General features: G+C 71.5%; 53 protein-coding genes (2 of these 53 cut by a window edge). 16 read left to right on the top strand and 37 right to left on the bottom strand.

Going from position 1 to position 56,252, the window contains the following annotated elements; translation table 11 throughout:
- Window positions 1-1,226: the 3' portion of a TolB-like translocation protein gene (locus PKF00_RS32175; RefSeq protein WP_271221461.1), read on the top strand. It extends 70 nt beyond the left edge of the window; the window shows 1,226 of its 1,296 coding nt (coding positions 71-1,296); its start codon lies off the left edge, out of view; its stop codon occupies window positions 1,224-1,226.
- On the opposite strand, the gene PKF00_RS32170 is transcribed toward PKF00_RS32175, so the two are convergent.
- The 12 genes from PKF00_RS32170 to PKF00_RS32115 form a co-directional block, all read right to left on the bottom strand.
- Entirely contained in the window at window positions 1,219-2,427 is a 1,209-nt protein-coding gene (locus PKF00_RS32170) for a metal-dependent hydrolase family protein (protein ID WP_271221460.1), read from the bottom strand. The genes PKF00_RS32175 and PKF00_RS32170 overlap by 8 nt on opposite strands.
- Window positions 2,424-3,653: an amidohydrolase family protein gene (locus PKF00_RS32165; protein WP_271221459.1), complete on the bottom strand. Its 1,230-nt coding sequence runs from the start codon at window positions 3,651-3,653 to the stop codon at window positions 2,424-2,426. The genes PKF00_RS32170 and PKF00_RS32165 overlap by 4 nt, the downstream gene beginning before the upstream one ends.
- Window positions 3,650-4,486 carry an ABC transporter permease gene (locus tag PKF00_RS32160; RefSeq protein WP_271221458.1) on the bottom strand — a complete coding sequence of 279 codons (837 nt, stop codon included), beginning with the start codon at window positions 4,484-4,486 and terminating at the stop codon, window positions 3,650-3,652. Before PKF00_RS32160 ends, PKF00_RS32165 begins: the two co-directional genes overlap by 4 nt.
- Window positions 4,483-5,391, bottom strand: a complete 909-nt coding sequence (locus PKF00_RS32155; RefSeq protein WP_271221457.1) for an ABC transporter permease — start codon at window positions 5,389-5,391, stop codon at window positions 4,483-4,485. Before PKF00_RS32155 ends, PKF00_RS32160 begins: the two co-directional genes overlap by 4 nt.
- Window positions 5,388-6,482, bottom strand: a complete 1,095-nt coding sequence (locus PKF00_RS32150) for an ABC transporter ATP-binding protein (protein ID WP_271221456.1) — start codon at window positions 6,480-6,482, stop codon at window positions 5,388-5,390. The genes PKF00_RS32155 and PKF00_RS32150 overlap by 4 nt, the downstream gene beginning before the upstream one ends.
- A 25-nt stretch (window positions 6,483-6,507) precedes the next feature.
- Window positions 6,508-7,656, bottom strand: coding sequence for an extracellular solute-binding protein (locus tag PKF00_RS32145; RefSeq protein ID WP_271221455.1), 1,149 nt, complete (start codon window positions 7,654-7,656; stop codon window positions 6,508-6,510).
- A 50-nt stretch (window positions 7,657-7,706) separates the two neighbouring features.
- On the bottom strand, window positions 7,707-8,492 hold the full coding sequence (locus PKF00_RS32140) for a FadR/GntR family transcriptional regulator (protein WP_271221454.1): 786 nt from the start codon (window positions 8,490-8,492) through the stop codon (window positions 7,707-7,709).
- Between the two features lie 47 nt (window positions 8,493-8,539).
- On the bottom strand, window positions 8,540-9,565 hold the full coding sequence (locus PKF00_RS32135; RefSeq protein ID WP_271221453.1) for a 2,5-dihydroxypyridine 5,6-dioxygenase NicX family protein: 1,026 nt from the start codon (window positions 9,563-9,565) through the stop codon (window positions 8,540-8,542).
- 276 nt (window positions 9,566-9,841) lie between these two features.
- Entirely contained in the window at window positions 9,842-12,310 is a 2,469-nt protein-coding gene (locus PKF00_RS32130; RefSeq protein WP_271221452.1) for an ABC transporter permease, read from the bottom strand.
- Entirely contained in the window at window positions 12,304-13,059 is a 756-nt protein-coding gene (locus PKF00_RS32125) for an ABC transporter ATP-binding protein (protein WP_271221451.1), read from the bottom strand. Before PKF00_RS32125 ends, PKF00_RS32130 begins: the two co-directional genes overlap by 7 nt.
- Window positions 13,060-13,459: 400 nt before the next feature.
- Window positions 13,460-13,684 (bottom strand): DUF397 domain-containing protein, encoded by a 225-nt coding sequence (locus PKF00_RS32120; RefSeq protein ID WP_271221450.1) that lies wholly within the window; start codon window positions 13,682-13,684, stop codon window positions 13,460-13,462.
- Entirely contained in the window at window positions 13,669-14,493 is an 825-nt protein-coding gene (locus PKF00_RS32115; RefSeq protein WP_271221449.1) for a helix-turn-helix domain-containing protein, read from the bottom strand. Before PKF00_RS32115 ends, PKF00_RS32120 begins: the two co-directional genes overlap by 16 nt.
- 216 nt (window positions 14,494-14,709) lie before the next feature.
- On the opposite strand from PKF00_RS32115, the gene PKF00_RS32110 reads away from it, so the two are divergent.
- Window positions 14,710-14,988 carry a hypothetical protein gene (locus PKF00_RS32110; RefSeq protein ID WP_271221448.1) on the top strand — a complete coding sequence of 93 codons (279 nt, stop codon included), beginning with the start codon at window positions 14,710-14,712 and terminating at the stop codon, window positions 14,986-14,988.
- Window positions 14,985-15,536 (top strand): ATP-binding protein, encoded by a 552-nt coding sequence (locus PKF00_RS32105; protein ID WP_271221447.1) that lies wholly within the window; start codon window positions 14,985-14,987, stop codon window positions 15,534-15,536. Before PKF00_RS32110 ends, PKF00_RS32105 begins: the two co-directional genes overlap by 4 nt.
- An 833-nt stretch (window positions 15,537-16,369) precedes the next feature.
- On the opposite strand, the gene PKF00_RS32100 is transcribed toward PKF00_RS32105, so the two are convergent.
- Window positions 16,370-16,843, bottom strand: a complete 474-nt coding sequence (locus PKF00_RS32100) for an RrF2 family transcriptional regulator (protein WP_271221446.1) — start codon at window positions 16,841-16,843, stop codon at window positions 16,370-16,372.
- Between the two features lie 81 nt (window positions 16,844-16,924).
- Here PKF00_RS32100 and PKF00_RS32095 point away from each other — a divergent pair, with 81 nt between their 5' ends.
- Entirely contained in the window at window positions 16,925-17,668 is a 744-nt protein-coding gene (locus PKF00_RS32095) for an SDR family oxidoreductase (protein WP_271221445.1), read from the top strand.
- Between the two features lie 126 nt (window positions 17,669-17,794).
- Here PKF00_RS32095 and PKF00_RS32090 read toward each other — a convergent pair whose 3' ends face one another.
- The 6 genes from PKF00_RS32090 to PKF00_RS32065 form a co-directional block, all read right to left on the bottom strand.
- Window positions 17,795-18,667: a GNAT family N-acetyltransferase gene (locus PKF00_RS32090; protein ID WP_271221444.1), complete on the bottom strand. Its 873-nt coding sequence runs from the start codon at window positions 18,665-18,667 to the stop codon at window positions 17,795-17,797.
- Window positions 18,668-18,767: 100 nt separating this feature from the next.
- Window positions 18,768-19,685 (bottom strand): RNA polymerase sigma-70 factor, encoded by a 918-nt coding sequence (locus PKF00_RS32085; RefSeq protein ID WP_271221443.1) that lies wholly within the window; start codon window positions 19,683-19,685, stop codon window positions 18,768-18,770.
- Window positions 19,682-20,875, bottom strand: a complete 1,194-nt coding sequence (locus PKF00_RS32080) for an NAD(P)/FAD-dependent oxidoreductase (RefSeq protein ID WP_271221442.1) — start codon at window positions 20,873-20,875, stop codon at window positions 19,682-19,684. The genes PKF00_RS32085 and PKF00_RS32080 overlap by 4 nt, the downstream gene beginning before the upstream one ends.
- 265 nt (window positions 20,876-21,140) lie before the next feature.
- Complete coding sequence (locus PKF00_RS32075) at window positions 21,141-22,094, bottom strand: NmrA family NAD(P)-binding protein (protein WP_271221441.1); 954 nt, start codon at window positions 22,092-22,094, stop codon at window positions 21,141-21,143.
- Window positions 22,061-22,522, bottom strand: a complete 462-nt coding sequence (locus PKF00_RS32070; RefSeq protein WP_271221440.1) for a hypothetical protein — start codon at window positions 22,520-22,522, stop codon at window positions 22,061-22,063. The genes PKF00_RS32075 and PKF00_RS32070 overlap by 34 nt, the downstream gene beginning before the upstream one ends.
- A gap of 94 nt (window positions 22,523-22,616) precedes the next feature.
- Window positions 22,617-23,138 carry a MarR family winged helix-turn-helix transcriptional regulator gene (locus PKF00_RS32065; protein ID WP_271221439.1) on the bottom strand — a complete coding sequence of 174 codons (522 nt, stop codon included), beginning with the start codon at window positions 23,136-23,138 and terminating at the stop codon, window positions 22,617-22,619.
- A gap of 9 nt (window positions 23,139-23,147) precedes the next feature.
- Here PKF00_RS32065 and PKF00_RS32060 point away from each other — a divergent pair, with 9 nt between their 5' ends.
- Window positions 23,148-23,312 (top strand): hypothetical protein, encoded by a 165-nt coding sequence (locus PKF00_RS32060; RefSeq protein ID WP_271221438.1) that lies wholly within the window; start codon window positions 23,148-23,150, stop codon window positions 23,310-23,312.
- Here the strand turns inward: PKF00_RS32060 and PKF00_RS32055 are convergent.
- The 6 genes from PKF00_RS32055 to PKF00_RS32030 all read right to left on the bottom strand — a co-directional run bounded on the left by PKF00_RS32055 (window position 23,306) and on the right by PKF00_RS32030 (window position 28,399).
- On the bottom strand, window positions 23,306-23,809 hold the full coding sequence (locus PKF00_RS32055; protein ID WP_271221437.1) for a hypothetical protein: 504 nt from the start codon (window positions 23,807-23,809) through the stop codon (window positions 23,306-23,308). The genes PKF00_RS32060 and PKF00_RS32055 overlap by 7 nt on opposite strands.
- 543 nt (window positions 23,810-24,352) lie before the next feature.
- The gene (locus PKF00_RS32050; RefSeq protein WP_271221436.1) at window positions 24,353-25,333 is read right to left on the bottom strand and encodes a S8 family serine peptidase; all 981 of its coding nucleotides are present in this window, start codon (window positions 25,331-25,333) and stop codon (window positions 24,353-24,355) included.
- Window positions 25,334-25,372: 39 nt separating this feature from the next.
- Window positions 25,373-25,609 carry a hypothetical protein gene (locus PKF00_RS32045; RefSeq protein WP_271221435.1) on the bottom strand — a complete coding sequence of 79 codons (237 nt, stop codon included), beginning with the start codon at window positions 25,607-25,609 and terminating at the stop codon, window positions 25,373-25,375.
- 183 nt (window positions 25,610-25,792) lie between these two features.
- Window positions 25,793-27,880: a PatA/PatG family cyanobactin maturation protease gene (locus PKF00_RS32040; RefSeq protein ID WP_271221434.1), complete on the bottom strand. Its 2,088-nt coding sequence runs from the start codon at window positions 27,878-27,880 to the stop codon at window positions 25,793-25,795.
- Between the two features lie 101 nt (window positions 27,881-27,981).
- Window positions 27,982-28,155 carry a hypothetical protein gene (locus tag PKF00_RS32035; protein ID WP_271221433.1) on the bottom strand — a complete coding sequence of 58 codons (174 nt, stop codon included), beginning with the start codon at window positions 28,153-28,155 and terminating at the stop codon, window positions 27,982-27,984.
- Window positions 28,156-28,243: 88 nt separating this feature from the next.
- Entirely contained in the window at window positions 28,244-28,399 is a 156-nt protein-coding gene (locus PKF00_RS32030) for a hypothetical protein (protein WP_271221432.1), read from the bottom strand.
- Window positions 28,400-28,826: 427 nt separating this feature from the next.
- Here PKF00_RS32030 and cseB point away from each other — a divergent pair, with 427 nt between their 5' ends.
- From cseB to PKF00_RS31995, 7 genes are all read left to right on the top strand, one after another.
- Entirely contained in the window at window positions 28,827-29,543 is a 717-nt protein-coding gene (gene cseB / locus PKF00_RS32025) for a two-component system response regulator CseB (protein ID WP_271221431.1), read from the top strand.
- A gap of 1 nt (window position 29,544) precedes the next feature.
- On the top strand, window positions 29,545-30,795 hold the full coding sequence (locus tag PKF00_RS32020) for an ATP-binding protein (protein WP_271221430.1): 1,251 nt from the start codon (window positions 29,545-29,547) through the stop codon (window positions 30,793-30,795).
- 385 nt (window positions 30,796-31,180) lie between these two features.
- Window positions 31,181-31,750: a hypothetical protein gene (locus PKF00_RS32015; protein ID WP_271221429.1), complete on the top strand. Its 570-nt coding sequence runs from the start codon at window positions 31,181-31,183 to the stop codon at window positions 31,748-31,750.
- 360 nt (window positions 31,751-32,110) lie between these two features.
- Window positions 32,111-32,401: a hypothetical protein gene (locus PKF00_RS32010; protein WP_271221428.1), complete on the top strand. Its 291-nt coding sequence runs from the start codon at window positions 32,111-32,113 to the stop codon at window positions 32,399-32,401.
- A gap of 2 nt (window positions 32,402-32,403) precedes the next feature.
- Window positions 32,404-33,489, top strand: a complete 1,086-nt coding sequence (locus tag PKF00_RS32005) for a transglycosylase SLT domain-containing protein (protein ID WP_271221427.1) — start codon at window positions 32,404-32,406, stop codon at window positions 33,487-33,489.
- Window positions 33,490-33,582: 93 nt separating this feature from the next.
- Window positions 33,583-34,224 (top strand): MBL fold metallo-hydrolase, encoded by a 642-nt coding sequence (locus tag PKF00_RS32000; protein WP_271221426.1) that lies wholly within the window; start codon window positions 33,583-33,585, stop codon window positions 34,222-34,224.
- 99 nt (window positions 34,225-34,323) lie between these two features.
- Window positions 34,324-35,031, top strand: coding sequence for an RraA family protein (locus tag PKF00_RS31995; protein WP_271221425.1), 708 nt, complete (start codon window positions 34,324-34,326; stop codon window positions 35,029-35,031).
- 1 nt (window position 35,032) lies between these two features.
- Here PKF00_RS31995 and PKF00_RS31990 read toward each other — a convergent pair whose 3' ends face one another.
- From PKF00_RS31990 to PKF00_RS31970, 5 genes are all read right to left on the bottom strand, one after another.
- On the bottom strand, window positions 35,033-36,109 hold the full coding sequence (locus PKF00_RS31990) for an S-methyl thiohydantoin desulfurase family protein (protein ID WP_271221424.1): 1,077 nt from the start codon (window positions 36,107-36,109) through the stop codon (window positions 35,033-35,035).
- Window positions 36,102-37,625, bottom strand: coding sequence for a hydantoinase/oxoprolinase N-terminal domain-containing protein (locus PKF00_RS31985; RefSeq protein ID WP_271221423.1), 1,524 nt, complete (start codon window positions 37,623-37,625; stop codon window positions 36,102-36,104). The genes PKF00_RS31990 and PKF00_RS31985 overlap by 8 nt, the downstream gene beginning before the upstream one ends.
- 129 nt (window positions 37,626-37,754) lie before the next feature.
- Window positions 37,755-39,074, bottom strand: coding sequence for a purine-cytosine permease family protein (locus PKF00_RS31980; RefSeq protein ID WP_271221422.1), 1,320 nt, complete (start codon window positions 39,072-39,074; stop codon window positions 37,755-37,757).
- A 28-nt stretch (window positions 39,075-39,102) separates the two neighbouring features.
- The gene (locus tag PKF00_RS31975; protein ID WP_271221421.1) at window positions 39,103-40,551 is read right to left on the bottom strand and encodes a hydantoinase/oxoprolinase N-terminal domain-containing protein; all 1,449 of its coding nucleotides are present in this window, start codon (window positions 40,549-40,551) and stop codon (window positions 39,103-39,105) included.
- Complete coding sequence (locus PKF00_RS31970; RefSeq protein ID WP_271221420.1) at window positions 40,548-41,663, bottom strand: S-methyl thiohydantoin desulfurase family protein; 1,116 nt, start codon at window positions 41,661-41,663, stop codon at window positions 40,548-40,550. The genes PKF00_RS31975 and PKF00_RS31970 overlap by 4 nt, the downstream gene beginning before the upstream one ends.
- A gap of 89 nt (window positions 41,664-41,752) precedes the next feature.
- On the opposite strand from PKF00_RS31970, the gene PKF00_RS31965 reads away from it, so the two are divergent.
- Window positions 41,753-43,186 (top strand): PucR family transcriptional regulator, encoded by a 1,434-nt coding sequence (locus PKF00_RS31965; RefSeq protein ID WP_271221419.1) that lies wholly within the window; start codon window positions 41,753-41,755, stop codon window positions 43,184-43,186.
- A 108-nt stretch (window positions 43,187-43,294) separates the two neighbouring features.
- Here PKF00_RS31965 and mnmA read toward each other — a convergent pair whose 3' ends face one another.
- The gene (mnmA, locus tag PKF00_RS31960) at window positions 43,295-44,365 is read right to left on the bottom strand and encodes a tRNA 2-thiouridine(34) synthase MnmA (protein ID WP_271221418.1); all 1,071 of its coding nucleotides are present in this window, start codon (window positions 44,363-44,365) and stop codon (window positions 43,295-43,297) included.
- Window positions 44,366-44,454: 89 nt separating this feature from the next.
- Complete coding sequence (locus PKF00_RS31955; RefSeq protein ID WP_271221417.1) at window positions 44,455-45,618, bottom strand: cysteine desulfurase family protein; 1,164 nt, start codon at window positions 45,616-45,618, stop codon at window positions 44,455-44,457.
- A gap of 117 nt (window positions 45,619-45,735) precedes the next feature.
- Here PKF00_RS31955 and PKF00_RS31950 point away from each other — a divergent pair, with 117 nt between their 5' ends.
- From PKF00_RS31950 to PKF00_RS31940, 3 genes are all read left to right on the top strand, one after another.
- Window positions 45,736-46,242 carry a TetR/AcrR family transcriptional regulator gene (locus PKF00_RS31950; protein WP_271221416.1) on the top strand — a complete coding sequence of 169 codons (507 nt, stop codon included), beginning with the start codon at window positions 45,736-45,738 and terminating at the stop codon, window positions 46,240-46,242.
- A 145-nt stretch (window positions 46,243-46,387) separates the two neighbouring features.
- A complete protein-coding gene (locus PKF00_RS31945; protein ID WP_271221415.1) occupies window positions 46,388-47,578 on the top strand; it encodes an MFS transporter in 1,191 nt (396 codons plus the stop codon).
- Between the two features lie 271 nt (window positions 47,579-47,849).
- Entirely contained in the window at window positions 47,850-48,302 is a 453-nt protein-coding gene (locus tag PKF00_RS31940; protein WP_271221414.1) for a BP74-related protein, read from the top strand.
- 434 nt (window positions 48,303-48,736) lie between these two features.
- Here PKF00_RS31940 and PKF00_RS31935 read toward each other — a convergent pair whose 3' ends face one another.
- The 5 genes from PKF00_RS31935 to PKF00_RS31915 form a co-directional block, all read right to left on the bottom strand.
- Window positions 48,737-49,690 carry an electron transfer flavoprotein subunit alpha/FixB family protein gene (locus PKF00_RS31935; protein ID WP_271221413.1) on the bottom strand — a complete coding sequence of 318 codons (954 nt, stop codon included), beginning with the start codon at window positions 49,688-49,690 and terminating at the stop codon, window positions 48,737-48,739.
- Window positions 49,691-49,708: 18 nt separating this feature from the next.
- Complete coding sequence (locus PKF00_RS31930; protein ID WP_271221412.1) at window positions 49,709-50,512, bottom strand: electron transfer flavoprotein subunit beta/FixA family protein; 804 nt, start codon at window positions 50,510-50,512, stop codon at window positions 49,709-49,711.
- Window positions 50,513-50,851: 339 nt separating this feature from the next.
- Window positions 50,852-52,234 (bottom strand): serine/threonine-protein kinase, encoded by a 1,383-nt coding sequence (locus PKF00_RS31925; protein WP_271221411.1) that lies wholly within the window; start codon window positions 52,232-52,234, stop codon window positions 50,852-50,854.
- Window positions 52,235-52,509: 275 nt separating this feature from the next.
- Window positions 52,510-54,558: a protein kinase domain-containing protein gene (locus PKF00_RS31920; RefSeq protein ID WP_271221410.1), complete on the bottom strand. Its 2,049-nt coding sequence runs from the start codon at window positions 54,556-54,558 to the stop codon at window positions 52,510-52,512.
- Window positions 54,555-56,252, bottom strand: the 3' portion of a protein-coding gene (locus PKF00_RS31915) for a serine/threonine-protein kinase (protein ID WP_271221409.1). The gene runs 711 nt beyond the window's last position; only the last 1,698 of its 2,409 coding nucleotides appear in the window; the start codon falls outside the window, past its right edge; it ends in the stop codon at window positions 54,555-54,557. The genes PKF00_RS31920 and PKF00_RS31915 overlap by 4 nt, the downstream gene beginning before the upstream one ends.

The following is a 56,252-nucleotide window of genomic DNA, read 5'->3' as shown; positions in this document are numbered from 1 at the left end:
CCGACGACCTGCGCGCGCGGATCGAGGCCGGGCACAGGCACCGCCGCCGGCGCGGGGTCGCCCTGTACGCGGCGGCGGCCGTCGTCGTCATGTCCACCGGCGGCACGTTCGCCGTCGACGCTCTGTCCGCCCACGAGCCCGCCGTCGCCATCCGGCCCACGGCGACCGCGCTCCCGACCGCCTCCCCGACCCCGTCCGTGAAAAAGCCCGCGAAGAAGCCCACCCCGAAGCCTCCGGCCTCGCCCCCGGCTCCGGACAGGAGCTTCCCGCCCATCGAGAAGGTGTGGCCCGACGCCGTGCACACCGTTCCCGCCGCACTGCCCGACGGCAGGCCGTTCCATCCCGAGCTGTTCCTGGACGACCACACGGTGCTGGCCAGGACCGAGCAGGGCGGCAACCCCGACAGGATGGACGGTCTCTGGGCCTACGACATCACCTCGCGCACCGCCAGGCGACTCGTCGCCGTCACTCCCCCGCCGCGTACCGTTGTCACGGCCTCGTTCGTCTCCGCGGGCGGCGGTCAGCTGGCGTGGTGGACGGTCCGCAAACAGCAGAACAAGCTGATCGTGGACATCTGGACGGCTCCGAGCTCGGGAGGGGCACAGCGCAGGGTCACCTCGTTCGAGGGCGTTCCCCGCTACGGCGGCATCGACCTGGCGATCGTCGGCGGCAAGGCCGTGTGGTCGCTGTGGGGCAGGGGCGGCGTCCACCAGGTGTCGCTTTCCGGCGGAAGGCCGGAGCAGCTGCCCGGCTCGGCGAAGCACACACTGATCGGGTGGCCCTGGGCGGCCAGTCCGGGCCTCTCGCTCAACAGAACGGGCGACGCGGTGACCTTCGGCGACCTGCTCGACCTCCGGACCGGCGAGTCGAGCCAGGCGACCGCGCGAAAGGGATCCACCTGCCTGATCACCTGGTGCCTGCGGGGTTCCACGGCGACGCGCCGCGACGGCACCGGCCGGCGCGAACTGCCCGGCTTCCCCGACGGAGGCGTCGCCACCGCGCCCGCGCTCGACCGCTTCCTCACCCTCGTCCAGCGGGGCAAGGGCGGCCGCCTGCGTGGCCAGGTCCTGTACGACCTGGCCACCGGACGCGCGGCAGACCTCGGCCTCCGCACGGACGGGGGGAGCCAGCCCTCCGCGGCGAGCCTCGACTACCGCGCCCCGGGCCTGTTCGCCTACCAACGCGGCGGCAAGCAGGTGATCGTGAACCTGTCCCGCATCAGGTGACCTCACCCGCCTCCGTGGCGAGGACTCCTGCCTGGAAGACAGCCGAGACGGCCCCCCGCCGGACCAGGACGCCGGGGTCGGCGAGGGGGTCGCCGTCGAGCACCAGCAGGTCGGCCGTCCTGCCCTCCGCCACGGAGCCGACCCGGTCGGCGATGCCGAGAATGGCGGCGTTCACCGAGGTGGCCGAGACCAGCGCGGCCATCGGGCCGAGCAGCTCGGCCTTGAGCACGATCTCCTCGGCCCGGCCGCGCTGCCCCGTCCCGAGGAGGTCGGAGCCGCTGCCGAGCATGACACCGGCGTCGCGGGCGAGCAGCGTGGACTTCTTCATCGACTCCATCAGCGCGGTCAGGGACGCGGCCGTCTCCGGCGGGGCCGTACCGATCAGCCGTTGCAGCACGAGCAGCGTCGGCACCAGGCAGGCGCCGACCTCCGCCATCAGCCGCGCGGTCTCCTCGTCGAGGAGGCTGCCGTGCTCGAAGTGGCGGACACCGGCCGCGATGCCGTGCCGGACACTGGCGGCGCTGTGCGCGTGGGCGTGCACGTAGCCGCCGTGGCTCTCCGCCTCGTCGACGGCGGCGCGAAGTTCGGCCACGCTGAACTGGCAGCGGTCCAGCCCTCCTCCCGAGGTGACTCCGCCGCTGACGCACACCTTCACCTGGCTGGCGCCCGCGCGGAACGCCTCACGGGCGGCGCGCCGTACGTCGTCGGGGCCGTCCACGACCAGCGCCACCCGGACCAGGCCCGGGATCGACACGCTGCCGTGCTCGTGCCAGGGTCCCCGATGGTCGGCGTGCCCGCCGGTCTGGGAGAGGAAGGGGCCCGAGGGCAGGATCCTCGGACCGGAGATCAGCCCGGTGCTGACGCAGGCGGCCACGCCCCCGTCGATCCCTCCGGCGTCCCTGACGGTGGTGAATCCCTCGCGCAACGCCTGGCGGACGTTGGCGAACACATGGGCGGCGATCTCCGCGGCGGACAGCTGCAGCCCGGGGCCGAGCAGACCCATGTGGCCGTGCGCCTCGATGAGGCCGGGAAGCACCGTGCGGTCCCCGAAGTCGTGAACCACGTCGTGGCGCGCCACGTCGTCCGCCGTCCACGGCCCCACCTGGGTGATCACGCCGTCCTCGATCGAGATCGCCGCGTCGGGCAGCGTCCGCCCGAGGCCGTCGACGAGCTGGCCGCAGCGCAGGAGTGTACGGGTCATGACGCCACCGCCATGACGGGTGCGGCCTGGTCGACCATGACACGCCCGTTCTTGAGGACCAGACGGGGCCGACGCAGCGCGCCCAGGTCGTGCGGCACCTCGCCGTCCACGACGAGCAGGTCGCCCCGGTGTCCCACCGCGACCTTCCCGGCCGCCCGGTCTCCGGTCAGTACGGCGCCCGCGGCGGTCGTGGCGGCCAGCACCGCCTCCCGGTTGCTGAGCCCGGCCGCGGCCAGGTGACCGATCTCCTCGATCACGGTGTCCTCGCCGTGGCTGTCGGTGCCCGCGGCGATGGTCACCCCCGCCTCGCGGGCGATCCGCACGGCCGCCTGGTTGCCGTCGAGCAGGCGGCGGGCCCGTTCGACCAGCCGGGGCGAAAGCCCCAGCTCCGGCCCGTGCTCGACGAAGCTGTGCGCCACGGTCAGCGTGGGAACCATCGTGACGCCTCGCTCGGCCATCAGGTCGGCGGTGCGCCGGTCCAGCTCCGAGGCGTGCTCGATCGTGTCGACCCCGGCGCTGACCGCCGTCCTGATGCCGTCGAGGCCCAGGGCGTTGGCGGAGACGGCGCGTCCGGCGGCGCGGGCCTCGGCCACGACGGCCTCCACCTCGTCCAGCCGCAGCTCCTGCCAACCGGCGGGACCGTTCACCAGCCCGCCGCCCGCCAGCCCGTTGGTGACCGCCACCGACAGCAGGTCGACGCCGCGCCGCACCTGCAGCCGGGCGGCACGGCGGGCCTCGTCGGCCCCCGTGATCTCCTGGCTGCCGTACATCGCCCCGCCCCGGCCCGTGGCCCCGATGGGGCTTCCGGCGACGGCGAGCGACGGTGACCGCAGCGTGCCGTCGGCCGCGAGGGCGCGTAGTTCGAGCGCGGTGGAGTGCTGGCTGGCGGTGTCGCGCACCGTGGTGATCCCTCTGCCGATCATCCTGTCGAGCAGGCGCTGAGCGCGCAGGATCCGTTCCACCAGGGTGGGGGCCGATCCGACCGGCCCGGCGTGCAGGACGACCAGGTGCAGGTCGATCAGGCCGGGCAGCAGGGTGCTTCCCGGCAGGTCGTACTCGACCCGGCTCGCCCCCGGAGCCACGGGCGGGACCGCGGCCGGGTCGCCGACGTGGGCGATCAGGCCGTCGGCTCCGACGAGCACCGCCTGCCCGCGCCAGGCCGAGCCGTCGGGCAGCAGGCACCGGTCGGGGCGTAGAAGGACCTCGGGTTGCGGGGGAAGGGTCATCGGACACCTCGTGTTCGTCGTTGGAGCACCCGGAACACCGCGAACCCTGCCGCCGCCGCCAGAGCGGTTCCGGCGAGGAGGAGCGTCGACAGTGCCGCGAGGGTGGGGTCCAGGTGGGTTTCGAGGAAGGTGAACATCGCGACCGGCAGTGTGTCGCCGGACAGGGACGACATGAACAGCGACGACTCCAGCTCGTCGAAGGAGAGCATGAAGGAGAAGCCGAAGGAGATCAGGAATCCGGGGACGAGCGCCGGGAGGACGACCCGGGCGAAGGCCTTCACCGGTCCCGCGCCGAGGTCCCTGGCGGCCGACTCCAACCGGCGGTCGGCCGATTCGAGCGCCGAGACCAGCACGCCGACGACGTAGGGGAGCGTCATCGCGGCGTGCAGGACGGTGAGCGCGAAGCCTCCGCCGAAGACGGCCTTGAACGACCCGAACCAGCTCCCGGCCGTCAGGTAGCCGATCAGACCGGCCAGTCCGAGGGCGACCTTGGGCATGCTCAGGGGCGTGTTGATGAGCGACTGCAGCGTGGCCGCGCCGGGGATGCGGAACCGGTCGAAGGCGTAGGCGGCCGTCAGACCGGCGACGGTGGCCATCGTGGCCGCGAGGAACGCCACCCGGACGCTGAGCGCGAACCCGTCGCGGAACGACTCCTCGGCGACCGCGGCGTGATACCACCGCAGCGACCAGTCGACGGGCGGGAACTGCGAGATCGCCGAGGCGTTGAAGCTGTTGACCACCACGATCGCCAGCGGCGCCGCCATGAACAGCCACACCGCCACGATCACGATCCACGCGGAACCCCGGCCCTGCCCTCTCGTGTGCCCTCTCATGCCGCTTTCTCCCGTCTCGGCGCGGTCCGCAGGCCCAGCCGTTTCGCGAGCGCGAACATCGGGGTGACCACGACCGCGGTCACCAGGAGCAGCACCGCCAGCCTGACGAACGCGGTGGGCCAGTCGACCGCCAGCAGGTTCTGGTAGACCAGCTCGGAGACCACCTGGACGCGTCCCCTGCCGATGATCGCCGGGATGCCGAAGGCCCCCATGGCCAGCCCGAAGGCCAGGCCGCCCACCCGCAGCGCCGTCGGCGCGGCCAACGGCACGGTGACCCGCAGGAACACGCGCGCCGCCCCGGCTCCCAAGTCGCGCGCGGCGCGGTTGACCTGGAGCCCGTGGATCTCCCGCATCCTGCCGATGAGCGGGAAGGCGGTGATCGGCATCATCGCGTGCGCCAGCACGAGCACCGTCGCCAGGAGTCCCGGTGTCACGCCGAGGAATCCCAGCAGGCTCCCTGCTGCGTCGAGCGAGCGCGCGACCGGCGGCTGGTCGAGGATCAGCAGCCACCCGTAGCCGCGCACCGCCATGCTCACCACGAGCGGCGAGAACAGCAGGGCCATGGTCGCCGCGGTCACCGCGCGCCGGTCGACCATGACGAGCGCGGAGGCGACCAGCAGCGAGATCAGGCAGGACAGGATCGCCGCGCCGAGGGAGACCAGCACCGTGCGCAGCATCGCCGCCCAGTAGAAGGAGTCGAGCGCGCCCGCTCCGATCGCCTCGACGACGCCCGACTCCCCTGTCACGCCGGGGGCGAAGGCACGGTAGACGAAGAGCGCGACGGCCAGCACGAGGGCGCCGAACAGCAGCAGCGGCGGGACCATCAGCAGTCCGGGAACCAACCGCGACCGTCCCGCCGCCTTCCCATCGGGGCGGGTGGGCCGCGCGGTGATCTGGGCTGTCATGCCGGGCCGCCCTGGAGGGCGACGACGCGCCGGGGGTCGAGTCCAACGCCGACGACCGCGTCGACCGGCCACGGGCGGTGCTCGCCCGGAACCGTCACCACGAACGGCTCGGCGAGGCCCACCTCGACCTCGTAGCGCATCGTCGCCCCGTAGTAGGTGACCCGCGTGACCGTGCCCCGGATCGGCGCGGTGTCCTCCGGGTCGCCGGTGAGGATGACGGCCTCGGGGCGGATCGCCCACCGGTCCCCGGCCGTGGGCACCTCGGCTCTGAGCCACCGCACGATGGGGACGGACCGCCCCTGCCCGGACGTCGCGGAGACGACGTTGGCGTCTCCCAGGAAGCGGGCCACGAACTCCGTCCTGGGACGGGTGTAGATGTCCATCGGCGACCCGCTCTGCTCGACCGCGCCCTCCCGCATCACCACGATCTGGTCGGCCATCGACATCGCCTCCTGCTGATCGTGGGTCACGTAGACGAAGGTGGTGGCCGTGCGCTGCTGGATCGACCGCAGCTCGATCTGCATCTGCTTGCGCAGCTGGGCGTCCAGCGCGCTGAGCGGCTCGTCCAGGAGCAGTACGGCGGGCTCGACCGCGAGGGCGCGGGCGATGGCGACCCGCTGCTGCTGACCGCCGCTGAGCTCGCTGACGCGTCTTTCTGCGAGCGGCCCCAGCTGGACCAGGTCGAGCAGCTCGCGGGTCCGCTCCGCGGCGGCCCCCTTCCGGACGCCGCGCACACGCAGCCCGAAGGCGACGTTTCCGGCGACGGTCAGGTGCGGGAAGAGGGCGAGCGTCTGGAAGACCATCGCCGTCGGACGCCGCTCGGGCGGCACGCCCACGACCGGGCGGCCGCCGATGAGGATGTCGCCGCCGGTCGGCTCCACGAAGCCGCCGATCATGCCGAGCACAGTCGACTTGCCGCATCCGCTGGGCCCGAGGATCGCCGCGAACCGGCCCGCCTCGATGTCGAGGTCCACACCGCCGACGGCGACCGCCGTGCCGTACGTCTTGCGCAGACCTCTGAGGGTCACGCCCTGCGGCTTGGCGCGGCCTTCCCGCGGACCCGTCCGCAGGGCCTCGGGCGAGGTGCTCATCGCCACTCCCGTCTTTCCTGCCCGGCTATCGGAGGTTGCCCTTGACATCACGGTTCCAGCGCTCCACCAGCTTCGGCTCCACGGCGGCGAACCGTTTCCAGTCCACCTGGAGCACGTTCGCCATCGCCTCGGCCGACAGCGCGGAGACCTCCGGCTTGTCCTTCGCCGCGGGCAGGTCGGGATACACCGCGCCCGCGAAGGTGTTGTCGTTGTAGGCTCCGACGTTCTCCGGCTTGAGCAGCTCGTTGACCAGCTCGATCGCCAGCTTCTCCTGCTCGGCGCCGCCGCCCTTGACCACGGCGAGGTAGAGCGGGATGGCCAGCTGGCCCTCCTTCGGCACCACGTATCCGATCTTGGCGCCCTGCGCCGCCCAGTTCGACTGCGCGGCGAGGATGCTCACCCCGAGTACGGCGTTGCCCCGGGAGAGCGCGTCGAACTGGGTCTGGTTGGAGTTGTAGACGGTGGAGAACTGGCCCGCCTTGGCCGCCTCCGCGAAGGCCTTGAACCCCTCGTCCAGGGTCTCGGGGTCGCCTCCGAGGGCCTTGTTGACCGCCCACAGGCCGCCGATGAGGATCCCCTGGGGCGCGTCGTACAGGCCGACCTTGCCCCGGTAGGCGGGGTTGAGCAGGTCCAGCCAGGAGGTCGGCGGATCGGCCAGGTCGGTACGGTGCACCAGGCCGACGAGGTTGGTGTTGAACGGCACGCCCGCGTCGCCGAAGTGCCGGTAGGCCTGGTCGGCCGATCCGGCGCGGGGCACGTCGGCGCCGGTCAGCGGGCGGAACATGTCGATCCCGGCGCCCTGCGCCATGGCCTGCGCGGTGAACAGCCCGGTGTTGGTCAGGGCCGTGCCGCTCGCCTTGTAGGCCGAGATCACCTCCGGATACCGCGAGCCGCCGATGAGCGTCTTGATCTTCAGGTCGGGGTGCGCCGTACGGAACGCCGCGAGCACCTTCTCCGGTACGACCTCCTGTCCCGCGCCCTCGAAGTGGAGCACGGACAGTTCGCCGCCGCCGGAGCCGCCCGCGCCGCCTGCCGCGCCGCCGCCGTCACCACATGCGCCGAGGACCAGCGTCCCTCCGACGCCCGCCGTCAGAGCCAGGAAGTTTCGCCGGGACATGCCCGAGGAGACAGCCGTGATGATCTGGGGCCTCCCCTGTGTGAATCGAGAAGCCATATTGGTCGCCTTTCTCGGGTTCGGCCGAGTGACGCTCATGTCACCGGCCTTCATGTGTCCCCCGACAGCGCGCCCTCGTCGCCCTTGAGCACCCCGAGGGTGAGACTCATCTGCTCGGCGACGGAGGCGTTGATCTGTTCGCGGTCACCCGCCGCGATGCCGTGCACAAGACGGCGGCTGATGTCCTCGACCCGGCCGATGAAGCCGGGGGCCGGGTCGAGGTCGGACATGCTCCAGACTCCGATCACCGAGATCAGGTCGATCGTGCGGAGCAGACTTCGGGCGAGGACCCGGTTGCCGCACAGGACGGCGATCGCGCAGTTCAGCTCGTTGGCGGCGGACAGGACCCGGGCCACGTCCCCGCCGGCCGCCTCCCGCTGCAGCTCGGCGAGGTACTCGTGGATCCGCGCCGTGATCGCCGGGTCCCGCCGCTCGCCGACCAGGCACGCGGCCTCGGTCTGCAGCAGCTGGCGGAACGCCACCAGGTCCTCCCACTCGGATGTCGAGGTGGATCGTGAGATGACCCGGCTCAGGGCGGTGGGAATGCCCGCGCGGTCCTTGACCCACGTGCCGCCGCCCCGGCCGACCCTGACGTCCAGGACGCCGGCCTCCGCGAGGGCGGTGACGGCTCGCCGGACGTTCTCCCGGGAGACCTCGAGGGCGACCGCCAGTTCGTCGAGACTGGGCAGCCGGTCGCCCTCGCGCATCGCGGTGTAGCGGATGGAGTCGACGATCTCCACCAGGACCCGCGACGCGGTCGCGGTGGGGGCCACCCGGTCCAGGTTGGTCAGGTCGGCCAGGTCCTGCAGCATCGCGTTGACGGTCTCGCCGTTCACGGGCTCCATCCCTCTTTCGGTCACGTAGGTCCCGACGGCCCTACAGGTCAGACGATCTTGCCCGACTTCACGACCGGGACGCCGTCCACGGCGAAGCTGTGACTCAGCAGCGGGACGTCCAGGTGCGAGACGCAGTGCCGGGTGCCGCCGATCCCGGAGTGCCGGGCGGGCATGTCGGTGGTGTTCGAGCCGAACGCGATGAGGATGCTGCCTCGGTAGGACTCCCCGTCGACCGGCGTGAACCGCGGGCTGCCCGTCCAGACCGCGTTGGGGTGCAGGCCCCAGCCGATGTGCGAGACGCCGTACGACTCGGGGTCCTGCCACCGCTCCAGCCACTGGCTGAGCGCGGTCGCCGACTCCCCGCCCTCGATCTTGACGATGCGCCCGTCCTCGACGCGCAGCGTGATCGGGTCGCGGACCGTGGCGCCCATCTGCAGCATCGCGTCGCCCGGTTCGACGACCACGACACCGTTCGCGGAGTTCTCCAGCGGCGCGCAGGCCACCATCGCGAAGCCGAAGTTGTCCCAGATGCCCGGCTTGTCGGCGAGCCCGAGCTGGCGGTGCCCCTTGCGGCCGTCCTTGCGCAGCACGAGGTCGGTGCCACCGTCGCTGGTCAGGTGGATCTCGTTGGTACGTTCCATGAGCCGGGCGGCTTCCATGGCCTCCGCGACGATCTCGTCCGAGGGGTGGAGCCTGAACTGGTTGGCCTCGTTGAGGCAGATGTCGAGCCACCGGGTGCTGGAGGCGGCCACCTCGGGGATGCCCCGCGAGTGCGCGGTGAGCTGGGCGAACGGGGTGGGGAAGGTGCCGCCCCGGTAGTGGAGCACGAAGTCCGCCTGCTGCATCGCCGCCAGCAGCATGTCGTTCATGTGGTGGGCGTCGGTCACCTCCATCGGGTGGTAACGCACCGAGATCACGTGATCCGACGTCCTGCGGAGGGCTTCCTCGTACGGCGCCAGGTCGGCGGGGTCGATGATGCGGGAGCTCAGCATCACCGCCTTCTCCTCGGGGCGCACGTTGCAGCGCTTGAGCGCGGCTTCGATGAGCTGGGAATGAGTCCGGAACTCGCCCATTAGGACCTCCTTTAGGGGTTTCCACCCCTTTGGGCCATGTCGCTTGAAAGGACTATGGGCTAGCTCTTATTTCATTGTCAAGGGTCACCCTCGAGCCCCTCAGGACATCGACGGCGCTCCGCCGGGCGGGTCGACCCCGGCGACGGCGATCCAGCGGACCAGGCGGAACGGCGGAAGGCCTGGCACCGTCACGGCGTCCAGGCCTCCCGCCGATCGTTCGAGGTCGTGCGGCTCGCGCGCGAGCTCATTCGGAGTCGTACGGCGTCGCGCGTGGGCTCACCCGCGGATCTGCTCGGCGGGCCTGCCCAGCAGCACCTTCCAGGCCGGGGTCAGGGTCGCCGCGTACGCCAGCCCCATCGTCGCCACCACGATCGCCGCGTAGGTGAGGGACGGCACGTGCGGCAGCGGCGAGCCGGTCAGCCCGTAGCTGAGCGCCATCAGCGTCGGCGCGGTGATCAGGGTTCCGGCGATCACCGCGAGTCCGCCGACCAGCAGCGCCTCCCAGCGCACCATGCCGCGCACCTGCCTGCGGGTGCCGCCGACCAGGCGCAGCAGCGCGAACTCCCGCACCCTCCCGCCGGTGGCCGTCACCAGCGTGTTGACCACCGAGATCACGATGAACACGATGATCAGCCCCATCACCAGGAGGTTCACCCAGTCGCTGAACTCCTGCGCCGCGTTGACCGCCGCGCCGGCCTCGGCCCGGTCCAGCACCGTCAGCCCGGGGGCCAGCGCGGCGAGCCGCTCCTTCTCCCCTCCGGTGACGTACACCCGGCCCGCCATCCCGGCGGCCGAGTGGTCGCGCGCCAGCGTGTACGGCAGGGCGACGTCGCCGAACCCGAGACCGCGCTCGTAGACGGCCACGACGGTCAGCGTGACGGGGGTGCCGTCGCCCAGCAGCAGCCGGACCTTGCCCCCCACCTCCGCGTCGAAGGAGGAGGCCGCCAGCGTGCTCAGCGCCACCGTGTCGCCGCGCAGCCGCTCCAGCGAGCCGGAGGTGACGCCCAGGTCGATCCCGTGCGCGGGCACGGTCAGGCCGAGCGCCCCCATCGGCTTCAGCGTGGGGTCTCCCAGCTCCACCGTGTCGGCGATCACCTCGGTGCCGATCGTCTGGGTCACGCCCGTGACCCCGGACAGGCCGCGGGCGGCCTGGGCGACGTCGGGAGGCAGGCCGGGCCCGGTCGACTGCAGGATGTAGTCGGCGCGGTTGCCCTCCAGGGCCTGCCGGGTGGTCGCGTCGCCGATGGTGGACTGGGCGAACAGCGTGGTCGCCGTGAAGGCGAACATCAGGATGAGCGGACCGGCGACCGAGGCCAGCCGCTTGGCCGCCGTTCTGGTGTTGGCCGTGGCCAGGTAGCCGCTGACCGGCGAGGTCCGGCCGATCACGCCACTCGCCAGGAGCGCGGCCAGCCGGACCAGCCAGGGGCTCAGCAGGATGGCGGCGGTGATGAGGAGAAGCACGATCGCGCTGGCGCTCATCGCGGCCGTCTCACCGGCCGCGGCCATGGACGCGGCCGAGGCCGCCGCGCCCAGGACGAGGAAGACCAGGCCGGAGATCATCCGGCCGCGGCCCAGTTCCCTGCGTTCGGCCATGGCCTCGCCCAGCGCCTCGGTCGGCTTGATGCGGGCCGCGCGCCGTACCGCGCCGAGGGCGGCCAGCCAGGCCGTGAGCAGCCCGATCCCGGCCGCGGCCAGCAGCGGAAGGGGACTGACCGCCGCGGCGAACCCCTCCGGCACCATGCCCCGCGCGACGAACTGACCGAACAGCCACGTCCCCAGCGCGACGCCCAGCGGCAGTCCGGGCACGAGGGCGGCGATCCCGATGACCAGCGCCTCCCGTCCGATCATGGCGCGGACCTGCCGGGGCGTCGCACCGACGGCCCGCAGCAGCGCGATCTCCCGGTCGCGCTGCCGGACGGAGAGCCCGAACGTGCCGGCGATCACCAGCACCGCAACCATGACGATCACACCGACGAGGCTGGCGCTGAGCATGATGAGCATCTGCCGGCCGCCCTGTGCCGAGGTGTCCTCGGCCAGACCGCGCTGGTCGCCGGCGTACACCGTCACCTTGTCGCCGAGCGCCTGCTCGACCCGCTCCGCCAGTCCCTCACCCTCGCCTTCGCCGAACACCCCGAACGCCGACACCTTGCCGGGACGGGCGAACAGTTCGGCGGCGCGCTGCTCGGTGAAGAACACCGACGCCTGCCGGGCCAGGCCCGGCCCGGCGATCCCGGTCACGGTGTAGTCGCGCAGGCCGTCCCGGCCGGCGACGCGCACCTTCTGGCCGACCTTGCGGCCCAGCGTGACGTCCACGACGATCTCGCCCGCCGTGGCGGGCGCGCGGCCCTTGGTCAGGGTGTACGGCGTCAGCCGCGCCGACTGCCAGGAGCGTCCGACCACCCGCCGGTCGGCTCCGGTCAGCCCGACCGGGAAGCCGACCTCGGGCACGACCTCGGTGACGCCGGGCACCTGGGCGATCTTCTTGGCCAGGGTGGCCGGGATCGCGACCGGCTCGGGAAGAGACTGTCCCAGCTCGGCCTCCTTCGACCTGAGGGTGACCTCCTGCACTCCGGCCACCACGACCGGGGCCGCGCCGTAGCGTTCGGCGGGCAGGTGGGCGCGCAGGCCGCTCTCCATGAGCAGCCCGCAGGAGGCGATCAGGGCCACGGCGAACAGCAGCGCGACGAACGAGCTCGCCAGCGAGAGCAGGCGGCCTCGTGAGGTGGCGAAGGCGAGCCTCAGCATGCCGCCGCCCCCACGGTCCCAGCGAGCCTCGCGCGGCCGAGCATGGTCATCCGGTGGGCGATCGTCTGCGCGTTGGCGGCGTACACCTCGTCCACCAGCACGCCCTCGGCGAGGAACAGCACCCGGTCGGCGTAGGAGGCGGCCACCGGGTCGTGGGTCACCATCACCACGGTCTGGCCGGTGCTGTTCACCACCTGCCGGAGCAGGCCGAGCACCTCGGCGGCGGTCTGGGTGTCCAGCGCCCCGGTCGGCTCGTCGGCGAAGACCACCTCGGGGCGGGTCACCAGCGCGCGGGCGATCGCCACCCGCTGCTGCTGACCGCCGGACAGCTGCGACGGCCGGTGCTCCGTGCGCCCGCCCAGCCCGACCCGCTCGATCACCTCGGCCAGCCAGGCGTGCTCGGGCCGCCTGCGCGCCAGCCGGAACGGCAGCAGCACGTTCTCGGTCACGGTGAGGGAGGGGATCAGGTTGAAGGCCTGGAAGACGAAGCCCGCCTTCTCCCGGCGCAGCTCGGTGAGCTGGGTCTCGTTCATCCGCGACAGCTCCGTGTCGCCGATGTGGACCGTGCCCGAGGTGGGGGTGTCCAGCCCGGCCGCGCAGTGCAGGAAGGTGCTCTTGCCCGAGCCCGACGGGCCCATGACGGCGGTGAACCCGCCACGCGGCAGCTCGACCGTGACCCCGCGTAGCGCGTGCACGTGCTTTCCGTATGTCTTGGTCACCGCGTTGAGGCGCACCGCGTGCGTCGCCACCTGTCGTCCCCCGTCTTCGAATCTCTTGCTTGGGCGTACCTAAAACTAGAGATCCGGACATCCCGGGCACGAGCTGGTGAACCCCCATCCATTGGTAGTGCTGGCCTTACCATGACGAGCGGCGCGGAAAGGAATTCAGGGCTGAGGTGGAAAGGCTGCGCCCGCTGAGGAAGGGCCACCCACCCGTGAGGCCCCAGCTCCGGTGAGACGACCGCTGCCCACCCCATCCCTGCCCAGAGCCCCGCCCAACCCCCTGCGGCAACCCCTGCGGCGCGCGACCACCACACACCCTCACCACGCCGCTTGGCTGTCCACCGCGCCGGTACGGCGAACGGCTGACACCGAGCGGATCGGCGCCGTTGGACGGCGCGCGACCCGGTGACCCCTCCCACTGACAGGACTAGATCAGGTCGAAACTTCCCGACTTCACACCTTTAACGAACGTCTCCCATTCACATGGGGTGAAGGCAAGAGAGGGACCTGTGGGGTTCTTGCTGTCACGAACGGCGATGATTCCAGGGAGATTCCCGGCGACCTCGACGCAGTTTCCACCGCTCTCCCCACTGCGGGAGCTCTTCTTCCATTCGGCTCCGGAGAGATCCACCATGCTCAGGCCATTTTCCATTGGCTCCTCGCCTTCTTGATCATCTCTAGTGACTGCCCGGGACGGAACGCCTCCGTCCTTATCCTGTCATATCTATTCCAGACGGTATTTACCAGATCATGTGCGGCGGAAACCTCACCCGCTCCCGCTGACTCGACCGAAACAGTAGTCGGCGCGTCCGACAGCTCGGCGAGCGCGAACGCGGACAGCAGACCCGACGTACAGGGCGAGTCATGGGGGACGAGCTGCAGCTTCACATTGTGGCGACCCGCGATGGCCACAAGGTGATCGAGCTGCTCGTACATGACCTCCGGGCCGCCCACAGGACGGCGGAGCACCCATTCGTCCAGGAGCACCCACAGCGCGGGCGGGTTTTCCCTTTGCAGAACCGTCTGACGCCGCATGCGAACGTTGACCAGCTCTTCGACCTCCTGTTCAGAGGCGGCCAGACCGCCACGGAAGACGTGCCTGGCGTAGCTCTCGGTCTGCAGCAGTCCGGGGACCAGCAGCGGATCCCAGCTTCGCAGCACGCGCGCTCGGGGCTCGATCTCGTCGGACCATCTGATGAACCACAGCGGTCCCGACGGAGCGGTGATGTTCCGACAAAGACGGGCGAAAAGGTCGCCCGTTTTGAACACCTCATCGCACAGGGCGGCGAAACCGCTCTGCGGTGTCCGGTTTCCGATCTCTATGTGCCCCACAAGCGACGATGAGACGCCAAGGTGCGCGCCGAGTCTGGCCTGTGAAAGCCCCGCTTCCCTGCGCACCCGTGCCAGCTCGCGCCCGAAACGCTCAATCGGCGTCAGGCGCGGATCGAAATCATTGGTCATGCTCCCTCCCCCTCAAGCATGCACACACCGCGTGACGATCTCCATTGACCGGCCATGACTAATAGTTACCTGGCGTGGAGGTTTTTGTCATTCGATTGTCGGCAGATTCCTTCTCCAATCCCGCTCTTCGCCTGAGCATTCTGAAGGCCCAGAAAGCTTCTCCCCTGGGAGTCGCGAGAGAAAAGCGACAATTCCACCAATATTGGAGGAGTCATCATGACAAACGTGACGAAGACGCGTAGTCAGCGAGAGGAAGAGCTCGTTCACCTCGTACGGCTGGGCTGGGACCTTCGTGACCTTGGGGTCTCCAGCTCGCTACTCCTTCCCGTCGACGGCACACCGGCTCTGGAGATCACGACCGTCGCGGAGACCCCGGTCCGGGTGCGGGCCGTACGGGGAGCCAACGGGTGGGGGTTCAGCTGGCGCGAAGGGGCCTGGGTGCGGGCCTTCGACGAGGGGGCGGCCGAGGCGATCCTTCGAGTGGTGGCGTCGTGAGGGGCGGGACCGAGGTGGAGGCGTTGTCGTCCCTGCTCATGACGCCGCGCTGGCGCGGCGTCCGCTGGATGGGCACCCGCCTGCTGGACGGCGTGCCCGCCTCCGTCGGAGCCGCCCGCACCTGGGTGACCGTACGGCTCGGCGTGGACGCCCCGCACGTCCCGCCCGACACGGTGCACACGATCAAGCTGCTGACCAGCGAACTGGTCACGAACGCGATCACTCACAGCCGCTCACGGGACGGCCTGCTGTTCGTCCGTCTCGGGGTGAGCCGTCCGGGCCGGGAGCCCGAAGTCCATGTGAATCCCGGCAGGGAGGCCGTGGTCCACGTGGAGGTGCTGGACGTCGGCTCCGACGGCGGACATCCGGTGCTGCGGGTGGATCCCGACGGCGAGAGCGGACGCGGCCTGCTCCTGGTGGAGGCACTGTCGCTGCGCTGGGGCACCGCCGACGCCGAGCCGGGTCGCGCGGTCTGGTTCCAGGTCCTCGCCTCCCCTCCGCCCACTCCCCTCTCGAAGAGGCCTGACCTCCCCTCCGGGAGGACCTGACGGACGAACTGCGGGAGGAGCACCTGGGAATCCCCGCCCGGCCCCCGACCGCCCCGGGCGTCCGCACTCCTTCGGGCGACCTGCGAACGCGCGCCGGTGCGGCACTCCGACCCGCGTCGCCGCCCCGGAGAGCCGAAACCCTGAGTCCGCCCCTGTCGAATCCGAAAAGGGGAAAACCACTGCGCCCCATAGATGAGAATCAACTGTGGCTCGGTTTTCAAACTTCCCTGTATACGCACACAAGGTCCCCGCCCGATGGCTCGGAGGCCGTCCGGCGGGAACCAGGGCACAGGGCCGAAATCAGCAGAGTATGTGACCCTTTATGTCATTTGAATAGGACCAGTGACGCACGTACTCGGAACGCTGCCCGGGAGACACGCAGGTGCCGTACTCGTCCCACCGCAAGTCGGCCTGGCGGTCGGGGTGGGTGATGCGGACCCAGACTCGATAATTGCCGGTACCACCGGTGCAGTGGGCCCAGGCGATCGAGCTGTCCCAGCCCCACGAGCAGCCGGTGGGATAGGCGTGCGCGGGAGAGGCCGTGCCGAAGAGCGCGGCTGCGGCAAGAAGGGCCGTGACAGACAGGGCTGCAGCGCGCTTTCTCATGTGCATCTGCTGACCTCCAGCAGGTCGGTGGACATGAACGGTCCCCGAAGATGAAAAACTATTAAGAAAGCTTCCTAAATGGAAGATAGACGTGCTCCACGCGCTGTCAAGAGCGAAAAGTCCCCCGCTCCGCCGAGCCGTCAGCCGAGTGTTCACCGCACACGAACAGAGGGATTTCAAACCGCACCCTAAATGGTGTTCGCCCTGACCGCGTCTGGCCCCGCCCGTCAGCGCGTGTCGGCGAGACGTGATCGAGTTCGGGCCGGTGCCGACGGGGGCAGTGAGGCGAGGATGTCGGCGAGCGTGACCCCGGCGAGGCTGCGCCGCCACGCCTCATGCGCGTCGGCCATCTTCTCGGCCAGGACGCAGGTGTTCAGGCACTCCTCAGGCGACAGCGCTCCCCGCCCCTGCTGGCGGATCTCACGGCACCTGTACGGCGAGGACGCGCCGTCGACCGCCTCGACGATCTGCAGCATCGTGATCTCGGAAGTCGGCCGTGCGAGCTGGAACCCGCCCCTCGGGCCCGTCGTCGCGGCCAGCACACCGGCTCTGACGAGGGCCTGCAGCTGCTTGGCGAGGTAGGGCGCCGGGATGTCGTAGTACTCCGCGAGCTGCGCCGCCGACGCGGTGGCTCCCGGCTCGAGCTGCGCCAGCGTCGTGGCGCAGTGCAACACCCATTCGGTGCTCACAGGCAGCTTCATGTCCCCATCCTATCGTGGATATTGCGGATCTTTTTAGTCCGAGATAGTGTCGAGCGCAGTAGAGAGACAGGAGAGATCGTCATGCGGATCGCAGTCGCGGGCGCCACCGGGAACATCGGTTCCCTCACCGTCGCCGCCCTCGAACGGGGTGGGCACGAGGTCGTGCGCGTCAGCCGCTCACTCGGCGTGGACCTGGTGAGCGGGGACGGGCTCGACGACGCCCTGACCGGCGTCGAGGCGGTCATCGACGTCACCAACGCGCCGACGGCCGACCGGGACGGGACGGTGGCCTACCTCGGCGCCACCACGCGCAACCTGCTCGCCGCCGGGGAGCGGGCCGGTGTCCGTCACCACGTGCTGCTCTCGATCGTCGGGATCGCTCGGGTCGAGGGCAACGCGCACTACGTCGGCAAGCGGGAGCAGGAGCGCCTCGTCGCCGCCGGTCCGGTGCCGTGGACGATCGTCCCGGCCACCCAGTTCCACGACTTCGCCGCGATGGTGGCGAGCTGGACCGAGCAGGACGGCGTCGCCACGATCGCGCCGCTGCTCGTGCAGCCGATCGCCCCCTCGGACGTCGCCGACATCCTCGCCGAGGTCGCGACGGGCGAGCCGCAGGGGCGCCACGTCGACGTCGCCGGACCCGAGACGCAGGACCTCGTCGACATGGCCCGGCGCACCAACGAGGCGCGCGGTCACAAAGTGAGGCTCGTGCCGACGTGGTCGGGTCTGTTCGGCCCGACGATGGCCGGCGACGTGCTGCTGCCCGGCGAGGGCGCCCGCATCGCGCCGACCACCTTCGACGACTGGCTCGCGGAACAGCGATAGAGCCACCGGGGCGAGGCCAGGGCATGGGGTGGCCGCACGGGGAGCCCTCCAGCCGCTGGGCGGAGCTGTGGACCGCGAACCACCCGGCTTCGGCCGGGAGTCCCGGTCCTTCGGGGGCGGGGGATGTCAAAGGTTCAGTTGGTACTGGACCTCTCTGTGGGTGGGCAGATAGCCGAGTGAGTCGTTGACGGCTCGCATGTGGACGTTGCTGTCGGCCGTGTCGGTCAGCAGCCCGTCCAGATCCGGGTGGCGCTCGCGGGCCTGCCGGATGGCCTCGGCCTTCATCCACCTGGCCAGGCCGTGGCCCCGGTGCTCGGGCAGGACCCCCGTGCCGTAGTGCTGGCCGTCCCCCTTGCCGTCGCCGGGGACGACCAGCTCGGTGAACCCGGCGATCGAGCCGTCGGACTCGTCGACGGCGACGACCGTGTGGAGCAGGTCACCACGGTCCTCGACGGCCTTGGCCGCCGCCCTGACCCGCTCGACGTCCCAGACCACGACCCCGTAGTCGACCTCGTCCATCGGCATGTCGTCCATGGCCCGCCGGGAGGCGGCGAAGGTTTCGGCCAGCTCGTCGGGCACCGTGCCGTCCCAGGAACGCAGCCGGTAGCCGAGGGGCGGCCGGCCGTCTGCCGGACCCACGTCACCCTGCGTCAGCGGGAGCCTGGCGAACGTCAGACCGAGCACCTTCCTGAACCCGCGAGCCGCGAGGAACCGCTCCCCCGGCGTGTCGGCCCCGGCCTGGGCGACCATGGAGCGCCTGCCCTCCCGCCTGGCCTCCTCCACGATGCGGGCCAGCAGCTCGGAGCCCACCCCCGCACGCCGTTCCGCCGGATGCACGACCAACTCCAGCTCGGCCAGGTGGTCCTGGCCCTCGCGGGTGAGCAGGCGCAGGAACGCCGATCCCACCGGGACTCCATCGGGTCCTGAGGCCAGCCACGCCAGACGGCGGCTGGACGCGCTCGACTCGGGGTCGACCAACGGGGTGATGCGAACCGGCACACTGACTCCATCGCGGTAGCCAAACGACAAGTGGTCAATTATCCCCCTTTCCCCGGGCGCTCACGGGGACTCTGGAGGGCGTCGACAACGATCGGGCGGCTCACAGGAGTTCGTGCCGGGTGCCGTCGGCGACGGCGTGGAGCTTGTCCGGGTTGGCCACGTTGTGAATGGTCGAGATGCGGCCTTCCTGGTCGAAGTCGAAGGTCAGCGTGGCGACCACGCGGTCCGGGCCGCGGAAGACCACGCCCGGGCCGCCGTTGATCCAGGTGAGCTCTGCCCGCATCTGCTCGGGCTCGATGTCCTGGTAGGTCACGGTGCCGAGCGCGGCGAACCAACGGGCCACGGTCTCCAGGCCGACGACCGGCTTGAGGGCCTGACGGACCTTGCCGCCGCCGTCCGTCCATAGCGTCACGTCCGGGGAGAGCAGCTCCATGAGGGTGTTGATGTCACCGCCCGCCGTCGCCGCGAAGAAGCGCTCGGTGACGTCGCGTTGGCGGGCGCGGTCCGCGGTGAAACGGGGCCGGCGGGCCTGGACGTGCTCGCGGGCGCGGTGCGCGGCCTGCCGGACCGCCGTCTCCGAGCGTTCCACCGCCTCCGCGATCTCCGCGTGGCTGAAGGCGAAGACCTCCTTCAGCACGAAGACAGCGCGTTCCAGGGGGCTCAGCGTCTCCAGCACGACCAGCAGGGCCATGGAGACCGAGTCCGCCGTGGCGACGTCGTCGGCGGTGTCCGGGCCGGTGAGAATCGGCTCGGGGAGCCATGGCCCGACGTAGGTCTCGCGCCGGTGGCGGGTCGAACGAAGCCGTTCCATCGCCAGGTTGGAGATGATCCGGGTCAGGTAGGCCTTCGGGTCGGCGACCTGGGAACGATCGGCCGCCGACCACTTGAGCCAGGCGTCCTGGACCACGTCCTCGGCGTCGGCGGCGGTGCCGAGGACGCGGTAGGCCACGGAGAAGAGCAGGGTGCGGTACTGCTGGAAGGCGAGCTGCTCGGGACCGGTCTGCTGCGGCTGGGTCACTTGGCGCTCCGGATCCGGGTGTAGCGGCCGCCGTGCGGCCAGAACGAGCCCGAGGCGGGCATCTTCTTCATGCGGGTGAAGGTCGGCCACGGCGCGGCGGTGACCGTCTCCTTGTACTTCACGGCCCGCCTGCCGGTCAGCACGATCCGGCGCGGGCTGTCGTCCGGGTGGGTGAACTGTACGACGGCGTCGTTCCGGCCCAGGCTGACGGGTGTGTGATAGTAGCCGAAGCGGAAGGGCTTGGGCTCCTTGCCGGCCAGGACCCGCAGGATCGACAGGGCCGCGTGCACGCCGGTGGGCATGCCGCCCTGACAGGTCCCGTGCATCACGCCGTAGCCCTGACGGATCGCCGCCGCGTCACCCACGGCGTAGACGTCCGGGTGGGAGACCGAGCGGAGCGCGCTGTCCGTGACCACACGGCCGCGCTCGTCGACGGTCAGGCCCGCGGCGGCGGCCAGCGGCGAGACACGGGTGCCGCTGGTCCACAGCACCGCGGCCGACGGGACGCTGGAGCCGTCCGCGAGCTCGACGCCGTCCGGCAGCACCTTGACCACCTCGACGCCGCTGCGCACCCGCACGCCGACCCGGGCAAGCGCCGTGTCCAGGTAGGCCTTGGCCTTCAGGTGCATGCTCGCGCCCGGCTCCCCCCGGCCCAGCAGCACCACCTGGAGCTTCGGGTACCGCTCGGCGATCTCGGCGGCGGCCTCGACGCCGGTGAGGCCGCTGCCTCCGACCACGACGGTCCCGCCGTCGATCCGGGTCAGCCGGTCGGCGAGGAGGGCGGCGTCCTGCGGGCCGTTGAGGGTGTAGGCGTGGTCGTCCACGCCGGGGACGGCGACGGTGTCCGCGATGCTGCCCAGGCCGTAGACCAGGGAGTCATAGCGCAGGACCCGGTGGTCGTCGATCCGGACGGTCTTCGCCTCGGCGTCCAGGGCGGTGACCCAGCCACGGACGAAGACGGCGCCGGTGCCGTCCAGCAGCTCCGGGATGTTCATCTCGGCCGTCTCCTGGCCGGTGGCGGTCATGTGCAGTCGGAGCCGCTCGGTGAAGGTGTCGTAGGGGTTGACCAGCGTCACTCGCAGACTCCCCCGCTTCCTGGTGCGGGCCGCGAGCTGGATCGCGGCGGAGAGCCCGGCGTAGCCGGCGCCCAGGACCAGGACCTCGTGCCGCTGCGCTGCTGTCGCGTTCATCGCTCTGCTGTCTCCTTCGTGCCTGTCGTTCCCGCTGTGCGAACGACCACCAGACGCAAGCCGGCCTTCCGTTCGTGACACGGGACCGATATGACCCGCGTCACACCGCAGGAGAGAGCGGCCGCAGAAGCACGCCCTCGGGCACGAACTCCGGCAGGAAGAAGAGCGCGAACGCGCCGGCCTTCGGACTGACCAGGACGTCGTCCTGCGGCCACTCGTTCGTGGACAGGCCGGCCTTTTCCGGGGTGTCGAGGTGAGTCGCCGGTCAGGTGGTTGTCGCGAACACGGAGAGATGCTCGCGGACGAAGGCGTCGAGGGTCCGGGCGGGGCGGCCGAGGATGGTCTCCACGGTGTCGTTGGGGGACTCCGGACGCTCGACGGCCAGTTGCTGGATCTCCACGACGTGGCTCGCGAGCCAGTCCGGCATGTGCGCGGTTCGGACGAGATGGCTGTGGAAATCGTTCGGCGACAGGTCGACGTAGCTGACGGGCCGGCCCGTCAGCTCGCCGAGAAGGCGGGCGAGTTCCGGATGGCTGAAGGCCTGCGGGCCGGTCAGCGCGTACGTGGCCCCGGCAAGGCCGGGACGGAGGAGGGTCGCCGCAGCGACGTCGGCGATGTCCCGGACGTCGACGTAGTTGCAGGGCGCGTCGCGCATCGCCCCGATGAGCGCGCCCCCGGCGACCGCTGGGGCGTTCAGGAGCAGCTTCTGCATGAACGCGTACGGCCGAAGCACCGTGGCCACCATGCCGGTCGCCGCGAGGTGGGCCTCAACCCGCCAGTGCCCGCGCGAGACGGCGACCGGCGAGTCGGGTTCGGCCGCCGGGGCAGAGAGTTTGACGACGTGCCGTACCCCGCACGCGGCCGCGGCGTCTGTCGCGTTGATCTCCAGCTCGACCTGGCGCGGGCTGTTGGCCATGGCGAGGAACAGTTGTGTGGATCCGGTGAACGCGGTGCGGAGCGCGCGGGGGTCCGCGGCGTCCGCGCCGACGATCTCGACCGGCGTCTCCACACCGATCGCGGCGCGCAGTGTGTCCGGAGTACGGCTGACGGCGCGGCAGGGGACGTCCAGTGCGGCCAGTCGCCGGAGCAACGCGCCGCCGGTAGCGCCGGTCGCGCCCATGATGGTGATCATCGTGTGCCTCTCGTGGTTGGCGGGTTCGGGGAAACGGGTGGAGATCGGCGGGGTCACCTCTGCTGCCGGGAGGTCTTGCTGCGCCACCGCCAGGTGACGATCGTGGCGGCCAGGCCGACCGACAACGGCAGGTCGATCTGCAACCGCTTCAGCCACCAGGCATCGGGCACCGATGTGTGCGACGGCAGCCAGCTGGACGCGAACCACCCGGCCACGCCTGCGATCACGGCGGCCACGACACCGAATCCGACGGTGAGCACCGGTCGCGGCACCGACGTCGTCCACCGGCGCGGCCGGCCCCGGCGATGCAGCCACGCGCCGATGACGGCGGCCACCATGGCCGACGTGGCCCCGATGGAGGTGAAGGCGGCCATGGTCAGCTCGGGTTGTCCGCTGAGGAGTCCGCCGAGCCCGGCTGTGAGCGCGGGGGACAGGTAGGCGACCGCGACCTCCTTCCAGAGTGTGAACGGGCGTGCGGCGAAACCGCGCTTGGCGGTCTTGCGGGTATGGCTCACGCGACTCCTCGAAAAGATGATTAGGGAGCTAACTACTTGGCCATAGAGAGCCTGCCGCCCGTTCAAGGCGGCCGCTTCTCGTGGGGCGCGGACGCTACTCGGCGGTCAGTGCGCCGATCCGCTGTGTGATCCTCTCCAGGAGGTCCAGGAACAGCCCGCGTTCGTCGACGGCCAGTCCGCCGACCAACTCCTGGAGTCGCGCGAAGTGATCCGCAGCCATGTCACGCAGCCGTTGGGCACCGCGTGCCGTAAGCACGACCACCGCACCCCGCCCGTCCTCCACGGACGCGCGGCGGGCCACGAGGCCCTCACGCTCGAGCCCGTTCACCAGGCCGGTAATCGTGGCGCGCGAGACGCCAAGGCTCTTCGCGAGCTGTGACGGCGCCTTCTCGCCGTCGCTGTCCTCGAGGTCCGTCAAGAGACGGTAGCGCCCGGTCGACAGCCCGAAACGCGAGAAGTGCACTTCGGACGCGCGGTCCAGCTGTGCCCCGGCGGCCATCAGGCGCACCGCCACAAGCACCGCCTGCGGGTCGGCGTCAAGCCCGTACCGTGCGATCTGCCGCCGTGCCTGATCATGCGTGGGAACAGCGCCAAGGTTCGACTCCTCGTCGCTCATGAAACTAATATGGCAGCTAACTATCTACCGGTCAAGTTGCGCGGCACCGCCGCGGCGGCCGCCCTGCCGACTCCGCGCGAGACGCCGCCACGGCGGGTCAGGGAGTGGCGGGGGAACCGGTTCCTCACCGACGAGCGGCAACCCGGCGAACGTTCCCGGTCACAGCGTCAGTGAGGGGCGATCACGGCCTTGAGCGCGACGACGATCAGGCCGAGGACGAGGTTGACGACCCCGGAGACGACGACCACGCCCCTGGACGAATGGGTTTTGACCGCGGCCGTGACGGCCCAGGCGACCTGGCTCGCCACCGCGACCCCCAACGCCGTCCAGGCCGCGACCGCGTCGGACCCGCCCAGCCCGGAGGCGAAGGCGGCGGCCACGGCCGGCGGGATCGAGGCCTGCGCGAGCGGCCACTCGTCCTTGGCGACCGCGCGCAGGTTCCCCCATGCGAGAGGCTTGGCGGGGTATCCGCGGCTCACGACCTGGGCGTAGACATGGGTGATCCAGAACACCACTCCCGTGCAGATCAACAGGGTTGTGAGCTCCGCCGAGGAGGGCGGTCCGCCCTCCACGGTGGAGCCGACGATCACCGAGGCCGCCAGCAGCGAGCCGTACACGGCGCCCGCGAACTCCACGTGCTCCGGTTCCGCACCCTCATGACGCCCGCTCATGACAGCAGTGTCCTTCGCCCCCACCTGATCAGCCGGTTGACATGCACAGGGATGCACAGATTTGGCGCAGGACCGCTGTGTCAATGGAAAAGCGGTCGCAGCCCCTTCTCCCGTTCTCCCGTTCTCCCGTTCTCCCGTTCTCCCGTTCTCCATAGACGATCGCGCAAGCGCCGTCTTCATGCCCACCGGGTTGCGCGCCACCGATCAGCGCCGAACAGGCCCGTGCCACCACTCGTCGTACCGGCGCACCGGAAGACCGCCCCGAACACGACGAAGAAGTCCCGTCGCCCCGAACACGGCGAAAGAGTTCGTCGCCCACGAGCACAGCGAAAGAACGTCCATGAACGAAGCGAGGGAGCGCGGCCACCGCGAACACAGTGAGGGGGACGCGGCCTCCCCAAACAGCGACGTGGCTCCTCGAACAGGGTGGAGGAATGCCGTCGCCCCCGAACACGGTGAAGGAACGCGATCACCACACCGGACGGCATTCCTCAGGACGGCACGGCCGCACAGCCTCGGAACGGCGGAGCCCGCCATGGCCGATCACTGGCGCAGGATGAGCCGGGTGGCGGCGGGCAGGTCCAGGAAGCCGTTCAGGCAGCGTTCGGGCTGGCCGTGGGACTGGTCGGGAGCGCAGGGGCGGGCGGTGCGCAGGAGCGCCTCCCCCACCGCCAGGGGGTCGGCCGGTCGGCCGAGGTGGCGTTGCAGGCTGACCAGCAGGGCGGCGACGCCGGTGACCATGGAGACGGCCACGCAGGTGCCCTTGCGCGCCTTGACGCCCCCGCCGGGCAAGGCGCCGAGCACGTCTCCGCCGGGAGCGGTGACGCCGTGGCCGTGGTAGGACTTCCCCCAGTTGCTGTACTGGTACATGGTGCCGTCGAGGCGGTGCGCGCCCACGGCCAGCACACCGGGCAGGAGTGCCGGGGCGATGCCGCACTCGCCGTAGTCGTTGCCCGCCGGGGCGGTGACCAGCACTCCCGCCTCGACCGCGCGCCGAACGGCGCGCTTGATCCGGTCGTCGGCGTCGCCGGAGGCGCTGGGGTAGGCCGGCACGAGCTGGATGATGTCGGCCCCGGCCTCCAGGAGCTCGTCGACGGCCCGGGCCCCGTGCACCGGGTCGGGAGAAGTGACGTGGTCGCAGGGGTCGGGGACGAACAGGCCTCGGCAGCGGGGGGCCAGCCCGGGCAGGACGCTGCCGGGCTGGCCGAACACCACGCTGGCGGTGTAGGTGCCGTGCTCGACCATGTACTGGTCGACCGGGGTGGACGGCAGCCACCAGGCGGGGAGCCCGCGAAGGTCGGCGCCGGTCAGGCAGGGGTGGGTGAGGTCGGGCGGCCCGTCGTAGACGCCGACGGTGACGGCAGGGTCGCCCTGGGTGTGCCGCCACAGGTCGGTGACACCGACGACCGCCTCAGCCGGCAGCCGAGGAGGTGACGGGGGCGGCGAACCATCCGGCTTCTCCTCTTCTTCGACTTCTTCGACGCGGTCACGGCTTTCCACGAAGGTGGTGGGGGTGTCGGGCATCGGCGGCGCTCCAGAGTGCGGTACGCGGAGGGGAACGGGTCAGAAGGCTGCGGGCAGCCTGGAGAGCGCGGAGAGCGTGGGCAGCGCCGAGAGCGTGGCCTCCTGGTAGGTCGGCGGCGTGTAGGCCTGGCGTTCGTTGAAGTTGGTGTCGTAGGCGAGAAGCTCGTGCACCCGGGCCAGATGCTCCGGGGTGGCGGGTGTCAGGCTCACCGTGGTGTGGGGCTGCACCAGCTCGGGGCGGCGCACCGGCGCCGCCTGCGGGGGAAAAGTGCTCACCGCGACCAGTCCTTTCTCGATGTCCGAGGTCCAGGGGTTCGATCGGTCTGAGGTCCAGGGGTTCGATCGGTCTGAGGTCCAGGGGTTCGATCGGTCTGAGGTCCAGGGGTTCGATCGGTCCGAGGAGCGGCACAGCCGGGTCGCCGCACGCCCGCTCCGGCTGCGACGCCCCTCAGACCTCGGTCAGTTCTCCGGCCAGCTGCGGACCTCGCCGATGCTGACCGGCATGACGTCCTTGACGTCGATGGTGAAGCGGTAGACGCGCTTGGCGCGGCGGCCGTTCTCGGGGTCGAAGAAGCGCAGCTTGACGTCCCAGCAGTCGCTGTCGGGGCGAGCGTAGGGGCTCTTCTCCACGTCGATGTTCTGCAGCGCCATGCCACGGCCCAGCGCCTGGGACAGCGTCTCACGGGCCTGGACGGCGTTGGTGGCGGCGAAGTTCAGCGCCCGGTCGCGGGAGGTCGCGCCGAAGTTGCGCAGGTCGTAGTAGATGCGGGCGAGGAAGTCGGCGACCGCCTCACTGATCCTGTCGCGGTCGTTGTCCCTGCCGCCGCCCGCGGCGACGCTGGTCCTGGGCGGCGGGCAGGGGTCGACGACGGCGTGGGCCAGGCTGGTCACCGACCAGCCGTACAGGCCTCGGGTGATGTCGACCTCCACCGTCGGGACGACCTGCCCGGAGAACAGCCGGGTGGTGCGGCCCGGCTGCCTGCCGGGGACCGAGACGCGGTCGACGAAGGTCTCGCTGTCCTCGGCCTCCAGCTGGCGGCCGAGGAACTCCACCAGCCGCTCGTACACCCCCGGCGCGTAGCCGCCCACGGCCTCGATGGCGTAGATCGGGGTGAGGTCGAGGTTGAGCGTCCAGATCAGCGCGCGGGCCTCGGAGGGGTTCTCGGTGAGGTAGGCGACCATCTGCCGCGGGTCGTAGGGGTTGGCGGGCACGCTCACCCCGTCGACCTCGACGGGCGGCATGAGCTGCTTGAAGGTGTCACGGCGCGCCTCGGTGCCGAAGTCGTAGCCGAGCGTGCCCAACGCGTAGATCAGCCGCTGCGGGGCGGGCTGCCCCTCGTCGTCCGCCGAGAGCGTCACCCCGGCCGTGGTGGGGGACGGAGCGGGCGCGGCCAGGGTGGCGACCGGGGTGAGGGCGGGAGCGTCGACCGGCGCGGACAGGCCGACCGAGTGCCCGACCGGCTGAGCGAACACGGACTGAGCGGACATGGACTGAGCGGACACGGACGGAGCGGACACGGACGGAGAGGCGGAGGTCGGCGCCGTGGCGAGCGCGCCGACAGGGGTGGGGGCGCAGTCGCATCGCGGCTGCCCGTGCCCGGCCAGGGGCGACGGGACGTCGCTGGAGAGGACAACCAGCTCCTGACCAGAAGCGCCCGTGGGCGCGTCGATCGGATTCGTGGTCACAGCTTTCACCGCTTTCGTGATGTTGAGTTTCCCGGTCAGATAACGCGTGCACGCCTCGGCCTCGCCGAGATCGCAGGGGTCGGCCGTCTCGAGCAGCACCCTGCCGACGGCCAGCGGGTCGGGGCGCGCGCCCCGGTGGAGCTGCAGGCTCAGCAGCAGCGCGGCCACTCCGGACACGATCGGCGCGGCCAGGCTGGTGCCGCTCAGCCGGGTCACGCCGCCGCCGGGCGCCGCCACCGGCACCTCGTGTCCGGGCGCCAGCAGGCCGTGACGACTGCTGTCGCGCCCCCAGTTGCTGGAGGGCAGCGGACGCCCGGCGTCGTCGCAGGCGCCCACCGCGAGCACGCCGGGCAGGGCGGCGGGCACGTGGTCGCACAGGCAGCCGTCGTTTCCCGCCGCCGCGACCACCAGCACGTTGCCTTCCACGCACCGGCGGATCGCCCGGGACAGCACGTCCTCGGCCTCTTCGGCGGCGGCGAGCTGTCCGCCACTGATGTTGATCACGTGCGCGCCGGCGTCGGCCGCCGCCTCGACGGCGCGCGCCAGGTCCAGCTGTGAGGTCCGCGGCCGTCGGTCGCAGAAGGCGGGCACGCTCACTCCCCGGCATCCGGGGGCCACGCCGGGAACAGGGCCGTCGTGCCGGCCGAACAGCACGCCGGCCACGGCCGTGCCGTGAGCCTTCTTCTCGCCCGTGACGTCCGCGGCGGCTCCGGCGCCCTGCACGCGCGTGATGTCGGCTCCGGCCAACGCCGGGTGGCCGGTGTCGACCGCGCCGTCGACGACGGCCACCGTGATCCGGCCGTCGCCGGTGGTCAGGCGCCACAGCCCCGCCAGACCAGGGATCGCTGACAACTCACCCATGCAACAGTCTCCTGCCAGAACCGATGCGCTCGTGTGTCGGACTCTCGTGGCCGTCGGTGAGCGCCGACGTGGGGCGTCGGCGCTCACCTCGGGAGGGCTCGTTACTCGTCGCCCTCACCGGCGAAGGGGGCGCCGGGGACCAGGTTGATGAAATGGCCGGCGGAACCACGGAAGGGCTCCAACCACGACGGGGCGACGCCCGCGACGTCGCTCGCCGAGGCTCCGGCGACCGTCCGCTGAACCGGAGCGGACAACTGCGGCGAGTTGCCTGGCATGGCGATGCTCCTTTGCTGTTAGAAACGGTTTCCGCTCGCCCGGGCCTGCCGGAACGTCCACTTGTCCCGACAGGCCCACCGGGACGTGCTACTCGTCGCCCTCACCGGCGAAGGGGAGGCCCGAGAAGGTGCTCCCCAGGATCATGAACGACGGGGTGACGCCTGCGGCGTCGCTCGCCGGGGCTCCGGTGACGCTCCGCTCGACCGGAGCGGACAGGCGCGGCGTGGTGCTGGAGGTGCTCATGTGATCTCCTTTGCAGATGGGAACTGCTTCCGCCCCCACATTCTGACATCACTTTACGTAGTCATTACGCTACAGAGAGCTACTAATCACGGACAGTAATGTGACTCCGGGGGCAGGATGTGGGCCGAGTAGCCAGCGCGTCGGAATGGTGGGCCGGGCGCCGGGCCTGTCCGCCGGAAGGCGACGCCAGAGCGCGAGTCGCCGAGGGTCGGCAGAGGCACGACAGAGGCGCAGAAGAGGCACGGCAGAGGCGGCGGCCGCGCGACCGGCCGGGCCGCCCAAGGGGATCCGGCACCGCCGGAGACTCGCGATCGCTGATACACGGCTGATACACGCCCAAGCCGTCGTGGAGACATCGCGGCCGCAGGATGGGCGCGGCGGGTTGTTGTAGTGTCGCCAGCGAGCCGTACACCTAGTTTGGGAAGATATGTCTGTTTCGGGCGGCGGGGGTCCACCCTCGCTCCTCCTCGTCGAGGACGACGAGGTGATCCGTAAGACGGTCGCGATGACCCTGGAGCGGTACGGCTACGCGGTGTCCGCGGCCGGCGACGGCCTGACCGGGCTGGAGCTCTTCCGCGACGGGCGGCACGACCTGCTGGTGCTCGACGTGATGCTGCCCGCGCTGGACGGCATCGGGCTGTGCCGGAGGGTGCGGGAGTCGAGCGTCGTGCCGATCCTGATGATGTCGGCCAGGGGCGACTCGCTCGACGTGGTCTCGGGGCTGGAGGCGGGCGCCGACGACTACGTCGTGAAGCCCGTCGACACGGCGGTGCTGGTGGCGCGGATCCGCTCGCTGCTGCGCCGTGCGGCCTTCACTCCGCCCGCTCCCCCGGCCGAACGGTCTCCGGAGCCGGCCGACGCCCGCCTGGTCTTCGGGGATCTGAGCATCGACCCGCAGGGCCTCGAGGTGTGCCGAGCCGGAGAGCCGGTCGCGCTCGCGCCCACCGAGCTGCGGCTGCTGCTGGAGTTCGCCGTCAACCCGGGGATCGTGCTCGACCGGCAGACGCTGCTGCGCAACGTCTGGGACTACGGCTGGGACGGCGACAGCCGGGTCGTCGACCTGTGCGTGCAACGGCTGCGCAAGAAGATCGGCACCGACCGGATCGAGACGGTCCGCGGTTTCGGCTACAAGCTGCTGCGATGAGATGAGCCTTCTCTCCCCGGTGCGCCGCCTGCTGAACTGGCGGTCCCTGCGCTGGAAGATCGCCGCGCTGACCGCCGCCGTGGCGTGCGTGGTCACGGCGGCGGTCGGGGTGCTCGCCCACCGGGTGACGTACGAATGGTCGCTCACCACCGGCCAGCAGGACGCCTTCCGGGAGCTCGACGACGCGGCCGCCGCGTACCGCAAGAACGGCAGCATGAAGGATCTCTCCGACCTCGAAGAGGTCCCCGCGTCGATGCTGAGGCCGATGTGGGAGGGAGACACCTTCTTCTGGTACGACGACCGGAAGCCCGAAGAGCCGTGGATGTGGGCGGGGCGGGTCGTCGACGGCGAGCCGCTGGTCGTGCAGGTGTCGATGGGGCCGGAGCGGCGCAGTCTCCAGGCGCTCGACCGGCACATCGTCATGGTCGCGTTGGCGGCCCTCGCGGTCGCCGTCCCACTGGCCGCCCTGGTCGCCGAACTGCCCAACCGGCGGCTGCGCCGGGTCGCCCGCACGGCGCGCCGCATCGCCGAGGGCGACCTGGACGCCAGGATCGGCGCGGACGGCCGAGAAGGGGACGAGATCGCCGAGATCTCCGCGGCGGTCGACTCGATGGCCGGCTCGCTGCAGCGGTGGCTCCTCAGCGAGCAGCGTTTCACCGCCGACGTCGCCCACGAGCTGCGCACCCCGGTGATGGGCCTGATGACCGCGGCCGAGCTGCTCCCGGACGGCGAGGTCACCGACCTGGTACGTGATCGGGTGCGGGTGCTGCGGATCCTGGTGGAGAACCTGCTGGAGATCTCCCGCCTCGACGCGGGCGCCGAACGGGCCGACCGCGTGCCGGTGCCGCTCGGCGAGGTCGTCGAGGAGTCCGTACGGCGGACGGGGCTCCAGGCCACGGTGACGGTGATCGGCGCGCCGGTCGCGGAGACCGACCCGCGCCGTCTCGACCGGATCGTCGCCAACCTCGTCATCAACGCCCACCGGCACGGACGCCCTCCGGTGGAGGTCCTCGTGGACGGGACGACCGTCGTCGTACGGGATCACGGCCCCGGCTTCCCCGACGAGCTGCTGACCCACGGGCCGCAGCGGTTCCGCACCGGAGCGGCCGAGCGCGGCCGGGGGCACGGTCTCGGCCTGGCCATCGCCCTCGGTCAGGCCGGGGTCATCGGCGCCGAGCTGACGCTCGCCAACGCCCCGGAGGGCGGCGCGGTCGCCGTTCTCAGCCTTCCCCGAAGCGCCCGGCGGGGCTGACGCAGGCCGACTCGGGTCCGGTGTCGACACTCCTGGGCATTTCCGCCTTCTTCATGCGGCCCTGTATATCCATCTTTAGATAAATGCCCTTATGGGGTTGTTCGTCATTGCCAGAATCCCCCATCAAAGCGCCGGGAGTAATTCCAGGAGCGGATCCGCGCTCATCCGGCAGGGGGACGACCCCGCAGCCGGGCGACGGCCACCATGTGATCATCATCCCCTGCAGCGGCCTTTTCCCAGCGCATGCAGACGATATGAGGGGCGGGACAAGCACGCCACCGGTCATACGCCGAAACCTCAGATTTCAGGGATGGCGTGAGTCGTCGGCGCACGCGCTCTCGACGCACACCGAACGAAGTCAGAAAGGAAAGCGGAGGAGATGAACGTGTACAAGAAGACTCTGACCGCCGCCCTGGCGGCGGCCGCCCTGACCGGCCTGGCCGCGGCTCCCGCGGCGGCGGAGTCCACGGCGGCGGTGACGATCAGGGTCGAGTACGCCTACAGCCAGAACGTGTGGGAGGGGATGAACGTCCAGTTCAACTGCCCGACCAACCAGGTGCTGACCGGCCGGTCGCACAGCGGGGACGAGAACGGCAAGACCACGTACTACTGCAGCGCGATCTACATCAACGACCAGCAGGTCCAGGTGTCGCCCGGAGACTGGGACACCGGCCAGCGGGAGAACAAGTCGATCTTCGTCGCCCCGGCCAACCAGGTCCTGACCGGCAGGTGGCACACGGGGGACGAGAACGGCTACACGAAGTACCGCACCGCCGCGCTGTACTGGCAGGGCAAGCAGGTGCGCCTCACCTCCTCCAGGTGGACCGGGACCTACAAGGAGAGCCACCACTACTGGGAGGCGGCCCCCGGCCAGGTCATGACCGGCCGCTCGCACTCCGGTGACGAGAACGGCAACACGACCTACCGGTACTCCACGGTCACCTTCGAGGGCTGACGTCCTCCCCGTGAGCCGTTCGAGGGCTGAGACCCTCCGCTGAGCTCACAGGGTCCCTCCCCCTGCGGCCGCACAGGGCGCCCCCTCCCTGTGCGCGGTCCACAGGGCACCCCCCCTCCGCGACGCGCCCCGGCGACAGTGCCCGCGCCGGGGCGCGTCGCCCCCGGCGCCTTCCGGCCCACCGGCGGACAGGCGTCCTCGCCCCGCGCGAGGGGATCGCGAGAGGGCCCTGCCAGTAGGCCAGAGCGGTCAATCCACCAGAAACACCTGCAAAATCACTGATCTTTCCGGAGCCGTTTCCTCTCCTCCCCTATGATCAACGTTGCTCGACTTTGTGCCGGAACGGGAGGAGTCGACGGGGTGGCGGGGATCGACTACAACTACGACGCGCTCGAGCAGTGCCGTACGACCACCAGGAAACTGGTCGGGAAGTTCGGCGAGCTGGGCGAACCGTACCCCGCCAAGGGGACCGACTCGACCATGTTCGGCAGGCTGACCGACGCCTCGGCGCTCGCCACGGCCGTCGACGGGATCGAGAAGACGGTCGACGACGAGCTCGCGAACGTCACCGGCAAACTCGACGGCGTCGAGCGCGCCCTGAACGACGTCCAGGACAACGTCCGTGCGGCCAACACCGCCGGGGGCGGGTGACCGTGGGCGCTCCCGAGGAAATCTCCAAGCTGCCCGGCGGCGGCGCGCTCTTCGACCTCGCGAACAAGGTGAACGGCGACGCGAGCGCCGTCAGCGCCGTCGCCACCCGCTGGCGCGGCACCGCCGGGAAGATCGTCGACCACGCCGGGCTTCTCGGCACCGCGGTCGACACGGTCGACGAGGCCTGGCAGGGCCAGTCGGCGGACGCCTTCGGCGTCTACATGCGCAAGTACGGCCGCGCCGCGGACGCCCTCCACGACGCGCTGGCCAACTGCGCCAACTCCCTCGACACGGCGGCCGGGGTGCTGCGCGACGCCGAGTCGAAGGTCGGCGGCATCTGCTCCACCCTTCTCGACGACGTGGCCCTCTACCGCTCGCAGAACCCCAAGGCGGAGGAGAAGGATCTCCAGCCGCACATCACCTCCCTGGTGAACGCGGCCGTCACCGACGCCCGCCCCCACGTGGACGCCGCGGACAAGGCCGTGACCCAGGCGCTCGCCGACCTCAAGAAGCACATGGGCGAAAGGTCGATCACCTTCGCCGACATCGCCGCGCCCGGCGACCAGACGTTCGTGCCCGGCGACGGCCGTACCGTCGACTGGCAGCGGACCGTCGGCTACCGGCCCCACCCCGTGACGGACAGGACCTCGAACGGCGGCGCGCCCGGAGGCGGCTTCGGCGGTTACGGGGCGAGCGGGCCTCCCCCGCCCGGCGGCGGCCCCGCGCCGACCGGCCGGCTGAAGGAGTGGATCGACCAGGCGCTGGAGATCCTGAGGGCGCAGGGGTATCCGACGGAGAAGATGAACCCCAGTGACATCGCGATGATCATCCAGCACGAGTCGGGCGGCAACCCGCACGCGATCAACCTCTGGGACTCGAACGCGGCGGCGGGACACCCGTCGAAGGGCCTGATGCAGACCATCGACCCGACCTTCAACAGTCACAAGCTGCCCGGGCACGGCGACATCTACAACCCCGTCGACAACATCATCGCGGGGGTCCGCTACGCCATCAGCCGCTACGGCTCGGTCTCGAACGTGCCCGGCGTCGTCGGCAGCAAGACCGGCAGCGGCTACGTCGGCTACTGACGCCCACCACCGTTCGGCGCCGGTACGGCGAGCGGTGGCACGGTCCCGTCCGGCCCCGGTGGGCGGTCCCGGTCACGGGACTAGGCTGGGACGATGGAGTTGACGAAGTTCGGGCACGCGTGCGTCCGCCTTGTGAAGAACGACTCGATCCTGGTGATCGACCCGGGGGTGTTCAGCGAGGAGGCCGCGCTCGCCGACGCGCACGCCGTCCTCATCACCCATGAGCACTTCGACCACGTGGAACCCGACCGGCTGCGCAGGGCCGCGGAGGCCAACCCGTCGCTGGAGATCTGGACCAACGAGGGCGTGGCCGCCACGCTGACCGACGTCCCGGCGAAGATCCAGGTCGTACGGCACGGCGACGCCTTCGGCACGGCGGGCTTCGAGGTGCGGGTCGTCGGCGAGTGGCACGCGCCGAACCACCCCGACATGCCGACCGTGCGGAATGTCGGCTTCCTCGTCGACGAGGAGGTCTTCTACCCCGGCGACGCCTTCACCCCGCCCGGCGTGGAGGTTCCCACCCTGCTGGTGCCGACCAACGCGCCGTGGATGCGGGCCGCCGAGATGGTCGAGTATCTCCGCCAGGTCCGCCCCGCCAGGGCCTACTCCACCCATGACGGCCTGCTCAACGACAACGGCCTCGGCCTCGTCGACAGGTGGCTGGAGATGGAGGCCGACAAACAGAAGGCCGAGATCCGCCGTCTGGAGACGGGCGAGTCCGTCACGCTTCCGTAGGCGACGCCGTATCGCGACGCCCTCTCCTGATCTACTGTCGTGGCAGACCGCCGGTCATCCGTCCGGGTGGTGATCGGCCGAACGCCGAGGAGGTACGGCATGGATCCCAAGGAGTTACGGCGACGGTTCGCGACGCTGACGACCGCCCACCTGGCGGACGCCTGCATCCGCGCCCGCGTCCCGGTGCGCTGCGCCCCCGCGTCCACCCTCGCCGTGGCGCCCGGCGGTCGCCTGGCCGGGCGCGTGGCTCCCGCCCAGCACGTCGGCAGCGTCGACATCTTCCTGGAGGCGTTCGAGAAGGCCGCGCCCGGCGACGTGCTGGTGGTCGACAACGGCGGGCGGCTCGACGAGAGCTGCGTCGGCGATCTCGTGGTCCTCGAGGCCCGGACCGCGGGCCTGGAGGGCGTGGTGATCTGGGGACTGCACCGTGACACCGCCGACATCCGGGCGATCGGGCTGCCGGTCTTCAGCCTGGGGTCGATCCCCACCGGTCCCCTGCGCCTCGGCGAGCGTCCCGAGGGCGCCCTGGAGTCCGCCGTCGTCGGAGCCTGGACGGTCAGCCGTGACGACCTGGTCTTCGGCGACGACGACGGCGTGATCTTCCTGCCCTCAGACGGCGCCGAGGACCTCCTCACCCTGGCGGAGGGGATCCGCGACACCGAGCGTCGTCAGGCCGAGCGGATCCGGGAGGGCGTCTCCCTGCGCGAGCAGGTGCGGTTCGGCGCCTACCTCGCCCAGCGTGAGCAGACGCCCTCCCTGACCTTCCGCGACCACCTGCGAGCCGTCGGCGGAGCCATCGAGGAGTGACTCACTCGCGGCGGGAGGCCTCCTTGGGCAGGGGGACGTGGTCGCAGTCGTAGCCGAAGTAACGCGGGCCCGCCAGGACCAGGCCCTCCGGGGTGGTCCACCGGGGGTCGCAGGGGGCCGCGATCACGGTGACGCGCAGGCCGTACCGCATGGTCTCGGTGGTGACCGGCTCGCCGGTGTCGGTGTCCAGGACGCAGATCAGGTCGGGGGTGGTGGCGACGATCTCGCCGTCGCGCACGGCCAGCAGGTGCTCGTTCTGGAAGCTCAGCTCCAGGACGCCGTCCTGGCCCTCCAGGCGCGCACGACCCCTGGCGAAGCCGCCGGTGGTGCGGCGTTCCACGTCCACGACCTTGCCGGTGAGCAGGCGCGTCCCGCCCAGCAGCCGCGTGGCCGCCTCCACCGGGTCGCGGTGCCCTGCGCGCGCCAGCCGTACGGCCCGGCCCAGCTCCTCGGCCAGCGTGAGCGTCGCCGGGACCAGCCCGTCGCGCAGCTGGTCGCCCCGCAGCACCGTGTCGGCCGAGGAGACCTGGCAGCCCATCTCCACGCAGGCGGCGCGGGCGATCCGCTCCGACCAGCGGTTGGAGACCGCGTCGATGACCAGGGTGTTGCCCTTGTCGTCGGCGATCGCCATCGGGGTGGTGGAGACGCCGATCAGCGTCGGCAGCACCATCTGGGCCTCGGGGAAGGCCCGGCCCATGGCGTCCCCGTCGACCAGCGGCAGCCCGGTCTGGGCCGCGACGGCGATGGGGATCATGGAGTTCACGCCGCCGATCTCGATCGGGACGATGTGGGTGGCCCTGCGGCCGAGCACGGCCTCCAGGGCGCGCAGGGCGGTGAGTTCCTCGGTGCCCGCGGGGAGTTTCTCCAGCAGCACGGTCGGCGCGCCCATGCCGGAGACCGGCACGACCGTGGCGTCGTGCGGCACCTCGTCGATGTCCAGGACGGTCACCGGGCCGTGCGCGAGGATCGCCTCGCGGGCCAGGAGCTTGCCGATGTAGGGGTCTCCTCCGCCTCCGGTGCCGAGGATGCCCGCGCCGCGGGCGAGGTCGTCGAGCTGGTCGGCTCCGAGTTCACGCATTGTTCTTCTCCAGGTCCAGGTCTCCGACCGCCCTGACGCGGACGCGGGTCGCGCCGCCGGGAAGATAGGCCAGGGGGATCTCCTCCACCTCGACGATCCGCACACTGCCGGCGCGGGCCCCGGCCCGTTCGGCGCGGGCGACCGCCTCGCCGCGGGCCTCGTCCAGCATGGACTCGCGGGTTCCGGAGAAGACCTGGTCCACCTCACCGCCGACCTGCGCGATGGCCGCGCCGACGGCGTTGGCGACGGCGAAGTGGTCGGGGCGGTGGACCTCGTCGAAACCGGGCAGGCCGTCGGGGATGAGGATGCTGCCGCCGCCGACGACGACGACGGGCAGCGGGGCGGCCGAGGTGCGCATCCGGTCCACGGTCTCGGCGACGCGCTCGGCGATCGTCGCCAGCGCGGCGCGCGGGTCGAGGTGCGCGACGAGCGAGGGGTCGCCGATCGCGGCGTACCCGGCGGCCACCGCCAGGTCCGTGGCGGTCAGCGTGGAGCCGCCGAAGACCAGGGCCTCCTCGGTGAGCCGGTAACCGACGCTGCGCGGTCCGACCGATCCGTCGGGGCCGACCAGCGAGCCGCCGCCGATGCCGAGCGACAGCACGTCGGGGATGCGGAAGTTGGTCCGCACCCCGGCCAGCTCCGCCTCGCCCGAGGCCTCCCTGGGAAAGCCTCCGACCAGGATGCCCACGTCGGCGGTGGTGCCGCCGACGTCGACCACGGCGCAGTCGGTGAGCCCCGACAGGTAGGCCGCGCCCCGCATCGAGTTGGTCGGTCCCGAGGCGAACGTCGCCACCGGGTAGCGCTGCGCCTGCCTGACGTCCATCAGCGTCCCGTCGTTCTGCGACAGGAACAGCGGGGCGACGATGCCCGCCAACTCCAGCGCGTTCTCGAACGCGTCGGTGATGAGCTCGGCGAGCGGCCGCAGGGCGGCGTTGACGATGGTGGCGTTCTCCCTGGCCAGCAGCCCGACCCTGCCGATCTCGTGGGAGAGTGACAGGTGGACCTTCGGACCGAGCTCGGCGGCGAGGATCTCCGCGGCGCGCAGCTCGAACTCCCCGCTGACCGGGGAGAAGACCGAGGAGATCGCCACCGAGCGAAGTCCCCTGGCGGCGATGTCGGCCGCGACCCGCTTGAGTTCCTCGGGGTCGAGGGGCGAGATGGGGGTGCCGTCGTACTCGTGGCCGCCGTGACACAGGTAGGTCTGTCCCTTGACGACCTCGCGCAGCCGGGCGGGCCAGTCGACCATCGGAGGCAGCGCGGCGGTCGCGGGCAGGCCGAGCCGTACGGCGGCGACCGGCTCCAGCCGGGAGGCCTCCACGAGCGCGTTGACGAAGTGGGTGGTGCCGATCATCACGGCGGAGGCGTCGACGGCGCCGAGGGCGGTGATCGCCCCGGCGACGCCGGAGGTGACGTCCGCCGTGGTGGGAGACTTGACGGCGGCCAGCACCCTGCCGCTGTCGTCGAGGAGGGCGGCGTCGGTGTTGGTGCCGCCGACGTCGATTCCGATGCGCATCATGCTCTCTTTCCGAGCTTTCCGAGCTTTCCGAGCTTTCCGAGCTTTCCGGGCTTTCCGAGCTTTCCGAGCTTGCGAGCTTCTGAGCCTGCGAGCTTCCGGGCTTCGGGCTTGCGGGTTCTCCGGGGGCTCTCAGACGGGTACGGCGGGCCGCTCGACGGGCAGTTCCCGCGTTCCCCTGACCAGGCCGAGCTTCCCGGCGACGATGTAGCCGACCCCGGCCAGGATCAGGGAGTTGAGCGCGGGGATGCCGATCCACCCGTAGGCGTCGCTCAGCCAGCCGACCAGGGCGGCGGCCGCCCAGACCAGGAGGGTCGCCGGCACCCAGGCGGGTTCGGTCTCCGGCAGCCTGCCAAGCTCCCGGGAGGCGTCCAGGACGGGCCGCCAGCGCTTGACCACGAAGTACTCGGCGACCATGATCCCGGCGACCGGCGGGGTGACGACGCCGAGGACGAACAGGAAGCCGGAGAAGGCGTCCAGGATTCCCATGGCGGCGGCGACACTGCCCAGCAGGCCGATGCCGACGGTGACGGCGACCCGGTTGAGCCGCACGCCGATCGTGGACTCCACGGCGTTCATCAGCCCGAGCGCCGACGAGTAGAGGTTCCAGTTGTTGATCTTCACGGTGGCCGAGACCAGGATGACGACGCCGACGACGCCCGAGGAGGCCGTGATGATCGCGATGACGTCGGAGGTCTTGACGGCGTAGGCGAGGAGCACCCCGGCCAGGCCGAGCACGTACTCGCCGAGGGAGATGCCGACCAGCGTCTGCTTGACCACGTCGGCGGTGCTGCGGTTGAACCGCGTCATGTCCGGGGTGGTGACCGCGCCGATGATGTAGGAGCCCGCCACGATCGTCGCGCCGGTCGCGATCGTGATCGGCTCACCGAACGGCGTCGAGGAGACCAGGTCGCCCAGGCTGTGCCGGGACAGCTCGACCCACATCGCCCAGCCCGCCAGCCCGAGGAAGGCGGGCACGGTGACGAAGGCCGTCCAGCCCATCGCCCTGAAGCCCCGCAGGACCAGGGCGGTCACGCCGAGTCCGGTGATGAGGCACCAGGCCCACAGGGGGATGCCGCTCATGATGGTGTGCAGGCCCGCCGCGAAGACCGCGGTCTGCACGCCGAACCAGCCGAACAGACTCAGCGCGATGATCACGCCGATCAGCGTGGAACCGTAGCGGCCGAACCCGGTCCAGCGGGCCAGCACCGAGGTCGACAGGCCCTCGCGCATCCCGGCGATCCCGACGAAGATGCAGACGATCTCCAGGATCACCGAACCGAGGGTGAAGGCCCAGAACGCTCCCCAGAACGACAGACCCGCGCCGAGCGTCGCGCCGAGCAGGAACTGCGTCAGGTCGGAGAGCTGGCCGAAACGCTGCACGGCCACGTTGAACCACGAGTAGCGCGCCTCTCGCGGGACCCGCTCCAGCGGGTAGTCCTCATCGATCATTACGGGGGACCTTTCAGTGGGGGGTTTTCTAAAGCTGCGAGGGCGGACCGGCCGCCCTCGCACGGAGCCTGAGGAACGAACCCGGCAGGTAGGGCAGCGGGGAGGTGCCGGTCTCGACGATCTCGACGTGCCGGGAGTCGGCTCCGGCACGCACCGCGTACGCCCGTGCCTCCTCGGCGACGGCGTCGAGCGCCTTGGCGAGCCAGGCCTCCTCCCTCAGCCGGACGATCCGCTCGCTCTGCCCGCCGACCGGGCTGGTCGCCGCGCCGATCGCCCCGGCCGTCCGGCCGTGTTCGGGCCGCCGGACGTCGGAGACCCCGAGCGTCTCGTCCGGTACGGCGGACGCCCCGCCGCCCACCATGACCACCGGCAGCCGGTTGACGCCGGGCTGCATCCGGTCCACCGCCTCGGCCAGCTCTGTGGGACCGCTGTCCACGGCGGCACGGTCCCGTCCCCTCTCCGGGGCCGGACCACGGGCGCCGAGCAGGCGGGCGAGCGTCTCAAGACTGTGGCGACCGGCGCCGGAGAGCGGGTCGCGGGACATCCGGATCAGCTCAGGGATGCGCAGGCCCACGGGAACACCGCCGATGTCGGCTCCCTGAGCGCTCTCCTCGGGAAAGCCCCCGGTCAGCGCTCCGACGCGGATACGGCCTGCGCCCACGTCGACGACCACCGCGTCCCGCAGGCCGGTCAGCGCTCCCGCGCCGCGCAGCGTGCTCGCCGGTCCGCTGCCCAGGCTGAGCCCGGGGTAGAGGGCCAGGTACTCCAGGTTCATCAGCGTGCCGTCGCCCCGGGTCACGAAGACCGCCGCGTGGGGAAGGGCGAGGGCCAGCCGTTCGACCGTCTCCTGGGCGAAGCGGGAGAGCGCCGCGTCCAGGATCGTCGCGTTCTCCCGTTCGATCAGCCCGAGGGAGCCCAGGCCCGCGGAGAGGGAGATCGGCAACGGTCCGAGCTCGGCCTGGATGATCTCCGCGGCCTCGTGTTCCTGCTCTCCGTCCACGGGCGCGAAGACGCCGGTCACGGCGATGGCCTCGGCCCGTCCGGAAACCCGGGCCGCGAAGCGCGCGACCGCCTCGCGGTCCAGCGGGGTCCAGTCCTCCGGCTCCAGCCCGGCGCCGCCGTCGACGATCTCCGCACCCGCCTCGACCGCCTCCAGCAGGTCGGCGGGCCAGCCGAAGAACGGCCGTACCGCCTGGGCGGCGGGACCGCCGATCCGCAGCGCCGCGACCCTGTGGAGCCCGGTGCGCTCCGCGACCGCGGTCGCGGCTCCGCGCAGCCCGATGGCTATCCGGGGGCTTCCCGCGGAAGCGGTGGAGGCGGTGAGATCGGACGGCCCGAGCGCCTCGAGCGCCGTGACCACGCTGGCCACCGGGTCTCCCTTGATCGAGCCGACCTTGACCGTGGCCAGCACGGCCCCGGTGTCGTCCAGAAGGGCGGCGTCGGTGTTGGTCGGGCCCACGTCCACGCCGATGTTCATCTCTCCTCCTCTTCTGCGGCGAGTCGGAAGTGCGGGAACTCCTTCTCGGAACTCGCGGAGTCACCGGAGCTCGCGGAGTCACCGGAGTCGCCTGAGCCGGAGGAACGGCGGAGGCGGACGGTGTCACGGAGGCGGGCGGGCTCCGGCAGGCCGGGGAGGCCGAAGGTCTCGGGGCCGCCGAGTCCGAGCCCGGCGGGGGTGTACCAGATCGGGGCGCACGCCAGGCTCACGACGGCGACCCGCAGGCCGTACCGGAGCTGCTCGACCTGGACGGTCTCCCCGCTCCTGGTGTCCAGCAGCGCGATGACGTCCGGGACGACGGTCAGCGGCTCACCGTTCTCGAAGACCGCGAGATACTCGCTCTGCGCCTCGATCCGGACGAGCCTGCCCGCGTCCCGGCCCAGTCCCTCGACGAGGACCGAACGCTCCTCGACCGCGGCGACCTTCCCCTCGACCAGGGGATCGGGGAGGTTCTCTCCGATCTCGACCGCGTGGGTGACCGAACCGGCGACGGCACAGGCCCGGACCTGGGAGGCGCGCAGCGCGTACTCGCTGGAGAAGGCCTGACCGCCGAAGGCCTCCAGCGACGCCCGTACCAGGCGCTCCAGCCAGCGGCCGTCCACGTGGTCGATCACCACGGTCCGGCCGCGCTCGTCACATATGACGGCGGGCGTGGGACTGATCCCGTTCAGCTCCATCGCCGTCTGGTCCATGCGCGGGTAGGCCCTGCCCATGCCGTCGGCGTCCACCAGCGGCAACCCGAGCCAGGCCGCCCACGCCACCGCGAGGCACCCGTTCGCGCCGCCGATCTCGCTCGCCATCAGCGCCGCGACCTGTGAGTCGCGCAGCCTCTCGACCTCGGCGCGCAGACAGAGCGCCCCGTCCCTGCCGCCGATCCGCTCCGCGTTCACCGCGGAGGTGCCCACCTGGCCGCAGGGCATGACCAGGGCGTCGGGTTCCAGCTCCTCCGGTTGCAGGACGCGGACCGGGCCGTACTCCTCCAGCGCCTGCCGGGCCACCATCCGCATCATCGCCACGGCCCCGCCGCCGCCCGATCCCAGGACGGCGCAGCCGCGCGCGTAGGCGGCGAGTCGCTCGACGTCGATGTCCATTCCGAAAGGCTACGAACACCCCTCCCCGTGCTCTCTGTGCTGGGAGAACACCGTTAGCCGGATGAATGTGACGCTGGCACACTGGAGACGTGACAGACCGCCTGCTGAGCGCGCCCGGCCTCGACGGGCTCCGACATCTGGCCGGTCCGCTGGACACCCGGCGGGTCAGTCGTGTCCGGCTGGTGGAGGACCCGCGTGACCTGGCGGGCCAGCCCGCCGGATCCATGATCGTGTTGACCGGCGCCGCCACCCGGCGGACGGCGGGCTACCGCCTCGACGTCGCCATCCGCGACGCGGCCGCCGCCTCGGCCGCCGCCCTGGTGCTCACCTCCTTCGAGGGGCCGCCGCCCGTCACGGCGACGGCCCTGGCCGAGCGGGGCGGCGTCTCCCTGCTCGCCTTCGACGGGGATCTCGCCGAGCTGGTGGTGGCCCTGGAACGCGCCCTGTCGGGCTCGGCCGCGGACGCGCTGGTCCGCGCGGAGGCGGCCACGTCCTCCGTGCTACGGGCGGGCGGCGACCCCGACCGGATCGCGGCCGCCGTCTCCCGCTCGCTCGGCGTCCCCGTCCACACCGACGGCGCGGCCTTCTCCGCGGACGTGCCCGACGGCCTTCCCGACGGATCGGACGGCCTCTCCGACGGGCCCGGCGCGCAGGACGGGCATCTCGCCCTCGCCGTGCGGCTCGCCCTCGGCGTGGCCACCCTCGCCACCACCGGAGGTCAGGGCGACGACTCTCCGGTGCGCTCACGCTCGCAGCTGCTGACCGAGCTGCTCATCGCCCCCGAGGACCAGGCGTTCCGGCTCGCCACCCGCGCACGCGCCCTCGGGTTCGCCGTCGACGCCTGGCACATCGCGCTCCGGGTGGAGCCCACCGCGCTCACCGGGTCGAACCGCTACGCCGTCCTCGAGGAGATGGGCCCCGTCGCGGCGCGGCTGCTGCGCTCGGAGGGCGGCCCCGACTGGCATCCGGCCCGCGCCGACGACGCGTTGATCATCATTCGCACCCAGCAGCTCGATCCGGGCAGGGACGGCCTGCGGGCCACCGTCGCCGTCGCGGAACGGCTGCTGTTCCAGCTTCGCGAGCGCTTCGCGGGCGCGGAGCTGCGCTGCGGGGTCAGCGACGCGCACCACGGCCCGCTCGGCCTGCGCACCTCGGCGCTCGAAGCCCGTACGGCGCTGCTCCGCAACCGGGGCACGGCCTCCCCGGTCACCGTGTACGACGTGGCCGGGCTCGACCGCATGCTCGTGGAGTGGTACTCCTCCGACGCGGCCCGCCAGGCCGTACAGGAACTGCTCGCCCCGGTGCTGGCCCTCGGCCCCAGACGGGCCGGACCGCTGGTGCGGACCCTTCAGTCCTATCTCGACCACCAGGGGTCACCCGCGCGCGTCGCCGAGGAGCTCCACCTGCACCGTAACGCGGTGAGTCAGCGGATCCGGCGCATCGGGGAGCTCCTCGACGCCGACCTCGACGACCCTCAGCAGCGTCTGGCCCTCCAGCTGGCGTGCCGGGCCGCCCGCCTCTGACCCCTGCCCGGCAGGGGCCCACGACGGCCTCCGCCGGGCGCCCCCGCCATGCCTCCCGGCGGCGAGACGTCGTCGCCTGACGGGAGCCGCCTGCCCGAGGCCGCCTGATCAGGCAGCTCTGGCGATCGTGGCCGATCCGATCACGACGTCGTCCAGGTAGAACACGGCGGCCTGTCCCGCCGCGACCCCGGTGGCCGGGGCGTCGAGCTCGACGTGGACCTCCTCGCCCGACACCTGGACGCGGCAGCCGTAGACCTCGCCGTGGGCGCGCAGCTGGACCGTGCAGGCCAGCGGCTCGCGCGGCTCGGCGACGGGGCCGTTCCACACCGGGCGCTCGGTCACGATGGCGGTGACCTCCAGGGACGAGCGCGGGCCGACGGTGACGGTGTTGGAGACCGGCTCGATGGACAGCACGTAGCGCGGGCGGCCGTCGGCGGCGGGACGGTCGATGTGCAGACCCTTGCGCTGACCGACGGTGAAACCGTAGGCGCCCTCGTGCTTGCCGATCACCTCGCCGGACTCGTCGACGATCGGGCCCTGGGCCGTGCCGAGCCTGTTCTCCAGGAACCCCCGGGTGTCGCCGTCCGCGATGAAGCAGATGTCGTGGCTGTCGGGCTTGTCGGCCACCATCAGCCCGCGCCGCGCCGCCTCCTGGCGGACCTGCGCCTTGGTGGAGTCACCCAGCGGGAAGATCGCGTGGCTGAGCTGCTCCCTGGTGAGCACGCCGAGCACGTATGACTGGTCCTTGCCCTCGTCGGGGCTGCGGCTCAGCACGCCGTCGACGAGCCGGGCGTGGTGCCCGGTGGCCACGGCGTCGAAGCCGAGCGCGAGGGCGCGGTCCAGGACCGCCTCGAACTTGATCTTCTCGTTGCAGCGTAGGCACGGGTTGGGCGTACGGCCCGCGGCGTACTCGCTGACGAAGTCCTCGACCACGTCGCGGTGGAACCGCTCCGCCATGTCCCAGATGTAGAAGGGGATGCCGATCACGTCCGCGGCCCTGCGCGCGTCGCGGGAATCCTCGATCGTGCAGCACCCCCGGGCACCGGTCCGGTAGGACTGCGGGTTGGCGGACAGAGCCAGATGCACGCCGGTGACGTCGTGACCGGCCTCGGCGATGCGGGCGGCCGCGACCGCGGAGTCGACGCCGCCGGACATGGCGGCAAGCACGCGAAGTCTCATAACACCCTTGAGCGTACCCGCGTCGGCGCACACACCGTCGGGCCGGGAGATTTCGGAGTCGTCAGCCCGGGGTCGTCAGCCCGGAGTCGTCAGCTCAGACCGGCGCGGCGGGCGCGCTCGACGACCATGCCGATGACGTCGGCGACCCTGTCCACGTCGGCCTCGGTCGAGGTGTGCCCCAGGGAGAAGCGGAGCGAGCCGCGCGCGCTGACGGCGTCCGCGCCCATGGCGAGCAGGACGTGGGAGGGCTGGGCGACCCCGGCGGAGCACGCGGAACCCGTGGAGCACTCGACTCCCTTGGCGTCCAGGAGCATGAGCAGCGCGTCGCCCTCGCAGCCGGGGAAGGAGAAGTGCGCGTTGCCGGGAAGGCGGTTCACCGGGTCGCCGTTGAGGACCACGTCGGGCACGGCCGCCCGGACCTTGCGGATCAGGCCGTCGCGGAGCTCCGCCAGCCGCGCCGAGGTCTCGGCCTGACGGGCGATCGCGGTCTGGACCGCCGCGGCGAGGCCCGCGACCGAAGGCGCGTCGAGCGTGCCGGAGCGCACGTCGCGCTCCTGCCCGCCGCCGTGCAGCACGGGCACCGGGTCGACGCCGCGGGCGAGCAGCAGCGCGCCGACGCCCATCGGGCCGCCCACCTTGTGTCCGGAGAGCGTCAGCGCGTCGACTCCCGCGTCGGCGAACACGACCGGAAGCTGGCCGACGGCCTGGACGGCGTCGGTGTGGAAGGGGATGCCGTGGTCGCGGGCGATCGCGGCGAGCACGCGGACCGGCTGCACGGTGCCGACCTCGTTGTTGGCCCACATGACGCTGACCAGGGCGACGCTGTCGGGGTCGCGCTCGATGGCGGTGCGGAGGGTCTGTGGGTGCACCCGGCCGAACTCGTCGACGTCGAGCAGCTCGACGACGGCGTCCTGGCGGTCGCCCAGCCAGTGGGCGGGGTCGAGCGCGGCGTGGTGCTCGACGGCGCTGACCAGGATGCGGTTCGCGCCCTTGGCCCTTCGCGCCCAGTAGAGGCCCTTGATGGCGAGGTTGTCGGCCTCGGTGCCGCCGGAGGTGAACACGACCTCGCTCGGTCTGGCCCCGAGCGCGTCGGCGATGCTCTCGCGCGACTCCTCGACGACCTGGCGGGTGCGCCGCCCCGCGGCGTGCAGCGACGACGCGTTGCCGACCCTGCCGAGCTGGGCCGTCATCGCCTCGATCGCCTCGGGAAGCATCGGCGTGGTCGCCGCGTGATCGAGATAGGCGGACTCCACTACCGCACTTCCCTTCCCAGTCCCAGATCGCTTGTGGCATTCCAAGGGTATCCGGGCGCCGGTGAGAGACCATCCCCGGTTTGACCACTAAACCGTCCAGACGGTACAGTAGGGCACATGAGACGGGAAGAGCTGTTGGACGCGGCAGAGGATCTGCTGTGCGACCAGGGCTCTCAGGCTCTCACCCTGGCGGCGGTCGCCGAGCGGGCCGGATGCAGCAAAGGCGGCCTGCTCTATCACTTCGGCACCAAGGAAGCCCTGATCAAGGGCATGGTCGAGCGGCTGATCGAGGAGTTCGACGAGCTCGTCGCGAACCAGGGCCACAACACCTACACCAAGAACTATCTGGCCGCCACGTTCGACGCCGTGCGGAGCGGCAGGCTGCGACGCTGGGCCGTGGTCACCGGGGCCTCCGGCAACCTCTACCTTCTCGCGCCGCTGCGCGAGGCGATGGCCCGCTGGCATCGCGAGGGCCTCGACAGCGAGCCCGACCCCACGACGGCGCAGATCGTGCGCCTCGCCTGCGAGGGACTGTGGGACGTGGCGAGCCACGACCCCGGCCTGTACGACGACGCCCGCTACGCCGAGCTGAAGCGGCGCCTGCTGGACCTGTTGCCCGCCTGACGGCGGCGTCGTCTCTCGTCGATCATCCCCGTTGACCGTCGATCATCCCCGTTGACACTGGCGGTCGCTTCCGCGCGCGCGGAAGCGACCGACTCTTGTGTTCCCCCTAACAGTCATTCGAAACATGTATTGAAGGGATTGAGTCATGACCCGCGACCTGAGGACGGCTCGCACCGGAGCGGTTCTCACATTCGTGCTTGCCGGTCTGCTGTGTGGATCGATGACCGTGCGCATCCCCGCGCTGTCCGACAAACTCGGCCTGTCCGAGGCGTCGATCGGCATGACCCTCCTCGTGTGGGGTCTGGGAGCGCTGGTCACCATGCAGTCGATGCGCGGGGTGATGTCCCGCTTCGGCAGCCGGAGCATCCTGCGGGTCGGCGCTCCCCTCTGCGCGGCCACCCTGGCCCTGCTGGCCGTCGCCCCGACGTTCCCGCTGCTGCTGGTCGCCGCCGCGTTCTTCGGCATGGCGTTCGGCGCGGTCGACGTCGCCATGAACGCGCAGGGCTCGACGGTCGAGCGCGCGTACGGCAGGCCGCTGATGAACGGCATGCACGCGGGCTGGTGCGTGGGAGCCATCTCGGCGGGCCTGGTCGGCACCGCGGCCATCTCCGCGGGCCTGTCGGTCACGACCCACCTGACCGCGGTGGCCCTGGCCGCGCTCCCCCTGCTGGTCTTCATCAGCCGCACCTACCTGCCGGACCCGGTGGTCACCCGGGACGCGGCCGCCGCGAGCCGCCGCCGGATGCCGCCGGTCGTCTACCTGCTCGGTGTGATCGCGTTCTGCGCGTTCATGGTCGAGGGGACGGTCGCCGACTGGAACGGCCTGTACCTGCGCGACGCCCTCGGCGCCCCCGAGGCGGTGGCCGCGCTCGGGTACCCGATCTTCGAGGCGGGCATGCTGTTCGGCCGCCTCACCGGCGACCGCGTCCGGGCCCGTTTCGGCGCGCGTGGCATGATCGTCACCGCGGGCCTGTCGACCGCGGCCACCTTCGCCGTGGTCCTGACGGCTCCGACCGCCCTGATCGCCGTGCTCGCCATGCTCTTCGTGGGCGTCGCGGTCGCGACGGTCTCCCCGATGGCCATGTCCCTGGCGGGCGGCGCGGTCGAGAACCCGGGTCCGGCCATCGCCCAGACCGGCGCGATGGGCTACGCGGGACTGCTGCTCGGTCCGGTGATCATCGGATTCCTCTCGGACGCGACCACGCTCAGGACCGCGCTCGGCATCGCCGTCGCTCTCGGCGTGCTGATCACCCTGTTCGCCCGGTTCCTGCCCCGCCCGGGAAGGGTGGAGGCGCCGGAGGAGACTCCCGAGCGCGAACTGTCCATGGCCGCCTGACCGGCGTGCGCGGACCGGCCCGTCGAGACACGGGCCGGTCCGCGCACGCCCATGCCTCACGGCCCGGAACGCCCATGCCTCACGGCCTGGAACGCGCATGACCCATGGGCGAACAATCCCCAAACAATGTGTCAGAAATAGGACACTTCCGCGCGTCTCGATGATCGTTGACCTACAGTCCCGACTGACGGCTTTACCCAGTCGTCAAGGACGTCTTTACCCAGTCGTCAAGGACGTCGTGAAAACGACTCGTCAGACAAAGGAGATGCCCATGCGACGTATCCTCCCCGGAATCGCCGCCCTCGCGGCGGTCGCGACGCTCGGCCTGGCCGCTCCCGCTCAGGCCCGGCAGACCGAGGCGGCCCCGCAGGCCGCCTGGGGGGCCGCCTACTTCGAGTTCACCGACTCCGGCAACGACAAGTTCGTCTTCAAGCTCACCGACCCCGCCAAGATCCAGCACGCCAGGGACCTGCTGAGCGGCGCGACCACCGACAGGCCCAGCGTCATCGGCACGATCGTGGTGGGAACCGCCGCCTACAACCCGAACTGGAGCTACCACTACAACCCCACCACGGTCGACTTCTTCGACGTCGCCACCGAGGTGTGCGACGCCGGGATCGACTACGTCGAGGAGCACCTGTCCGAGGTGGGCGGCGCGTTCCTGCCCGGCAACACCTGGTGCCCCTGGAGCTCCCAGCTGGTGCGGGAGGTCTCCGCGCCGTGAGGCCGTAGTCACGGTGCACGGGAACCCCTGACTGTCGGGGGACGCCTGAGGTTCCTCACATCGTGAAGACGGCCCGGCCGAAAGCGTGCCGGACCGCTCTCCGTCCGTCCCCGGGCCGGAGAGCTCCCCGGCCGTACGCACGACCAGTCGGCGAGAACACGGTGAGCGGTCCGGCGACGGGCCCGTCGCCGGACCGCTCACCGTACGTCCGCTGGACGTGAGACGCTCTCGGCCGCCGAACTCCCGAAGTGTGGGTGTTTTCGTGGAAGACCGCGAACACCCCGTGGAAGGGGCAGAACGCGAAACGGCGTCGCACCCGGGTGCGACGCCGTTTCCTCATGTTCCTGCGACCCGCGGCCCTGCCTGCCACAGCGCCTGCCGCGATGCCTGCCACAGTGCCCGCCGCGATGCCGGCAGCGGTGCCCGCCGGGCGCCTACTTGCGCTTGGCGACCTCGTCGGTCAGCTGCGGGACGACCTGGTTCAGGTCTCCGACCACGCCGAAGTCGGCGAGCTCGAAGATCGGAGCCTCGGGGTCCTTGTTGATGGCGACGATCGTCTTGGCGGTCTGCATGCCTGCCCGGTGCTGGATGGCGCCGGAGATGCCCGCGGCGATGTAGAGCTGCGGCGAGACGGTCTTGCCGGTCTGGCCGACCTGGAACTGGTGGGGGTACCAGCCCGCGTCGGTCGCGGCGCGGGAGGCGCCGACGGCCGCGCCGAGCGAGTCGGCGAGCTTCTCGATGATCGAGAAGTTCTCCGCCGAGCCCACGCCCCGGCCGCCGGAGACCACGATCGCGGCCTCGGTGAGCTCGGGACGGGCGCCCTTCTCCTCCTTGACCCGCTCCACGATCCTGGCGGACCTGGCGGTCTCGGAGACGGCCACGGAGACCTGCTCCTCCGCGCCCGCGCCCGCCGCGGCCTCGACCGGCGTCGCGTTCGGGCGGACCGCGACGATCGGGGTGCCCTTGGTGACGCGCGAGCGGACGTTGACGCCGCCGCCGAAGATCGACTGGTCGGCGACCAGGCCGTCCTCGACGCCCACGACGTCGGTGAGCACACCAGAGTCGATCTTGATGGCGAGACGCCCCGCGATCTCCTTCGCCTCGGCCGTCGCGGCGACGAACACCGCGGCCGGGGACTTCTCGGAGACGAGCTGGGCGAGCAGCTCGGCCTTGGGCGCCACGACGTAGTCGTTGACGTCGGCGGAGTCGGCGACGTAGATCTTCTCCGCGCCGTGCTCGGCCAGCCTGGCCTTGGCCTCGGGGGAGTATCCCGGGCCCGCCCAGACCGCGGACGGCGTGCCCAGCTTGCGGGCGAGCGTCAGCAGCTCGAGCGTGACCTTCTTGACCTGACCTTCGACGTGCTCGACCAGAACGAGAATCTCAGACATATCAGCTAACCCCCGTTCTCAGACGAACTTCTTCGACGCGAGGAAGTCGGCGGTCTTCGCGCCGCCGTCGCCCTCGTCCTTGACGATCGTGCCGGCCGCGCGGGGCGGGGCGGCGGCGAAGTCGGCGACCTCGCTCCAGGAGTTGGCCAGGCCGACCTGGGAGGCGTCGATCTCGGCGTCGGCGACGCCGAGCTTCTCGACCGGCTTCTTCTTGGCGGCCATGATGCCCTTGAAGGAGGGGTAACGCGGCTCGTTGATCTTCTCGACGACGGAGACGACGGCGGGCAGCGAGGCCTCCACCCTGTCGTAGCCGTAGTCGGTCACGCGCTGGATCGCGATCGAGCCGCCGCTGCCCGCCTTGGCCGCGGAGGGGTCGACCTCGACCTTGTTGGCGAAGGTGAGCTGGGGGACGCCGAGGCGCTCGGCCAGCATGGCGGCGAGCACGCCGGTGCGGGCGTCGGTCGACTCCGAGCCGAGCACGACCAGGTCGAACCCGATCTTCTTGAGCGTCTGCGCCAGGGCGTACGAGGTGCCCAGGGCGTCGGAGCCGTGCAGCGCGTCGTCCACCAGGTGGACCGCCTTGTCGGCGCCCATGGCCAGAGCCTTGCGGATGGTGTCGCTGGCCTTGTCGGGGCCCATGGTGAGGACGGTCACCTCACCGCCGTGCGCCTCCTTCAGGCGCAGCGCCTCTTCGACCGCGTACTCGCACAGCTCGTTGATGACGCCGTCGGCGGCATCGCGGTCGAGCGTCTTGTCATCGGACCTCAGCTTGCGCTCGGTCGCCGTGTCGGGGACCTGCTTCACGCAGACGACGATGTTCATGGCCGGTGGCCGACCTCCCGTGTTCGCGTGCGCCACCGCGTCGCTGCGGTTGGCGCCGGATGCTCCCTACGCACACGCGGGGCACGTGCACGTGATGCCAAGACTGCCAGGTGCCCGAGGGGCGCGAGACAGGCGGCCTGGTCGGGACACCCCTCCCCTGCCCTCCGGCATCATGTTACCGATTGGTAGCTTAAGGACAAGCCACCAGGCCGCACGACTCACGCCGAACAACCGAACAACCGTCCGATCGGTCACACGCCTCCACTGTACCGAGCTATATTCCGGATTCGCGGGCGGGTCCCACTCACTCGGAGGCCCCTCGGAGGGGAGCCGGAGGGCTCAACTGGACAGCAGGATCGCCACCAGGACGAAGACGACGGTTCCCAGGGCCAGCGCCAGGGTGAGGGTGCTGAAGAAGGTCCCGAGGACCGCCCACAGCACGACGGCGCCCACACCGCCGGCCAGGTCGACGACCGCGCGGACGCGGTCCTTCCTGGCGAACAGCGCGACGCCCCCGTCGACGACCACCACCGAACCGTAGCCCGCCAGCAGCAGCAGCGACACCTCGGGGAGCGGACTCCTGGCCGTCGCCGCCGCCAGCGAGACCAGCAGGCCCGTGCCGACGACCCAGCGGCGGTGCACGACCGCCCTGCGGTGCCTGAGCGCCTCCTCGGTGGAGGGCTTGCCCGGCGTCGGGCGGCGTCCGGGACGCCACTCCCTGGTCGTCAGGGCGTGCACACCGGTCTTCTCCGTCGCCGGCGCTCCGGCGACGCCCCCGGGGCCACGCGCCGCCACGCCGCCCGGGTCGGCCGTGCCCTCCCGATCGGCCGGACTCCGGCCTGCCGACGGGCTCTGAACGGCCGGCGGGCGCTGACCTGCCGGCGCGGCGAAAGGCCGCCGGGGCCGGGGAACGGCGGGGTGGACGGCGGGGGCCTCCGCCTCGAGGCGGGCCAGCGTCTCACCCGCCGAGGGCCGCTCCGCGGGATCGCGCCGCATGCACTCCTGGAGCACCGGTCCGAGCCAGCCCGGCACCCCCTCCAGGTCGGGTTCGTGATGGACGACGCGGTAGCCGACCGCAGAGGCGGGGCCCGTGCCGTAGGGGTGCCGTCCCGTCGCCGCGTGGGCCAGCGTGGCGCCGAAGGAGAAGAGATCGGCGGCGGGGCCCGCGTCCGCGCCCTCCAGCACCTCGGGCGGCAGGTAGCCGGGCGTGCCGAGGACCGCCCCGGAGACCGTGACCGAGGCGGAGTCGAGCGCGGAGGCGATGCCGAAGTCGATCACGACGGGCTCGCCGTCGGTGAGGATCACGTTCGCGGGCTTCAGGTCGCGGTGGACGACCCCGGCGGCGTGGATCGCGACCAGGGCCTCGGCGAGGCCGAGCGCGAGCCGTACGAGGTCCTCGCCCTCGACGGGGCCGTCTCCGGAGACCACCGCGCTGAGCGGACGGCCCTGGACGTATCGGGTGACGATGTAGGGGCGGGGGTTCTCCATGGAGGCGTCCAGCACCTCGGCGACGTGCGCCCCCTCGACCCGCCGCATGGTCTCCACCTCGCGGGCGAGGCGGGTCAGGGCCGTCGCGTCGGCCGCGACGTGCGGGTGCAGGATCTTGACCGCCACCGTGCGCCCGTCGGGGTCCAGCGCGAGATGGACCTCGCCGAAGCCTCCCGCGCCGAGGGTCGACAACAGGTTGTACGGGCCGAGGCTTTCACCGTCGGTCGCTCCCATGCGGCTCCTTCCGGCCTGTCTCCTTCATCGTGCCTCAGCGAAGGCGATCCCGCACGAAGAGGTTCCAAGAAATCACCCGCGCCAGGGCGCCGAACACAAGCCAGACGTTCCCCGCACGCCGCCCCGCACATCGCCCCGCCCGCCCCTGGCTCGCCCCGCGGAGTGAGCCCGGCGAGCGGTCCCGGCGTCCGGTCACCGCGAGCGGTCCCGGTGGGCGGGAACGTTCCCGCCCACCGGGACCGGGCAGACCAGCCAGAAAGGACCGGACAGACCGGTCAGAAGGAGACGAACCCGAGGCCGAAGCTGGCCATCAGGTCGTTGAAGAGCCCTTTGACGAGATCGATCGCACCGATCTTGCCGGTGTGCACCTGCTCCTGCCAGGCCGCCGTCACCTGCTTGACCACGTCGGACGGCTGGTCCCACGGCGCGAAGGACGGCACCATCGTCAGCGCGGCCATCACGGCGAAGAAGGCCAGCGTGCCCAGGATGATCGTGGTCACCATCGCGGCCCCCGGGCTGCGGATCACCCCGGTCAGCGCGCGGGAGACCGCCCTGCGCGGCTTGCCGCCGCCGGGCAGCACGAACAGCCCGGCCACGAACGCGCCCGCGGCGTAGGCCGCGGCCGGGTCGGTCTTCAGGTGCACGACGAATCTCAGGGCGCCCCAGACGCACATGCCGAACATCGCGGCCAGCGGAGCCGTGACCAGCGTCGCGAGCCCCGCCTTGATCAGCGCCCACGGGGTGCCGACCACCGCCAGCAGCGGATCGACCGAGCTGTTGCCCCGCACCGAACGGCGCTGGGCCAGGTCTCCGAAGAGGTATTCGCCCACGCGGAGGCAGAGCGCCGCCACCAGGGCGAAGGCGCTCACCGCCACCGGCAGCACACAGGCGAGCCCGACCAGGATCGTCAGCAGCAGCACCGCGGCCAGCGGGTGGCCGGTGCGGTACTGAGGGCGCGGCTGCTGGGACTGCGGCTGGGGCTGGGGCTGCTGCTGAGGCCGCGGCGCGGGCGGCGGCGTGTAGGGGCGGGGCTCGGTCGGCGGGGCGTACGGCCTGTTCTGGGCCGTGGGCTGCGGCGCGGGATACCCGGCGACCCGCTGGTCGGCGTGGGGCGGCGGGGCGACCCGCTGCTGGGCCGAGAGCGGAGCCGGGACGTACGGCGGCGGCTGCGTGGCCGGGACGTACGGCGGCGGGCTCCCCGCCTGGGAGCCGGGCTCGGGGCGCGGTTTGCGCTCGCGCCGCTCCGGCTTGGCGTACTCGACCGGGGGCAGCAGGTCGGAGTACGTCCCGTCCTGGGGCAGCGCCCTGGTGCCGTTCGCCGGAGGCGGCGGCGGCGAGGACGACGGGGACGTGCCCTGGCCCAGGACCCTGGTGCCGTTCGCCGGAGGCGGCGGCGAGGGCGGAGCGGAGGACGACGGGGACGTGCCCTGGCCCAGGACCTTGGTGCCGTTGGTGTCGAGGACCCTGGTGCCCCCGTCGAGGACGGCGGTCGGCGGCGCCGTCTCGTGGAAGGCCGTCACCGTGGGGTCGAGGTCGCGCGCCATGCGCAGCAGCGTGTGCGCGCTCGGCCTCGCGGCCGGGTCGACGGCCAGGGCCTGCCTGAGCCACCCGCGCAGCCAGACGGGGGCCAGGTCGATGTTGGCCCGGCCCTCCATGATGTTGAAGCAGACGACCTCGAAGCTGCCGGTGCCGAACGGCGGCTTGCCGGTCGCGCCGAAGAAGACCGTCGAGGCCAGCGCGTGCACGTCGGCCGCCTGGGTGATCTCGGAGTCCCGGATGATCTCCGGGGCGAGGTAGCCGGGCGTGCCGACGAACATGCCGGTCTGGGTCAGCCGGGTCGCGTTGACCAGGTGGGCGATGCCGAAGTCGATGACCAGCGGCTCACCGTCGACGATCATCACGTTGGACGGCTTGAAGTCACGGTGGATGACGTCGGCGGCGTGGATCGCCACCAGCGCCGCGCACAGCCCCCTGGCGAGCTTGACGACCTCGTGCGGGTCGAGCGGACCGTCGGCGAGGACGATCTCCTCCAGCGTGCGGCCCGGCGCGAAGCGGGTCACGATGTAGGGCTGCTTGCCGGTCAGCTTCGCGTCGAGCACCTCCGCCACCTGCGAGCTGCGCACCCGGCGCATGGTCTCGACCTCGCGGGTGAGCCGGTCGCGCGCCTTGAGGTCGGCAGCCACATGCGGGTGCAGGACCTTGACGGCCACCTCCCGGCCGTCCTCGTCGAGGCCGAGGTGGACGACCCCCATGCCTCCCTCGCCGATCTGCCGGAGCAGCCGGTACGGACCCAGCCGCTCCGGCGCCTGTGTCTCCCCCGTCATCGCGCCGCCTTAGCCTGTAGTTCCTGCAGTTGCGTCTCCACCGTCCCGACGTCGAGCGGCGCCCAGCGCGCCTGCCGTGCCCGTGTCCCCACCGTGCCGATCGCCAGGAGGACCATCAGCGCGGTCACCACGCCCACCGCCCCGGCCGCGATGGCGGCCACGTTACGGGAAGGCACCAGTGATGCCAGCGTACGTCGCATTTGCCGCTTTGGGCCCTCCACGCCGGGGCCCGCGCAGATCGTCCACAGCGCGACCGCCGAGCCCCAGCTCAGCGCGTTCGCGGCCGGCATCTTCGCGACCAGCACGGCCAGCAGCAGCGTCACCGGCAGCCCGAGGATCAGCCCGTACGGCACGAGCGCGAGCGTGACGCCCGCCGACTTCAGGAGCGCGGCCGGCTGGCCGAGCACCCGCAGGACGTCGGCCGAGGCCTCTTCCGCCGGGCGGCGGGCGCTGAGCTGGGGCTGGGCGATGTCGGCCGCGCGCAGCAGGATCACGAAGGGGATCGCGACCGCGGCGACCAGGACGGGCGCGAGAACGGCCGCGATCGTCATGACGATCAGCATCAGCGCGCTCGTGACGGTGTACGCCTTGGAACGCTGCAACGCGTGCCCGGAACCCTGACCCGAACGGGCCTGCGCGGACGCCTGGTGGTACGGCTCCTGCTGGTAGGGCTGCTGCTGGTACGGCTGCCGCTGCTGGGGATGCGGGTGTGGATACGGGTAGGGCGGCGGCGTGCCGTGCTGCCTGACCTGCGGCGTCTGCTCGAACGAGACGGGCTGTGCGGAGCGGCTCCGCGCCGGGCCCGGCGACTGCGCCTGGCTCGACGACGGCGCCTGGTTGCGGAGGTACTCCTGCAGGTCCTGGGGCCGGACGCGCTGGGTCGGGATGTCGCCGTCCTCGGCCGGCGGCGTGGCCGCGAACCTGTTCGGGACCTCCCGCGAGGAGTGATCGCCGGTCTGGCCTCCCGCGCGCGGCGAGCCCGCGGACCCGCCGGGCCCGGTGAACGCGCCGGGCCCGGTCGAGAGCCCTCTGGTGGGGGCCTCCTGCGGGTCGAGCAGACCGGTCGGCTGGTCGTAGGACGCCTGCTGGGCCACCGCCGCCTGACGGAGCTCCTCCGCGGTGACCCTGCGGGTCGGCCACGGGTCGGGCCCCTCCTGCTCGCCGAGCAGCGAGACGTAGTCGTGCGGCGGGGAGACCGGAGGCGGCGGCCAGGGCGTCGACGCCCCGGGCCTGGACGCGACCGGGGTCGGCACGTCACCGGGGTCGACTCGCTCGCCCGTGTGGCCGGGCCCGGTGGGACCGCCGTGGCCCGCCTGTCCTCCCGGCTGACCGGGAGACCCCGAATGGAAGCCGGGACCCGTGGGGACGTAGGGACCCGTGGGCAGGCCCGCCGACTGACCCGAGGCGTCCTGTCCCGGACGCGACCCCGGCCCCGTGGGCACGTACGGCCCCGTGGGCAGGCCCGCCGAGCGGCCGGGAGAGCCCTGTCCCGGGCGCGGCCCCAGCCCCGTGGGCACGTAGGGGCCCGTGGGCAGGCCGGGGCCTCCCGCCTGACCGGAGTCGTCGAAGTGCGAGACCGTGGGGATCTCGTCGGGCACCCTGGGGCGGCCGGACTGCGCCATCAGGCGCTCCATCTGGGCGGCCAGCTCCGCGGCCCTGGGACGCCGGGCGGGATCGCGCTGGAGGGCGGCGCG

Source organism: Streptosporangium carneum, from assembly GCF_027922005.1.
Classification (GTDB): Bacteria; Actinomycetota; Actinomycetes; order Streptosporangiales; family Streptosporangiaceae; genus Streptosporangium; species Streptosporangium carneum.
The sequence above is the reverse complement of the archived record's forward strand: the minus strand, read 5'-3'. Positions and strand labels throughout refer to the sequence as shown.

What these genes read in the sequence shown, in the direction of transcription:
- PKF00_RS32170 (WP_271221460.1), bottom strand. Translation starts at nt 2,427, where the DNA reads ATGACCCGTACACTCCTGCGCTGCGGCCAGCTCGTCGACGGCCTCGGG.
- PKF00_RS32165 (WP_271221459.1), bottom strand. Translation starts at nt 3,653, where the DNA reads ATGACCCTTCCCCCGCAACCCGAGGTCCTTCTACGCCCCGACCGGTGC.
- PKF00_RS32160 (WP_271221458.1), bottom strand. Translation starts at nt 4,486, where the DNA reads ATGAGAGGGCACACGAGAGGGCAGGGCCGGGGTTCCGCGTGGATCGTG.
- PKF00_RS32155 (WP_271221457.1), bottom strand. Translation starts at nt 5,391, where the DNA reads ATGACAGCCCAGATCACCGCGCGGCCCACCCGCCCCGATGGGAAGGCG.
- PKF00_RS32150 (WP_271221456.1), bottom strand. Translation starts at nt 6,482, where the DNA reads ATGAGCACCTCGCCCGAGGCCCTGCGGACGGGTCCGCGGGAAGGCCGC.
- PKF00_RS32145 (WP_271221455.1), bottom strand. Translation starts at nt 7,656, where the DNA reads ATGGCTTCTCGATTCACACAGGGGAGGCCCCAGATCATCACGGCTGTC.
- PKF00_RS32135 (WP_271221453.1), bottom strand. Translation starts at nt 9,565, where the DNA reads ATGGGCGAGTTCCGGACTCATTCCCAGCTCATCGAAGCCGCGCTCAAG.
- PKF00_RS32130 (WP_271221452.1), bottom strand. Translation starts at nt 12,310, where the DNA reads ATGCTGAGGCTCGCCTTCGCCACCTCACGAGGCCGCCTGCTCTCGCTG.
- PKF00_RS32120 (WP_271221450.1), bottom strand. Translation starts at nt 13,684, where the DNA reads ATGGAAAATGGCCTGAGCATGGTGGATCTCTCCGGAGCCGAATGGAAG.
- PKF00_RS32115 (WP_271221449.1), bottom strand. Translation starts at nt 14,493, where the DNA reads ATGACCAATGATTTCGATCCGCGCCTGACGCCGATTGAGCGTTTCGGG.
- PKF00_RS32110 (WP_271221448.1), top strand. Translation starts at nt 14,710, where the DNA reads ATGACAAACGTGACGAAGACGCGTAGTCAGCGAGAGGAAGAGCTCGTT.
- PKF00_RS32100 (WP_271221446.1), bottom strand. Translation starts at nt 16,843, where the DNA reads ATGAAGCTGCCTGTGAGCACCGAATGGGTGTTGCACTGCGCCACGACG.
- PKF00_RS32095 (WP_271221445.1), top strand. Translation starts at nt 16,925, where the DNA reads ATGCGGATCGCAGTCGCGGGCGCCACCGGGAACATCGGTTCCCTCACC.
- PKF00_RS32080 (WP_271221442.1), bottom strand. Translation starts at nt 20,875, where the DNA reads ATGAACGCGACAGCAGCGCAGCGGCACGAGGTCCTGGTCCTGGGCGCC.
- PKF00_RS32065 (WP_271221439.1), bottom strand. Translation starts at nt 23,138, where the DNA reads ATGAGCGACGAGGAGTCGAACCTTGGCGCTGTTCCCACGCATGATCAG.
- PKF00_RS32060 (WP_271221438.1), top strand. Translation starts at nt 23,148, where the DNA reads ATGGCAGCTAACTATCTACCGGTCAAGTTGCGCGGCACCGCCGCGGCG.
- PKF00_RS32055 (WP_271221437.1), bottom strand. Translation starts at nt 23,809, where the DNA reads ATGAGCGGGCGTCATGAGGGTGCGGAACCGGAGCACGTGGAGTTCGCG.
- PKF00_RS32050 (WP_271221436.1), bottom strand. Translation starts at nt 25,333, where the DNA reads ATGCCCGACACCCCCACCACCTTCGTGGAAAGCCGTGACCGCGTCGAA.
- PKF00_RS32040 (WP_271221434.1), bottom strand. Translation starts at nt 27,880, where the DNA reads ATGGGTGAGTTGTCAGCGATCCCTGGTCTGGCGGGGCTGTGGCGCCTG.
- PKF00_RS32035 (WP_271221433.1), bottom strand. Translation starts at nt 28,155, where the DNA reads ATGCCAGGCAACTCGCCGCAGTTGTCCGCTCCGGTTCAGCGGACGGTC.
- PKF00_RS32030 (WP_271221432.1), bottom strand. Translation starts at nt 28,399, where the DNA reads ATGAGCACCTCCAGCACCACGCCGCGCCTGTCCGCTCCGGTCGAGCGG.
- cseB (WP_271221431.1), top strand. Translation starts at nt 28,827, where the DNA reads ATGTCTGTTTCGGGCGGCGGGGGTCCACCCTCGCTCCTCCTCGTCGAG.
- PKF00_RS32020 (WP_271221430.1), top strand. Translation starts at nt 29,545, where the DNA reads ATGAGCCTTCTCTCCCCGGTGCGCCGCCTGCTGAACTGGCGGTCCCTG.
- PKF00_RS32000 (WP_271221426.1), top strand. Translation starts at nt 33,583, where the DNA reads ATGGAGTTGACGAAGTTCGGGCACGCGTGCGTCCGCCTTGTGAAGAAC.
- PKF00_RS31995 (WP_271221425.1), top strand. Translation starts at nt 34,324, where the DNA reads ATGGATCCCAAGGAGTTACGGCGACGGTTCGCGACGCTGACGACCGCC.
- PKF00_RS31990 (WP_271221424.1), bottom strand. Translation starts at nt 36,109, where the DNA reads ATGCGTGAACTCGGAGCCGACCAGCTCGACGACCTCGCCCGCGGCGCG.
- PKF00_RS31985 (WP_271221423.1), bottom strand. Translation starts at nt 37,625, where the DNA reads ATGATGCGCATCGGAATCGACGTCGGCGGCACCAACACCGACGCCGCC.
- PKF00_RS31980 (WP_271221422.1), bottom strand. Translation starts at nt 39,074, where the DNA reads ATGATCGATGAGGACTACCCGCTGGAGCGGGTCCCGCGAGAGGCGCGC.
- PKF00_RS31975 (WP_271221421.1), bottom strand. Translation starts at nt 40,551, where the DNA reads ATGAACATCGGCGTGGACGTGGGCCCGACCAACACCGACGCCGCCCTT.
- PKF00_RS31970 (WP_271221420.1), bottom strand. Translation starts at nt 41,663, where the DNA reads ATGGACATCGACGTCGAGCGACTCGCCGCCTACGCGCGCGGCTGCGCC.
- mnmA (WP_271221418.1), bottom strand. Translation starts at nt 44,365, where the DNA reads ATGAGACTTCGCGTGCTTGCCGCCATGTCCGGCGGCGTCGACTCCGCG.
- PKF00_RS31950 (WP_271221416.1), top strand. Translation starts at nt 45,736, where the DNA reads ATGAGACGGGAAGAGCTGTTGGACGCGGCAGAGGATCTGCTGTGCGAC.
- PKF00_RS31945 (WP_271221415.1), top strand. Translation starts at nt 46,388, where the DNA reads ATGACCCGCGACCTGAGGACGGCTCGCACCGGAGCGGTTCTCACATTC.
- PKF00_RS31940 (WP_271221414.1), top strand. Translation starts at nt 47,850, where the DNA reads ATGCGACGTATCCTCCCCGGAATCGCCGCCCTCGCGGCGGTCGCGACG.
- PKF00_RS31935 (WP_271221413.1), bottom strand. Translation starts at nt 49,690, where the DNA reads ATGTCTGAGATTCTCGTTCTGGTCGAGCACGTCGAAGGTCAGGTCAAG.
- PKF00_RS31930 (WP_271221412.1), bottom strand. Translation starts at nt 50,512, where the DNA reads ATGAACATCGTCGTCTGCGTGAAGCAGGTCCCCGACACGGCGACCGAG.
- PKF00_RS31925 (WP_271221411.1), bottom strand. Translation starts at nt 52,234, where the DNA reads ATGGGAGCGACCGACGGTGAAAGCCTCGGCCCGTACAACCTGTTGTCG.
- PKF00_RS31920 (WP_271221410.1), bottom strand. Translation starts at nt 54,558, where the DNA reads ATGACGGGGGAGACACAGGCGCCGGAGCGGCTGGGTCCGTACCGGCTG.